Raw genomic sequence first — 57,671 nt, forward strand, 5'->3', positions numbered from 1 at the left:
TGCTCCTCAGTTATTTACGGCCCTAATGCTTCCGGCAAATCAAATATTATCTGCGCTGTAGATCTTTTGAGAAGTATTGTCCTTCGGGGGAATATTCTGGATGACTCGACTGTTAGACTAGCAAATGATTCTTCATCTTTTCTCTCGCTAATTCCAAATTCTTTTGAACCTGTACCTCTTCCAGTTGGTTTAGGGATAACTTTCTTAATCGACTCCCTAAAGGTAGACTACGAGATTCAAATAGATTTAGGCCAATTCTTAGATAAGGCATATAAAAGAAAAGTTATTTTTGAACAATTAAAGCTCAATGAAAAGAAGGTTTTCGAAAGAAAAGAGGACAAAGTTTCTGTATTTAAAACCTCATTGGATAAGCAGGGAGAATCCTCCTCTTCAGAGGACCCAGATCTTATTGGACGTCTTTCGAATAAAGGCCTAAATGAAAAAGAACTATTCTTATCAAATGGATTTAAGAATATTGTGAACCCCTCCCTAGCTCCAAAAATCTTGACATGGTTTAGAGAGAGTCTGAGAGCTCTCTACCACTCCGAGTCTCTCCGCATTGTTGGAGGAGTAGAAAACGAAGCACAGCAAGAAGTCCTAGAACTTCTTACATCAGCGGCCGAGGCAATTGGATCGAAATCGTCCTCTTTTACCTTTGGTCCCGATTCCACCGAAAAGGGACGGCAGATTCTCTACTCGGTTCTCGAAAACTCTAGTGGAACACAGAAAAAGCTGTCTTCAGAGATATATGAATCTTACGGTACCGTGAGATTTATGCACCTCTTTCCTCTTGTGTTCGATGCACTGGTAAATGGAACTGTACTTTTCATAGATGAGTTTGATGCTTCCATACATCCAATTGCCATCATGGATATCATCAATATTTTTCACAATGAGGACATTAATAGACGCGGTGCCCAGTTAATATTCAATACCCATAACCCCATCTTTCTTAGTGCAAACTTATTTCGACGTGACGAAATAAAATTTGTAGACAGAGAAAGTAATACAAGCACTATCTATTCTTTGTCTGATTTTGGCACCTCCGGAGAAGGGGCTGTTCGCCGTTCAGATGATTACATGAAGAATTATTTTGTTGACAGATATGGGGCGATAGCTGAAACCAATTTCAGCGATTTGTTTTTAAAGTTTATGAATAATAAGAATGAAGCCTAATACCGAAAAAAGAAAACAGACAAAGAGATTTAATTTCTCTGTAGAGGGGGAAACAGAGAAATGGTACCTTGAGTGGCTTCGAGACGTAATAAATAAAGAACCCGCAAGAGTATTTAACGTCTCCTTCAACATAAAAGTTGAAAAGAATCCTGTAAAAATGGTTAAATTTTCTAGTCCAATGGTTGGAGAGATTTTTTTCCATTTTTTTGATTTTGAAAGTCAGTACCCGGCCCATGTTAAGCAAAGAAACGAAACGTTCAAGCTGTTAAAAGAGGCTAAGAATAGAAAGAAGATACAGTACGAGGCTGCTTACTCCAACTTTTCTTTTGAGCTATGGATTTTGCTTCATAAAACACAATTAAATCAATCTTTTTCGGATAGAAAGCAGTATCTTCCACTTATTAATAAATATTTTGGGACGGCATTCGCTGATCTCCGAGAATTTAAAATTGAAAAGAATTTCAAATCTGTTCTCAACTCATTAAATTTTTCTGATGTTCAAACGGCAATGAACAATTATGGGAAGATCGTAGAACAGTGCGAACTTAACTTAATAGAGAAAAAAACTTGTGGCTATAGCTTCTACGAAGAAAATCCTTCCAGCTCAGTCGGTGAAACAATCCAAATAATTCTTAAAGCCTGTAAGCTTTCTTCTTAGAAACTCTTTATTTTTTATTTGTCTGGAACAACTCATTTCCTTAGCTTAGGTAAATTTTTCTTAAATCTTCGTTCTCCTTTTGCAACTGAACTTGCTGTTCTCGTTTATATTTAATTCTGATAGTGCCTTTTGAGTTTTTACAGCGAGAAGGCCCTATCAGGTTGGTGCATCGACATTAAGATCTTTAACAGTGATTCCGAGTGGCTCTGTTTTATACAAAGAAATAATAATTTCCAAGGTTTTTATATTGTCTACCTTTTCTTCGATTTCCAAATTGCCAAACTAGATTTCTAGTTTTACTAGGTCTTATAGAAATTGTGATTAGTTGTGTTTAACATCGAGAGAGAAAGAGGGAGGCTAACGCACGTCCGTTTTCCTGCTAGGTACCACATTATGAGAGCCAAGCAGGAAAGAAAAAGTGATTTTTGTGGACCAGTTTTTTTCAACTTTACAAAAACTGTTGAAATGTAAACAGCCCACGCCTTTTAGTAACTTTAATCCTTACCTTTTTAACAAAGCATCACTACCGAGGAGCATATATGGACAAAAAAAATTTAGAGGAGATGATTTCATACAGACGACAGTTTCATCAATTTCCAGAGGAAGGTTGGACCGAGTTTGAAACCACTTACTTCATCGTCAGTAAATTAAAACAGATGGGATACGAAACCATCTTAACGGGAAAACAAATAATCAATCCTCAGACGGTAATGGGAAGAGATGAAACCAAGGTTCGAGAAGCAATTGATAGAGCAGTAAAAGACGGAGTTCCTCTTGATTTCATTGAATCGTGTGACGGATACACAGGTGCCGTTGCGATTTTGGATACAGGACGAGAGGGCCCTACAACTGCATTTAGATTTGATATTGACGGATTACTCGTGATGGAATCCGAAGATCCAAACCATTTGCCGACAAAGTTTGGATTCGCATCCAAACGCCCGGGAAGAATGCACGCATGCGGGCACGACGGGCACGCCGCTCTCGGCTTAGCAGTTGCAAAATGGTTGATTCAGCACAAAGAAGAACTGAAGGGTACATTTAAAATTATTTTCCAACCAGCCGAAGAAGGCGTCCGCGGTGCTGCAGCCATCGTTGGCTCTGGAATCCTCGATGATGTGAACTTTATCGTCGGTTCTCATTGCGGAGGGCTTGCTAAACTAGGGCAAATGGCATTAGTGCACGGAGGCGTTCTAGCAAGTATCAAATACGATATTAGCTTTAAAGGCACACCTTCTCATGCCGGAAGCAACCCGCATCTAGGACACAGCGCTCTTATGGCAGCCTGCGCAACAGCCATGATGCTAGTAGGAATTCCTCGTCACGGAAACGGAGTATCTCGCGTGGCTGTAGGCACCCTTCACGCCGGAGAAGGCAGAAATATCACACCTGTACACGCCAAGATTGAATGCGAGATTCGAGGACAGACCGAGGAAGTTCTCAACTATCTTTCCGAGAATGTTGAAAAAATAGTTAAAGGCAATTCCGTCTCTTATGACGTCGAATCTAAAATCGAACGAGCCGGTTACTCAACCACATTAATAGAATGTCCTGATTTACTTGAAGAGTTAAGAGATGTAGGCGAGCAAATACCGGAAGTAAAGGAAATTATTGATCTTAATGCTCCTGTGGGCGGAGAGGATTTCACCCTTATGATTAAGCGGGTGGTAGAGAGAGGAGGCCAAGGCGCCCTCTTCAGATGGGGCTGCAATCATCGTGGCCATCACAAAGGAGATTTTGATCTTCAAGACACTGAATCGATGCCAATGGGCTTTGAAGTCTTTACCCGTTTTGCTCAAAAGAAGAACGGAATCTAACAATTGCCTAGTTCTCGGCCAGATTATCTAAAAAATCCTGGCCGAAAACTTTAACGAGTCGCTCTTCGCATTTGCATTGAATATCTTTCTGCTGATCCGCATACCATGTTGCGAACTCTCTAAAATATTTCAGCTTCCAATCTTCTCTTCGGCATACAACATAATTAGGTACAGAGGGGCGGTGCCAGCCATCAAGAATAGGCACCAGAGTCCCTGCTTCCAGCTCATCGATGCAACAAAACAGAGGAAGAGAAGGACAAACTCCAAGCCCTTGAAGAGCAGCGGTTTTTGAAAATTCAACATTTGAGCATCGTATCCGATCAGTGACTGTCATAGTCCAAAGACGATCCTTCTTTTTAAATGGATAAGACAGGTGCGAAGAGAAACGATCTATAAAACCGTTGCTAAACACATAATGATTAGTTAGATCTTTAGGATGGTCCAACGGCCCGTTCTCTTTTAGATAATTGGGGGAAGCAACTGGAATAAAAATCATTCTTCCACGGGATAAAAAGACGCAATTAGGCAGATTAATTTCACCGGAGATAGCGATGAGATCTGCTTTTCTATCAAGAAAGTCCTGAATGTCTATGGGAGAAACAAAGTTAAATCTTAGATTGGGATGTTCTCTTTGGTAGTTAAATGCTAGGGCGGCAGCGTACCTTCTATAGCTGTTTCCCTGCATCACTCGGATGATGGCACCATTTTCATTTTGTTTATCGGAAATAAAGGCAGAAATTTTTTTTCTGTGATTTACTATCTCTCGCGCATTGTCATAAATTTCTACCGCATCAACTGTGGGAGCAAACGGCCTTGACCTGCGATCAAATAAACATCTCCCTAATTTTTTCTCTAGAACGGAAATTTTCTTCGAAACGGTCGGTGCGTCGACATTGAGCTCTTGAGCAGTTAACCCGATAGAACCTGTTTTATACAAAGAGACAAAAATCTCCCAGCTTTCTATATCGTCTGCCATTGTCTAAGTTTTCCAAATTGCCAAACTAGATTTCCAATTTTACTAGATGTTATAGAAATTGTTATTAGTTGTGATTAACATTAATTCAGGATCTTGGATAACGGAGATAAAGGATGGCAGATCTAGTCATACGCGGCGGGAAAATTATTGATCCAAAAAATCATTTTTTTGGCATCGCAGATATTTTCATCGAAGACGGAAAAGTTATAGAGATCTCGAACTTTTCCTCGACATCTACAAAGCAAGAATTGAATGCAGAGGGGAAAATAGTTATCCCCGGAATTATTGACATGCATACTCACATGAGGACGTTATTTGGACATCCTCATGCTCAGCGTATGGTTGCGCTCGCCGGCGTGTGTACGGCTTTTGATTTAGCCGGCCCTATCGACAACATTCTTGACAGCATTAAAGAAAGCGGCGCCGGAATAAATATGGCGATATTGGAGGCAGCGAGCTATCCTCAGAGCCTTACTACAGATCGTCCTGAAAAATCTCAAAGAATCGGATTTATCAGACAATGTTTAGAGAAAGGGGCGTTAGGCATAAAGCTTCTGGGCGGCCATTTTCCTATGGATGTGGACATTTCTCAGGCATTTATTGAGGACTGCAGCGAAGAGAGTGCCTGGGTAGCATGGCATGTCGGAAATACTCTTCACGGCTCTAATATTAAAGGACTCAGAGATGCGGTCGATGCTGCCGGCAAACACTTTCTCCATATTGCCCACGTCAACAGTTACTGCAGAGCCCAAATTAGCGACGAAATCTCCGAAGCATTAGAAGCCATTGAGTTGTTAAAAGGAAGTCCTAATCTGTTTTCAGAGTCGTATCTATCAGACTTAAACGGGACGCGGCTTATTATCGAAAACGGCGTCCCTCTGAGCAAAGTAACCATCACGTGTCTGCGAAAAAAAGGATACGAGCCTACTTATGAAGGCATGAAGAAATGCATCCTCGACGGCGAGGTTGGGGTTCTGAAAGATAACGGTATAGTCGGCGAGCTAGTTAGCGGCTCAGAAGGAGTGGAGTATTGGGAGTCCGTGGGGACGAAAGTTGCAGGTTCTTTTTCTGTGAATCCTTCTGCGAGCAGATTCCTTTTGGCTACTGCCAGGAGAAACAACGGAGCTTTTGTCGTTGATTCCTTCTCAACTGACGGAGGCTGTTATCCGCGAAATGTCATTGTGGAAAAAGGTTTGCTCTTGGTTAAGTTTGGAGCCCTCTCTCTGCCTGAGTTCGTTGTTAAATCAAGCCTAAACGCCGCCAATGCTCTTGGATTGCCTAATAAAGGTCATTTGGGCATAGGAGCTGACGCCGACATCACCGTTCTCGATTTAGAAAAAGAAAAAGCCTTTGCCACAGTAACAAACGGAGAAGTGATTATGAAGGACGGCCGTGTTTTCGGGAAAGATACGAGACTTATCTGTGATGAAAGAGGAAAAGATTATCTGAGTAAAAGAAAAATTCCGTTCTCGATTGCGGAGAGACTTTCTCTTCAAAGAATTGAAAATCGTTTTGTCCCATAAAGAAAAAATACTTATAACCCAAGGAGTTTGCTTATGTTTGGAATTATATGTGTCCTTATCGGCGTTATATTGGTCGGATATCTTATTGTCAAAAGATATTATGCGCCGTGGTCTCTGTTTTTAGTCGGTATTATTTTATTGGCCGTGATGGCAACGATTTCTCCCGAACCCTTGCTTCACGGGGCAAAATCAGCAACAAAAAGTGCTTTTTTTGATGTAATCCAATATTTCACAAATCAATCTAAAAGCATCTTGGTTGGGTTAGGTCTCAACATCATGATTATCTCCGGTTTCGCTGATTATTTGGACAAGATCGGAGCTACTCGTTCCATGGTTGAGATAGCTGCGAAGCCCTTAAGCTATGTAAAGTCTCCTTATCTTCTACTGGCGTTAGCCTATGCGTTAGGGCAGTTAATTAACGTATTTATTCCTTCTGCAGTGGGCTTAGGGGTCTTGATGATGCTGATGGTTTATCCGCTTCTCATCTCTGTAGGATGCTCCAATGTGGCAGCTGTAGCTTGCATTATTACAATGTCGGCCCTTGATTTAGGACCCGCTTCAGCTAACTCAATCCTCACAGCAAAACTCGCTTCAATTTCTCCGATGGAGTACTTTGTTGACGGACAAATTCCTGTGGCCATCGTTACGGTTATCGCAGTAGCAGCAACTCACTTCTTTTACCAGAAATTCATGGATAAAAGAGATCTTGCCTCGGGCAAATTAACAACGAAAGACTTTGAATTGCACAGTGAATTTGAAGTCAAGGACGAGCGAAAGTCCGCTCCCAAGATTTACGCACTCTTCCCGGTTCTTCCTATTGTTTTGCTCTTTATTTTCTCCAAGTTTGTGTACAGCGGGTACAGAGTAGAGTTGGCTACTGCCATGATGACATGTACTCTGTTTTCGTTCTTAGTTGATTGCCTTTACACGCGTGATTTCAGAAAATCATGTGAAAACATAAAGTCTTTCTTCTCGGGCATGGGGAGAGTGTTCGCCTCTACCGTATCCTTGATTATCTGCGCTGGCGTCTTTGCTGACGGCCTGAAAGCCACAGGCGGCATTACTACAATTATTAACGCTGCGGCCTCAATGGAAGGGACCGGTGGAATGATTATGCTGCTTGTCATGTGCGGCATTATGATTCTGGCATCCTTTGTTACAGGATCTGGAAATGCGGCATTCTTCGCATTCTCTTCCCTTCTTCCGACAGCCGCCAAATCTGTTGGATGGGATATTCTCGTAATGGCTTGTCCTGTTCAACTGGTTGCCGGCATTGCTCGTTCTATGTCTCCAATTGCCGGCGTTACGATTTCCGTCGCAAAAATTGCGAATGTTTCTCCCTTTGCAGCTGTAGCAAGGACAATTCCTCCAATGATTGTTGGCACGATGGTTTCAATAGCTGCCTCTTTTGTCTTTCTTTAAGATTTAAGATTGAGAACATGGGAGCTGACGGGCAAAAGTCCGGCTCCCATGATTTGATCTTCTTAAAGCTCAGAACGCCTTGCCTGCTGTGAATCCTGGAGAATTTAGAACGGTTCAGGTGCCCATTCAAGGCTAACCGGCTAATGCCTCTACACCTTATTTTGCTATCAATAGGATTGAAGCAACAAGCAAGTTTCTTTTCCGGATTGACTTTCCGGCGGATTGGATTAAAGTTTTTAAATCAAAGGAGCGTTGAAGATGTCAAAGAAAAAAGTTCTTATTCTTGATTGCGGATGCCAAAATTTTGATCAAGGCGGAAAGCTCAATCATTACTACTCTGATTTAGCAATGAAAGAGCTTGAGAAGATGGGCCACGAAGTTCAGATTTCACTCATCGGCGGTTCCTGGGAAATTGCGGCCGAAGTTGAAAAAATTCAATGGGCTGACGTAATAATTGTTCAAACACCTGGCTGGTGGATGAGCACACCGTGGCAATTCAAGAAATATCAGGACGAAGTTTTTGTTCAGCCGGGTATTGTCGGCACAGATGGCCGTCATCATGGCGATCCTTCCGTTGGTTATGGTACTGGCGGCATTCTTACCGATAAGAAGTACATGCTGAGCTCAACATGGAATGCACCAAAAGCTGCCTTTGACAAGAAAGATGATTTCTTCGGAGGAGTTGGGATCGACGGCGTTCTCTTGCCGGTTCATAAAGCGTTCCAATTCTTAGGTCTGAAACCTCTTCCAAGCTTCATGGCTAATGATGTATTGAAGAATCCAACATTGGAGGAAGATACAAAACGCTTTAAGGAGCATTTAAAAAAGGTCTTTGGTTAATGCTTTAAGGCCAATCACCTTTCATAGGAAAAACGCCGTTCTGCTAGTCCTTGCGGCGTTTTTCCTTTTGAGCATGATTGTTTAGAATTTCCAGGACAAATCGAACTTCCCGACCTCTCCTTTCCTGGCCTCTCCAATTTCAGGCATCCAGGCTTTGGTACGCAGTCATAATTCACTACTATCTGAGTCAACTCCAGCAAGACAAAGCTCACTCCTATCTTCGGCGGACTCCCCGCAGATCTCATTGAGCATAAGCTGCGAAGAATTGACTACAATTATTAAATAATTCAATGGAGAAGAAATGGTGATGAGTGAGCTTCCTTTGCCGCTATTTGCGTCAGCAGGTTCGCTGAACACTCAACCTCTTCAAAAAGTTTTTAAAAGAACAACGGCTGCCTACAAATTCCTTTGGTTCTTAGCAATTTTGGATATTGTTAAAGAATCAGATTCCAGCAACCCGGGTAATCTTATATTTTCCACTCAAGACATCTGCGCCAGAATGGTTGCGAAATCTTGGATCCCGACTCAGCGCTTTAAATTGTCTTTCGGATGTTGGGATAGTATGACAAAGGTCATTGAGGCGTTGAAGAATCCCGTGAACGGTTTCCCGTTCAGCATGAAGTATAAGGAACCAGAAGCTTTAAAAGCTCTTGAGACATTCGCCAAAGTTAATCCGAAAAACTTTCAAAAAATTATTTTTAATCCATTGATTCAGGAAGTGTCCTTTCGTTTTTTGAATGCGTGGCGTTCGAAATCTGCAGAAGGTTTGAAAGAATCTATCAGAGGTGCAACTTCCGGCGAGCCTTATTCTTTTCCCAACGGAAATTGGAATTCCATTGAAGTACCAAGCAAATGGGCAGCGTTTTTTCGAGAAAATTATTCGCTCCTGAAAGACTTTACCTATTGGAACTTCGCTGACTTCCTCCAAGCCAGAAATACAGCGGTACCGGCCCTCGTTAAAAAATTTGAACTTCCAGCTTCCAGGTTAAGTCTTGATTCGCAGAGAAAATTTTGGCTTTCTTACCTGAATTCAGAACAAGTTACTACGGACATCTATGGTCACGAGTTCACCGCCGACAGTTTTGCTCTGGATCACTACTTACCGTGGACATTCGTCGTACACAATCAAATCTGGAACTTAACGCCGATGGAGAAAAGTCTCAACTCCTCTAAAAGCGATTTGATTCCTGATGAAGCTTTTGTTGCCCCCTTAGCGCGGCAGCATCAAAGTCTTGTTAAATACCACTACCGCACCGATCCGAACAAATCTAAAGATTTCTTTGAGGAGTATGAAAATTTCTTTGGAATAAGCATTCCGGATTTTGTTTCAGCTTCTGATACATTCGTTATCGACAAATACAAGGAGCATGTCGATCCTTTGGCTAAAACGGCAATAAACATGGGGTTCCAATTATGGCAATAGACGTTAATAATCCATGTCTCTTCTGTAATCTGCCGAAAAATCTTCTGATTCAAGCGGAAAATGATTTGGCATTTGCCGTCTATGACGGCTTTCCGGTAAGTCCGGGACATGTGTTGGTAATACCAAAACGGCATGTGGCTAATTACTTCGATTTAACTTCCGACGAGCTCAAAGCAATCCAAGATCTGCTGGGTATCATGAAAAAAGAAGTTGATGAAAAATTTCATCCGGACGGATACAACGTGGGAGTTAATGTAGGAGAGCCTGCAGGACAGTCGGTTTTTCATGTCCATCTCCATCTGATCCCGAGATACAAAGGAGACGTCACAAATCCTCGCGGCGGCGTTCGAGGCGTTATACCTTCAAAACAAAAGTATTGATGAAACAGAACTTATGCTACCAGCTTAAGTATCGGTGTTTCTCTTCTGTCAACTTCTTTGACAGCTTATCTTTTGTTACTTGGCCTAGGATACAACGCCAGTTCCACAAGATTTTTATCGGGATCTCTGAGGTAAATAGAGGTCATCGTACCTTTCCTACCATGTCTTTCAACAGGAGCGGAAACGACATTCAGACCTCGGGTTCTAAGCTCTTCTTCAATCCTCTGTATCGGCTCATCTGTCGAGATTTCAATGCAAAAATCTCCGGTTCCAGGATCCGCCAAAGCCGCCTTTGGTTCTAATTCTTGTCCTTTGACATGAAGGTTGATTTTGAAAGCGGGCGCAAGAATTTCATATCTTGCACCGTCTTTACGAACTTCAAATCCCAATTTTGAATAGAAATTCACCATCTCGTTGGGCTGAGCCGTTGTAAGAACAAAGTGATCCAAGGATTGCAGAGAAAAAAGCGCTTCCATTTTTTTTACTGATATGAAAAAGGACTGCGGAGAAATCTTTAAAAGAAGATCCTCAAGCAGTCCCGGCTCTTTAAAAGAGAATTATTCCATGGCGGTTGGAGCGTTATCTAAGCCGAATGCATTATTCCATGGCGGTTGGAGCGTTATCTAAGCCGAATGCTTTATGGAGGGCTCTAACGGCAAGTTCCATGTATTTTTCGTCGACAACGATAGATGTACGAATTTCGGAAGTAGAAATCATCTTGATGTTGATATTTTCTTCTGCCAATACTTTGAACATCTTAGCTGCAACACCTGCGTGGCTTCTCATACCGATACCAACGCAAGAAATCTTAGCGATGGAAGCGTCAGTAAGAATGCCGTCTTCTTCAAGGTACGGGCTAACTTCGCTTTCAATAACACGGATAGCTTTATCAAGGTCGTTGCGGTTAACTGTGAAGCTGAAGTCGGTTAAGCCGTTCTTAGCGGCGTTCTGGACGATCATGTCGACTTCGATGTTTGCTTCAGCAACGCTTCCTAAAATCTTATAAGCGATACCGGGGATATCAGGTACGTGCGGGAGTGTGATTTTTGCTTCATCGCGGCTGAATGCGATGCCGGAAACAACAACTTTTTCCATTTTCGGATCTTCCTCAAAAGTGATTAGGGTGCCAGAGTTTGCTTCTTCTTCGACTGGAATATCAGGATCTGTAAGGCTAGAGAGAACTCTAGTCGGAACCTTATATTTACCAGCGAATTCAACGCTTCGAATTTGAAGAACTTTAGAGCCTAAAGAAGCCATTTCGAGAATTTCTTCAAAAGCCACTACATCCATTCTTCTTGCATCACTAACCACACGCGGGTCAGTTGTGTAGATTCCGTCTACATCGGTAAAGATTAAGCATTCGTCAGCTTTCAAAGCAGCTGCGATAGCAACAGCGGAAGTATCGGAGCCGCCGCGGCCTAATGTAGTAATGTTTCCCTCTTCATCGCAGCCTTGGAAACCGGCGACGATAACGGCATTGCCTTCTTCCAGATCAGAAAGAATACGGTGAGCATCGATTTCTTTAATTCTGGCTTTTGTGAAAGCGCTGTCGGTCAAAACTTTAACTTGCGGACCTGTGTAGCTCTTAGCCTTTTTACCAATAGCCTTGAGAGCCATGGAAAGAAGACCGATGGTAACCTGTTCACCGGTAGAGGCCACAACGTCCAGCTCTCTAGGGTCAGGATTTTTTTGAATTTCCTTTGCCAAACCGATCAGGCGGTTAGTTTCTCCACTCATTGCAGAGACAACAACGACAACCTGATGTCCGGCGTTTTGCCATTTAGCGATTCTTCGTGCGACATTCTTGATACGCTCAACGCTGCCCACAGAAGTACCGCCGTATTTTTGAACAATCAATGCCATTTCTTTTGATCTCGATGGGTTAAAAACAAGTCCTTCCAACTTTCGTCAATGTTTAGACTTCAGTAATAATTTATAGGATTTTTTACAGATTATTGCCATTTGCTTGTATTAATTGATGAAGAGCTTATGAATTAACAGGAGCAATCCCAAAAACAGGCAACATAAATCCACCAAGCAGAACAAGATAATCCCCGTCTTCACCCACTTAGAAACAGAAGACGTAATACTTACAACGATGGAAGAGACGGCATAGACAAAATTCCAAAGATAAAAGCCGGCGGCAGCTACTAAGAGAAGAATTCCTGCCCAAAAATCCGAGGGTGTGGCATACCGAACGAGAGCAATAACGGCTACGACAACCATTGCCCAACAAATGCTGCCAAGAATAAGTCTCTTGACGAATACCTTATACAAATAAGATGCAGCGAGTATTGAATTATCTGACATAGTTTTGTTTCTTTAGAATAATTTGATTATTAGCCGGATCTTTGAGCAAAACAGCTCTAACTGCCTCGCCTCCCGGGATAAGAATTTCGATTAATTCGTTATGCAGTCCTTTAGCATGTAACTGACAGCTTAACGCCAAAATATTGTTTTCCGTTGCGATATCGAAGTAAAAAGAGCATGGTTTGGTGTCTTCCAACGGCTGGGGCCCGGGTGTTCTTTGCATAACTCGAAGCCTCATATCGCAGAGATTAATATCTAAGCCGTCTTCGGCAGCTTTGATTTGCGCACCCAGCTTACGGTAAAACATCGCAAAATGATCAATATCATCAACCCAAACAATATTGCCCAGGAACTCTTTAAATTCGAATAAGTCCTGAATAGATTGGGTAAGACGGCTGGCCAGCACCGCTTTAGTTCCCGCAAGAACAATATCGCCCTGCTTTAAGTTAGGGCGTTTTTGGAGATACTCATCATTTAGAACAATCTTGTCTCCGATGACTTTACCCACAGGAATTCTGTAAAGCGGTTTAGACCGCTTATTAACAGGATCCCAAACGTTCTTGTATTCGTAGACGTACCTGCTTGTACGCACCTTCTGAACGACAAAGTTAACTTGCGAGATGTCTTCTTCCACAGCGTTATTCAAAAATATTGTTTAACCGTTACCTAACTACGATGAAATCTTCTGCGACCGAAAAGACAATTGCAGCTAGAAAATTAAGAGCTGAATGCTGATCTTTCCAGTTACAAAACAGAAATCATTATTAACATTTATTCACTATATCACCGTCGAAGCACGGTCAAGAACGACGGCTCATTAAGTCGGGCGTTTAAAAAAAGAAATACGAGCTGAAGACATGAAGTCAACAGATTTCTTACTTTTTCGGAGAAGCTTAAAAATTAATTTGCCGGCCCGATTTGTTATGTACCTCCATCAAACGAGGTTAAGAGATATGTTCCGGCACTTTCATTCCTGTTTTTAGAGTACGGAACACATCGGAGTTATCGTGACCGCATAGGAAATCAAAGGTTTTGAAAAACAATCCCTCCAACTCTTCAACCATAGGTTTAAGCACCGGACGATCGGTTGCGATGAAAAGACGTTTTTTAAGACCCGGATCTTCTATCTTTCGGACAGAAAGAAGAGAAGTATCGTCTCCGAGAAGAATGTTTAACGGCGGAAGAATTGTCCAGCCTAATCCGTTTTCGACTGCTCTTATTACCGACCTTGTATTCTCCAACTCGTAACTGACTGTCGAGTTCAGCCCAATTCTTCTCAGGAAACTTTGGGCTTTCCGTCGATCGGCAGAGTTGGAGCGATAAGAAATGAAAGGCAGTCCAACGCGTCTAAAGGCCCCTCTTTCAAAACTTCTATAGTCATTTCAAAACTTCTCAACTCCTCGCTGAACTTTTTATTGCAAAGTACAAAATAAGACTCTTCCAAAATCAGATGCCGTATTCGGCCAGGACGGTCTGAAATGTCGGGCGCAATTGCGATGTCCAGCAAACCGTTTTCGAAGTCTTCCAGAATTTGAGGTATCAAGCCAGTTTGTACTTCCAACGATTGAAGCTTCGGAATCAAAAACTGCTCTAACTTATCCGAAAAAAATCCGTCAACCACCTCCGATAAACCAATTCTTAGAGACTTCACTTCTCGGTTTTCTTGGAGATTGAGTGAATTCTGCATCAGCCGTGCCTCTTCGACAAAACGACGCGCACAACGAAGAACATCTCTTCCCACTCCCGTTAAGACCAAAGGACGAGAACCTCTTTCAAGCAGAGGCCTTCCTATTTTTTCCTCCAATTTCTCTACGGTCTGAGACACGGCCGACTGCGATACTCCTAATTCTTTGGAGGCTGCAGTAAAACTGCCGCGCTCGGCAACCTTAATGAAGGTCAAAAATGCTGATGGCTGAAGGTCTTGTAAGTTCATATTCCGAGATTCGGTTATGGCATTTGATAAGTAACGCTTTTGGTTCTTGGGATTCCAATCAACAAAGTTTAGATTTTCAAAAAAGCAGATGAGTAAACTTAACTATGGCCTCTTTGATAACAATAATTTTGCCTCAATTTCTATTGATTCTTTTCGGAACAAGTTTGCGGAGGTTCAAACCTTTTTCCGCCTCTTTTTGGTCCGGTTTGGAAGCGCTGGTATTTTACGTCCTCTTTCCTCCGCTTCTCTTCAACTCCGTCTACAAAAGTAAGTTCAACCTCGAGACCTCAGCGTGGTTTCTTTGCGTTGCCGTCTCCTGCATGCTGGGCGCCGTATTACTCTCCTGGTTAGTCAATCAATTCTACAAAGAATCTGCTTGGACGAAATGGTCGGTTTTTCATTGCGGTTTTAGGTTCAACACCTATATAGGATTTGCCATCTGCCAGCCGCTTCTAGGCAATGAAGGTTTTGCTCTCCTTTCTTTGCTTATTGCCATTTGGGTCCCTATAAGCAATACGATCGCCGTTATGACACTTTCTTTTGCAACTAACTCGGAACCAACTTTTAATGTTTTCAATCGGTTAAAGGCCGTTGCCAAAAATCCTCTTATTATTGCCACTGTTACCGGCCTACTTTTTAACCTCTTGAGTATTCCGCTACCTCAAGTCATCTCTATTTTTATCGGTTATTTAAGCAGTGCTGGTCTGGCGTTAGGACTGTTGTGTATCGGGGCAGGATTGACATTTGAAGACGTAAAAAAATATAGGAACCTCATTAGTTGGTGCACCTTTGAGAGATTGGTTTTGGTTCCATGCTTGGCCATTTCTCTTGCCTTCTTCCTATTGCCAAATCCAATTGAAGCTTTCGTGCTGATTCTATTTGCGGCTCTTCCAACTGCTCAGAGCTGCTATGTCATGACTTCAAAAATGAAAGGAAACGGTGCGGCAGTCGCCGATCTTACAAGTTCTCAAACGCTGCTCTCTATGCTGACTTTACCGGTTTGGACCTTACTGATGAAAAACTATTTTTTATCATGAACAAATATGCTGGCAATCATTAATGAATGATTTTAGAAATGGCTTGCGGTCTTAGTTTCATCGATGTCTCTTGCTTTACTTAAAAACATAGTACTTAGAGGCCTAGTTCAAAATCATGCGTCTAAGCAACAGACTGTGCAATTCTTCCTAATTTGGGAAGGGTAATTTCTTCTCAGTACTAATACTGATATACACTTAGCTTGTTAACAAATGGGATTTACCCATAACCTATAAAAGGAGACAACCATGGGATGCAATTGCTGCTGCTCTACAGACAAAGAAAAAGACAAGAAACCTGAAGAAAAACCGGTAGACCCGAAAGTTGAAGAAGCCAAAGAACTTAAAGAAGCAACAGTAGAAGCTGTTGAAGCCGGTACATACGAACAAGAATAATCTCACATAAGATTCATTCCAAAACGCCGCAGGATCCATTTAAGATTTTGCGGCTTTTTCTTTTTGAGCCTGTGTAGATGTCGGGTTTGATTTGAGAAGTGTTTTCATGAAGTCTTTTTTGGTGCTTCAAAAAAGCAGGTGCTTCAAAAAAGCAGAACCAGATCAACGGCCTTCCTTTCTTGGCAGTAAACCTCCAGTGAACGAAGATCTTTTTCGAGTAGAAAGACTGCTCCTCTATCAAAGAGACGTGAGCTATTGACAGCAGGACTTCTGTTTTGTTCGCTGAAAACGAAAAATGCAAACTTTCGGAGCCGGTTCAAATTCACCTGCTATCAAAAAGCATCTAATACTTAAACAATTAATCAAATCTCCCACTAGAATTTTCCACTATCCCAAATACTTGGCATACAAATTGCTTAATCCTCTATAGGAAGCAAACCTGATATTTACCGTTATCAGTCCCACAAGGACACTGCAGGCCAGCTTCTCAATCAAAAATTACTAATACGCACCAAAAAATTATTCAATTTGGTGAATTCTCTGCACCTCTTTAGTGCACCTTGCACCAAATTCGTTCAATCTTAAGGAAAAGAAATGAAAGATCTTCTGATGTTGAAAGGCGCAAAAACCTTGGTCGATGTCGCCACAAAAGTTCAGCCCGGCGAACAGGTTCTGATCGTTACAGACTACGCAAAAACCGATATTGCTAAAGCTGTGGCATCCGTTGCCTGCGACCGAGGCGGCGAAGTCATGGTGATGTCGATGAAGCCTAGAAAACGTGCAGGAGAAGAACCTCCGGCAGCCGTTGCCGCAGCCATGAAAAAAGCCGATGTTGTTATTGTTCCGGTCAGTTACTCCATCACACATACTCATGCCGTTAAAGACGCAGCAGCGGCCGGCGCACGCATTATCGTCATGACCGATTTCACTCCAGAAGTCATGATGCACGGCGGCATTGAGGCGGATTTTGACCAAATTAAACCGACTTGTATTGCTGTTGCAAAAGCCTTGGAAGATGCAAACGAGATCCATGTAACCTCTCCGGGAGGTACGGACCTCACGTTCAAGACCGGAGGAAGACGCGGAAACGCTTTATATTGCGTCGTAGAAAAAGGCCAATTCTCTACTATTCCGACTATTGAAGCCAACACAACGCCTATTGAAGGAACTGCTGAAGGCGTTATCGTTTGCGATGCGTCCATTCCTTATCTTGGCATCGGCTTGGTTGACGAACCGGTAATCTGCAAAGTAGAAAAAGGCTTTATTACCGATATCAAAGGCGGAAGAGCTGCAGAAATTCTTAAAAAGGATCTCGCCAGCCACGGCGATAAAAACAGCTACAACATTGCAGAGCTCGGGATCGGCCTCAATCCCAAATGCAGGATGTGCGGCATCATGCTCGAAGACGAGGGTGTCCTCGGCACCTGCCATGTCGGCATCGGTACCAGCCTGACATTGGGCGGCGTCACAAAAGCACCGTGCCATTACGACCTCATCATGTGGCATCCGACCATTGTGGCGGACGGCAAAGTCATTTTCGACAAAGACAAACCTCTGGTTTAACTAAATCTTCATCCATACCCTAAATCTTCAAGGACTATACAAATGAAACGCAGAACAATTACCGCAAGCCTCTTGGCTGCTTCTCTTCTTTCTTTGACTTGCTTCGGGACAGTTTCCGTGGCTGCGGATGCTTATCCTGCCAAACCAATCTTAACCATCGTGCCGTTTAGTGCCGGCGGCGGAAACGACATCCTTCTGCGCGTCATGGGCAAATATGCTCAGAAGCATCTCGGACAGACTTTGACAATTGACAACAAGCCCGGTGCAGGCGGTCAAATCGGCTGGACATTGCTGGCAAAAGCTAAACCGGACGGATACACCATCGGCGCAGCTTCCCTGCCCTCCATGATCATGATCAAAGAACTGCGCAAGAACGTACCTTTTGCGATGGATGATTTTGATTTTGTTGCAGCAGTGCAAACCGACCCGATTGTTTGGGTCGTTAAGGAGGACAGCCCATTCAAAACAGCCGCAGACGTTGTTAAAGCAGCCAAAACAAAAGTATTAAATGTTGCCGGTGACGGTCCTCAGTCCAATGTTCAGTTACAGCATCTTCTTGCAGAAAAAGACGGCGGATTTAAGACAAACTTTGTGCCGTTTAACGGTTCCGGAAAAGCATTAACTGCCTTAATGGGCGGCAAAGTAGATTTATGTGCTTCTACTCTTTCTGCCGCTGACAAACAGCTTGCCAACGGCTTAAGAATACTGGTCGTATTTTCCGATCAGAAAGTCGGCAATCTTCCGACAGCAGCCGAAGCCTTCGGAAAACCAATTGCCCCGGTTGGAGCCGCTATCCGCGGCATCTGCGCACCTAAAGGATTGCCGGCTGATGCCAAAGCCAAACTTGAAGCCGGCATCAAGAAGATCTGCGAAGACCCGGAATTCTTAGCCGAAGCAAAGAAGATGAAACTGGATATCGGCTTTAAAGGCTCTAAAGAAACACAAGCTATCGTGAACCAAACATCCAAGCTTGTCGCTGAAAACAAAGACTTGTTCTAACCCGGTGTGAGACGAAGTCATGGAAGCAAAAGAAATCAAGAAAGAATGCACTTTAGCGGTTCTGCTTTTAGCAACCGGCGGTTTAGTTCTGTGGCAGGCATACAGCTACGAGCAGGAATCCCGACAATTTCCGGTATTTCTCGGCTGGCTGTTCATGGTCTTCTCCGCGATTAACTTTGTTCGAGTTGTTCCGTTATTCAGCAAGCTTTCTTTGATTTCCGACAAGTTCGAGAAGAAAAGCTTTCTTCCTCTTCTCGTTCTTGCTTTCGTGAGTCTTTACACCTTATCGATTCCTTGGATCGGCTACTATCCGGCCACCTGTCTATTCCTTCTGGTCTTTATGCTGACATTCGGCTACTGGAAGAAAAGCGCAAAACAATACTTGCTGGCAGCAGCCGTTTTCCTGGGCATCGTCTATCTGTTTTTCTCGGTTGTGCTCGGAACTCGTCTTCCGATGGGCGAGCTCTTCGGTCTGTAGGAGGCCGTCATGGATTTCTCTGTCATTGCTTCTTCTTTGGGACAGGCCTTTGAGCCGGGCATGCTGGTCATGGTTCTTGTCGGCACGGTTCTCGGTGTCATTGTCGGGTCTTTGCCGGGCTTAACCAGCACGATGGGAGTTGCGCTCCTAGTTCCGTTTACGTTCGGCATGAATCCTGCCATGGGCTTAGCCTTGTTGGGCGCCATTTATGCCTCATCGAGCTATGCCGGCTCCATCAGCGCCATTTTGCTGAACATTCCCGGAACCCCTTCGAACTGCTGCACGCTGCTTGACGGCTATCCGATGACCAAGAAGGGTCAAGCCTCAAGAGCTATCGCTCTTTCGACTATCGGATCAGCGGTTGGCGGTTTGATTTCCGTCTTTGCTCTTCTTTTTCTTGCTCCTCCTTTAGCCATTCTGGCTTTAGAGTTCGGACCGCAAGAATACTTTGTCATGGCGCTCTTCGGCGTGGCCATTATTGCGACTCTTTCTGAAAAGAATTTAATCAAAGGCGTTATTGCAGGTATTTTCGGTTTACTCCTTTCTATTGTCGGCATGCATCCGATTACCGGAGAAGCTCGATTTACTTTTGATTTACCGGAACTGTTTAACGGGCTGTCTTTGGTGACGGCTCTTATCGGTTTGTATTCTCTTCCGGAAGTCGTCAGCATGCTCAAAGAAAAAGGAGCCGCCGCTTCAAGCGGCAAAGTAGAAGTATCGGGGATATGTTCTTCGATGAAAGAGCTTCTGCACTATAAAATGCTGACTTTCAGAGCCTCTATTATCGGCATCATCATTGGAATTGTTCCGGGTGCAGGTCAATCGATTGCATCGTTTATCGCCTATGACGATGCCAGAAAAAGCTCCAAAAAACCGGAAGAATTCGGGAATGGTTGTCCTGAGGGTGTGATTGCCTCCGAAGTCTCTAATAACGCTGTTGTCGGTGGCTCTTTAGTTCCGGCCTTTACTTTAGGCATTCCCGGCAATGCTGTTTCTGCCGTATTAATCTCGGGTCTGATGATTCATGGAATTCAGCCGGGACCGAGCTTATTTGCAGATAATTCGGAAATCGTCTACAGCTTTATTTTCAGTTTATTCATTGCCAACATTGCCTTCATACCAATCGGCATTTTCTGTGCCAAATACTGCGTGAAGCTGCTTCAAATGCCCAAAGAAATCATGGCCGCTTTGGTCATCGGCTTGTCGGTTATCGGCTCTTATGCCGTCAACGGTTCCATGGTGGAAGTTTGGGTCATGATTGCGTTCGGTGCCTTGGGCAACTTCATGAAGTACTTTAATTTGCCCCGTGAGCCGCTAGTTCTGGGACTTGTTCTCGGCACAATGGCTGAGAGCGAACTGGCAAGAGCTTTGGCTCTTGTTCAAGGCGACGTCTTCAGATTAACAACAGGCATCATGACAAGTCCAATCTGCCTCATCATGATCGGCTTGATTCTGTATTCCGTTATGCATTCTGTGTTGAAAAGAAGAAAGTCTGTTAAAGCTGCCGCAACTAAAGAGACGCTGGCAGAGGCTGTTTAACTAATTGAATCTTTAGTAGAAAGTCTGAATTTCATTTGTACTACGGGAGGAGGCGCTTCCCCGACTTTTGCCTCCTCCTTCTTCTTTACTCAGTGGCGCTCTCAAAAGATAATCCGCACCCATCTTTAGCACTCAAAGTCGGTGAAGCCGACAAGGGCCACTCAATCCCTAATGCTGGGTCATTCCAGAGAATCGTTTTTTCATCCTGCGGATAGTAGTATTCGGTGCATTTGTAGTTAAACAGCGCTTCGTCAGAGCAAACAAGAAATCCGTGCGCTAGCCCGGGCGGAATCCAAAGCTGTTCGAAATTGTCTGCTGAAAGGTAGGTACCAGCCCACTGCCCGAAAGTCGGAGAACCTTTGCGAATATCAACAACTACGTCGAAAATTTTTCCTTTGAGCAGAGTAATCAGTTTGCCTTGCGGATGTTCTTTCTGGAAATGCAAACCTCTTAGTACATTCTTGGAAGAAATAGAAAGATTATCTTGAACAAATTCTGTTAGAACGCCGAATTCTTCGTATCTTTTCTTTTGCCAAGTCTCCAGAAAAAGACCGCGGTTGTCTTTGTAGACTTTTGGAGTCAGCTTCAGTACGCCTTTGATAGGAAATTCTTCAACCCGCATTTATAAGTCCTTTTGTTAGAGAGATTTTGCAGCATCTAAACCTTGATATTGCTGATGAAGCCATTTGCGATATTCTTCATCCATAACCTGTTTTGTCCATTCAGAATTATTGAGATACCACAGAACGGTATTTCTCAAAGCTTCCGAGAAAGAGTGTCTAGGAGTCCAACCAAGTTCCTTTTTTACCTTGGTTGAATCAATGGCATATCTAAAATCATGTCCGGGTCTGTCGGCGACAAACTTTATCTGTCTGCTGTATGAGGTTCCATCGGGCTTTGGCATCACTTCATCGAGAATTTCGCAGAGGGAATGAACGATCTCAAGGTTTGATTTTTCGCATTCACCTCCAATGTTATAAGACTCGCCTATCCTTCCTTTAGATAAGATCAGGTCTAAAGCCTCGCAATGATCTTCAACGTAAATCCAATCCCGAATATTTAAGCCGGTTCCATAAATTGGCAGCGGCTTATTTGAAACAGCATTCAAGACCATTAACGGAATTAGTTTTTCCGGATACTGTCTGGGCCCATAATTATTTGAACAATTCGAAATTAACGTTGGAAGTCCATATGTTTTGAAATAGGACCTCACGAAGAAGTCAGATGAAGCTTTGGAGGCGGAATAAGGGCTATTCGGAGCATAGGGAGAGTTTTCGGTGAAAGGAGCCGAATTTTTATCGAGCGAGCCGTAGACCTCATCGGTAGAAATATGAAGGAATCGAAATTTTTTCTTAGCTTCCCGTTCCAGTTCCTGCCACCAATCTTTTGTAGTTCTAAGAAGCTGTTCCGTTCCCAAGACGTTGGTTCTAACAAAATCTTCGGCACTGTGAATTGAACGATCAACATGGCTTTCCGCTGCAAAGTTCACGATTGCATCCGGACGGAATTCTTTGAGACAACGAGCGACCAACTCTGCGTCTCCAATATCGCCATGAGCAAAAGAAAACTTTGAAGAATGTAGACAGGGTTCTAAATTGACCAGATGACCGGCATAGGTTAGTTTATCCAGAACCAGAACGTTATTTCCTGCTTCGACCTGTTGCACAACAAAGCAAGAGCCGATAAATCCAGCTCCTCCGGTCACTAGTATGTTCCGACTCATTTATTCAACGTTCCTTTCCGCATGCAATGTTTTCCTTGTACGAAAGCATCCGCTGTGCAGACTCTGACTGCTTTCATCCAAACCGTATTTATCCTACAAACCTCCGGTTCAGTCAAATACATAAGAAGAAAAATGCTTTTCCTTTGGTAAATCTTTAAAGAATCATGAATCCTAACAATGACAATGCAAAAACTAACCGCTTAGTCATCTAATTCAGTTCCCACTTACCTCATTGCTTGAGCCTATCGAGGCTCCATAAAACGGGACCTCAAAAAAGAAAAAATTTTCCTAAAGAGTTGAAATGTCGTCTCGCCGTCTGATAGTGCCGTTTGTTTTACGTATTTATCGATAAATTATCACTCTTTATAAATAAATAGGTATAAATATATTCAAAAGGTTATCTCAAAACCTAATAAAAGATCTCTTCAAATACCCTACAGGAAAATAACAGATTTATCGATAAATTCAACCTTTTAAACTTTTCTTATGCCGTTAGTTTTCTTTGAATTGGAAACTTTTTAATTTACTCAGGAGGACTGTTATGTCTAACAAGATGTGGGGTGGAAGATTTTCCGAAGTCCCAGCAAAATTTGTCGAAGAGTTTGGTGCCGTTATTAAAGTTGAAACCAGACTCTGTCCATATGATATCCAAGGAAGCCTTGCTCACGTAACGATGCTTGGCGAAAAAGGCATTATTGCTCAAGAAGATGTTGAGAAAATTAAAGCCGGTCTCCTCCAAGTCGGCCAAGAGATTAAAGAAGGAAAGTTCCAATTCAATGCTGAAGACGAAGATGTTCATATGGCAATTGAAAAGAGACTGACTGAGTTGATTGGTCCAGCCGGAGGAAGGCTTCATACCGGCAGAAGCAGAAACGATCAATGCTGTGTGGACAGCTACCTCTACTTCCGTGATGCTGCAAAAGAATGCCAGAAACTCTTGCTGGAAATTCAGAAAAGCCTTTATGAACAAGCCGAGAAAAATTTCGGAACTATTCAGCCTGGATTTACTCATCTTCAAGTTGCACAACCTGTGTTAACCAGCCATTGGCTGATGGCATATTTTTGGATGTTCAAGCGTGACTTTGACAGACTTCAAAGCTTTTTAGACCGCTTAGTGGAATGTCCTTTAGGCGCAGCCGCTTTGGCCGGAACAGATTTTCCTATCGATCGTTGGTCGACAGCGAAACAATTAGGATTTGAAAAACCCACCGAAAACAGCATCGATACCGTGGCCGACAGAGATTATTGCATTGAATTTGCTTCTATCGCTGCATTGAGTTACATGCATATGTCGCGCCTATGCGAAGAAATTATCATTTTTGCCAGTCAAGAATATAAGTTCATTGAACTTTCTGATGATTTCACAACCGGCTCTTCCATCATGCCACAGAAAAAGAATTGTGACTATGCCGAGCTCATCAAGGGAAGAACCGGCCGTATGTACGGTTATCTCCAAGCAATGCTGACCATGATGAAAGGCATTCCGCTTGCCTATGACAAAGACATGCAGGAAGACAAGTTCTTGTCTTACGAAACCATCGATTTGTGGCAGGACACCATGAAAGTAATGGCTCCGATGATCCGTAAGATGAAGATCAATGCCAAACGCACTTATCAAGCCGCTTCTCATGGATTCTCTACCGCTACGGACATGGCTGATTATTTGGTTAAGAAAGGCATGCCTTTCAGAGATGCTCATCGAGTAGTCGGTCAAACTGTTAGATATTGCGTTGAAAAAGATAAAACTTTCGATGACTTAACATTGGAAGAGTTCCAGCAGCAATCCGATTTGTTTACTGACGATATCTTTAAGGAAATTTCTTTAGAGCATTCCGTCGGCGCCCGCAAATCCTACGGAGGAACTTCGCCGGAAGCTGTCAAAGTCCAGCTCGAACATGCCGAAGAATTCTTGGATAAAGCCCATCAAAAACTCGGATAAACCTCTAAATCATCTAGTGGAAGAACTCTTGTCTTAGTTCTGGTAAAGACCATGAGAAAGCAATTCAACGTACGGAACACAACTTCCAACACCATTGGAGCAGGCATTCTTTTTTCATTGCTAAGTGCAATAACTTACGGCCTTAATCCTGTGTTTGCAAAACTTGGGTATGCTTCTCACCTTCAAGGTATAGAAATACTGCATGGCCGTTTCATCTTTGCAGTTATTGCTCTTGCGTTGATAGGTCCGTTACTTCAGCCAGGGTTCTTCCGCTTCAGCAGATCGTTAGTTAAGAGCTCCCTCTTCATCGGACTAGGCATTCTTCTGCCTCTAAACCTTCTCTATGTTTACGCGCTGAAAGACATTCCAGCCTCCATGATGAGCTTGATAACTTACGTTTATCCGCTGATCATTCTTGGCGTAAACAGCGTGGTTTTTCACAAGCAAATTCAAGCCAGCCAACTGATTTCCATCATCTTTATCCTACTGGCTTGTATTTGTATTTTTTCAGATGCTTTTGAATTGAACATCACGCTGACAGCGTTAGCTTTAGGCTTCCTATCGACAGTGATGTATGCAGTTTACTTGCTGTCTCTTCAGCAGCTGGCAGTCAATGTTTCCGCATATCAAATTACTTTTCTAACTCTTTTATTTGCAACAATCGGTCTTTCCTTCTTCCACAATCCTCTCAACATTTTGGATTTCAACGGAACCCAACTCGCAGTAACCGGAGGATACGGACTCATTTCAACAGTCTTTTCGACCATTTTTGTTTCCAGAGCGGTACAGCTTCTAGGAGCAACTCAGGCCGGAATCTTCTGCTCGTTTGAACCTATTTTCACAATTAGTTTTGCCGCTTTGCTGCTTGGCGAGCAAATACCAACTTTCAGAATCGTTGGAATGATTCTGCTAATCATGGGCATTGTGATCCCGAACAGGAAAGAACTTTTCAACACTTTTAATCTCAAAACCTCTTTATAGGAGAAGCATGATGGACATGATGTTTTGGATGGAACTAGCCGTCGTCATTATCGCCATCTTCATTGGTGCCAAATGGGGCGGAGCCGGTCTGGGTGCAGGCGGCGGCATCGGCCTTGCCGTATTAGTTTTCGTATTCGGAATGAAGCCGGGTGCGCCACCGGTCAGCGTATTGTTAATCATCACTGCCGTCATTACCTGTGCTTCAATTCTGCAAGGTTCCGGTGGTCTGGATTTTCTAGTCAGTATTGCAGAAAAACTTCTGAGGCGAAATCCAAAGAACATTACCTTCATGGGACCGTTGGTATGCTACCTGTTTACTCTTTTCTGCGGAACAGCCTACGTTGCTTTCTCCGTTTACCCGGTCATCGCGGAAGTTGCAATCGGTGCTAGAGTAAGACCGGAGCGGCCATTAACCATGTCAGTCATCGGAGCACAATCCGGCATCACAGGATCTCCGATGTCTGCCGCTACCGGCGCCATGATTGCTCTCTTAGCAGTTAAAGGAGTTACACCGCTTCAAATTTTTGCCGTTTCCATCCCAGCCTGCTTAATCGGAGTATTAATCGGCTGTGCATTCATGTTTAAGAAAGGCAAAGAATTAGCCGATGATCCTGAATTCCAACGCCGAGTAATGAGCGGTGAGTTCCAGGATAAAGAAATCAGCACTGACAGCAAGAGCTTTTCTCCCAACGCAAAACGCGGTGTCGTAGTATTCGCATTGGGCATCTTGGCCGTTGTCTTCTTCGGTTCTTTCCCAAATTTGCTTCCTTCCTGGGAAACCGCAGGTAAAGTGTCCAGACTCTCCATTCCTAACATGGTTCAAATCGTGATGCTCTGCTGTGCAGGTCTCATCATGGTCATTGCTAACGTTGAACCTAAGAAACTGGCTGACGGTTCCGTTTTCAGATCCGGTTTGATCGGTATGGTTGCGGTTTATGGTGTGTCTTGGCTGACAGCGACATTCTTTAATTTCTATAAACCGATGTTTGTCTCCGAGTTCGGGAACATGATTGCCTCTGCGCCTATCCTCTTCGCAGTCGCTCTTTTCATTCTTTCCGGCGTTCTCTTCTCTCAGGGAGCCACGGTAACAGCATTAGTTCCTATGGGTATCGGTCTAGGAATTGCTCCTGCTGATTTGGTCTGGATGTTCCCGGCGGTAAGCGGATACTTTGTCATTCCTGCCGGCGGCGCAATTATCGGCTGCGTAGCCTTTGACAGAACCGGAACCACACAAATCGGCAAATTCGTATTCAACCACAGCTACATGCTTCCAGGCATTGTTACAACTTTAAGTCAGTTGGTGATTGGCTACGTCATCGCTAAATTTGTTTTCTAAGAAAAACGAATTCAGGACCGACGGCATAAAGCGTCGGTCCTTTTTCGTGTTTAGAATACGAACAAGGAGAAAGCGATGCCCTTGACAACTACATCAGAAGAATTCTTAAAAGTCCAGAGTTATCTTTTTCGGAATCATCCTGAACCGGGAGACAAAGTTGCCGGAGAGGATGAACTTATAGAAGCGCTTGGCCTTACGCGTTATAAAACCAGACAAGCACTCGATCTACTGGTTCAAATGGGAGTGCTGGATCGGCAAAAAAAACGAGGAACTTTCTTCAAACGTCAAGCCACACATGACATGACGCAAAATATTCTGGAGCAACTGAAACTCGCAGGATTCGATGAATTGGAGTTCAACGAAGCACGACTTATGATCGAACTTTCGGTAATTCCCTTTGTTATTCAAAGACTCACGCCAGCAATACAAGCACAGATGAGATCTTTAGCCCAGAGTATCAGAACGCATGCTTCAGAACCTACAAAAGCTGACGCCTACCTAATGGAATTTCATCTGTTAATGCTAAGAAGCTGCGGCAACCGTGTCATGGAAGTCTTCGCAGGCGTAGTACGAACCTACTTCCAGTCAACTCAACACTTAATTAGAGATTTGCCCAAAGAGTACTACGAAAAACGGGCTGAACTTTGCGACTCACTGCTAGCAGCCCTTAATAAAAAGAGTGTTGAGGAGTCTCGCAAAATTCTCAAAACTATGATTGAAGGAAAACCTTCCTCTCTTTGAGACCTTCAAGGAAAAAGGCCGGTCCAAAGATGCACTCTGACCTTTAGTTAAATCATTGAATTAATTTTTACGAACTTTATATCAGCTACCGGATCTGATAAGAATATGTAAATGAGCCGCTGGTGACATTTCCATACTCCTTTTGTTCCAGAGTATAAAAATGGTACTCCAAGGAAGCCACCTTTTTACCCAAACATCACCTCTTTTTAGTAAGAGTCAAAGAAACGAGCATTTGCAAGAACTTTTCTAACCTCTCCTTCTTACGTCCCAAAGCATTTCAATGAAACAAACACGACTTCATCTGCAACAAATTCGCAATTAAACATATTAAATATTTATTTTCAACAATAAAAAAAGTAAAATTACTTAATAAATATAAATAATCCTTAGAAAATATATGTTTTGTTAGTGAGTTATCATGATTATCGAGCGCGAATTTGATGTCTCCATAAAAAAGATATCTATTAAAAACTTTAAGAACATCGAAGAAGGAGAACTTTCTCTCAAGACAGGGAATCGACCAGGGGCGGCTGAACTTTTGGGCATCTTCGGACAAAACGGGACAGGAAAGACTGGCGTCATTGAGTCACTAGAAATCTTAAAATCTCTTATGATGTCTCTGAGAATAAAAAGAGATTTTGCTGAAAAAATTTACAAGGATAAAGAAAATGCCGAATTTGTCTTTGAATTAGAACTCCAAAGCAAAGAATCTGGTGACCTTTCATACTCTGTTTTTTATGGGTTCAAGCTCTCGCAAGCTCAGGAGGAAATTTTTACTGAAAAAAATGATATTCAGACTATCTCAGTTCCCAATATCATCGATGAGTATTTAAAAATTCCACGTGCAGGCAAAACTGCTCTGACTATCACAATTTCTCGAGACCCTAATACGTTACTTTCCGCAACACCGAAAAAATATTTCCCTAAACTTCTTAAGAAAACAGAAGGTCCGCAAACTGCTCCTTTAATCATTGAAAGAGAAAAGACTTACGACAAGTCCATGTCATATCTTTTTTCCTCAAAGTTCTTGACTTTTCTTAATGAATTTGAAGAAGAGGATTCGAAACTTGTCTTCCTAATAATCAAAGTTCTTCAAAGCTATGCCATCCAAAATTTATTTGTCGTAACAACAAGAGAATCAGCATTGAACACTCTTGGTCTTCTTCCTGTCCCCTTTAACCTTCACCATAAAAAAGAGTTGAACTATGGGATGTTTTCTTTTGACTTGGGAGAGTATAAGAAAGTCCCCGGAACTGCTTTGCCGATCCTTAGAAAGTTAGTTTCACAACTTAACCTTGTCCTTACTCAGTTAATTCCCGGAATGGAACTCAGGCTAGAAGAAAAAGGAACAGATGTGAACGAAAAAGGAGAAGAAGTCCGTGCTGTCTATCTGAGTTCTTTAAGAGGAGGGAAGAAATTTCCCTTGAAATATGAGTCTGAGGGAATTAGAAAGATTATTTCTATTCTTCAGCTCCTCATCTTAGTCTATAACCGGAAAGGCATAACAGTTGCTATAGATGAGATTGACTCCGGAATCTTTGAGTACCTATTAGGTGAATTATTGTTTTTAATTCAAGATGGTGGAAAGGGGCAGCTAATTTTTACTTGTCACAATCTCAGGCCCTTAGAAATGCTCTCTCATAAGTCTATTGTTTTTTCGTCGACGGATCCTAATCATAGATTTGTGCACTATAACGGGGTTCAGAAAACAAACAATCTCCGAGACCTCTTCTATAGAGAAATTATGGTGGGTCTTCAGGATAAACCACTTTACCAGCGTACTAATAATTCTGATATTTCGGTTGCCCTAAAATTAGCTGGAAGGATTGATTATGAAGACTCGACAACCTAAAAAGAAAATATTATTTGTAATTGTGGAGGGACCTTCAGACGAGAGTGCCTTGTCTGAAGTATTTAAAGAACTTTTCAAAAATTATAATGTTCAATTTATTCAGAAACATGGGGATCTAACCTCAGAATCCTTCTCTAACTCAGGGAACATTCTCAAAAGGGTATGGGATTTCACGGAAAAGTGGATAAAAACTTATCATTTGAAAAAAAAGGATATCTTCGCTGTAGTGTTAGTTACGGATCTTGACGGCTGTTTCGTAGATGAAAAAGTAGTTTTAGAAGATTCCTCTGTCCAGGACGTAGCCTACACAGAACACTCGATCGTATGTCCTGTTCGTGCTTCGATAATCGCAAGAAATCAGAGAAAAAAAGCAAACTTAATAAGATTATTCAAATCTAAATCGATAGGTGGAGTTTGCTTTAGCGTAATCTTTTTTTCAAGAAACCTTGAACACTTTCTGCATGGACGAATAGATAATTGTACCGACTACGAGAAGGAGTCCTTAGCACTGACCTACTATCAAGAATTTCAGAAGGATCCAGAACCGAAACTTCAATACTTTAGAAAGGCGGCAGAACTAATTAATAACTCAGAGAAAGAAGTGAGCGAGTTTTTAGAGGCAGACAACAACTCATTGAAAGCTAATTCAAATTTGTTCATAGAGCAAGAACGGCTATTGGCACTTCTTTTGCCGGCAAAAGAAAAGTAAGTTGACACATTTTCCCCTCGGATTAGACAGAAAATGACCTTCAGAACAGGTTTGACAAAGAAAGGGCTACGCAACAACCTTTGGCTTTGACAAAGTAAAAAACAAATCAGCCCAGGCCATTCGAGACTTCCATCTTCTCTGAATATGGAACGTGAATAATAGCGTCTTATCGACACCTCTAAGCAGATAAGACGAATATGTTAAAAATTGCAAGCTATAAATAACAAGAGGGTTACCCATCTTTCGGGCAACCCTGTGTTTTTGCTTAAAAATTAATTACTTTTGTTTTGCTGCAGAATTTCCTGCAATTCTTCCGAAAGTAAAGATATCAGCGATAGCATTTCCGCCAAGGCGATTGGTTCCGTGGATCCCGCCCGTAATTTCACCGGCAGCATAAAGACCAGGTATTACATTGCCTTGTCTATCAAGCACTCTAGTTTCCGGATCGATTCTCACACCGCCCATAGTATGGTGAACCGCCATACTGGACAATGCTGCCCAATAAGGAGCCTTTTCAATCTTATGCGTCAAATTTCTAGGAGCTTTTCCGAAGTCAGGATCCTTCTGCTTATCCACCATGGCATTGTATTCAGCCACTGTCTTCTTGAGCTGATCTGCAGGAACATCCATCTTCCTAGCCAGTTCATCCAAAGTATCAGCCGTGAAAGCATCGCCGGTCTTAAGACCTTTCATTGCATCATCACGAACAATTTGGTTGTAGCTATTGAATCCGTCATTATCGACAATGGCATAGCCGAATTTTTCCGGAAGATTAAGAATGGCATCACGAAGGACATCTCTGCGGGCATCTTCGGAGACAAATCTCTTACCTCTTTTATCCACGAAAATATAGCGAGCTACGTCAAGATGGAGAGCCTGACGAGAAGTATGTCCCGGAGGGCAGCCAGGGTTGCACTGGATGTAGTCCAAACCAAGGAGGTAGGCTCCCGCCTCGTTAGCGGCCAGCATCACTTCTCCGGTTGAACAGGCACTATTATTAGTTGTAGTCAACGTTAACATGCGTGGATCATGCAATGCACGAAGTTTTGGATTTGCAGCGAACCCGCCGGCTGCCAAAACGATGCCTTTAGTAGCTCTGATGTAGAAAGGTTTACCATTTCTTATTGCAAGAACACCCAGAGCTCTGCCTTCATCAAAGTTTTCACGGATGATCTTTTCTAATTTGGTTCCGGTAAGAATGTCAACGCCAAGGGCCTTGCACTTATCAGAGAGAACACGAATAAAGCCAGTTCCTTTAGGTTCAGTTGCCAAATGTGAGCGCGGCCAAAGTGCTCCATAAACTTGCATCACGTCCGGACGGAATTTGAGTCCCATTCCTTCTAGCCAATGCAATGTTCCAAGTGCATTCGTACAGAGAATTCTGACTAATTCAGGATCCGCCCTTCCATCGCCGCCAGCCAAAGTCTGCTGAATATGTTTTTCAATGCTATCTTCAATGCCTTGTTTCTTCTGGCGTTCCGGGTCAACAGCATTGAAGTAACCGCTGGAAATCATAGTATTACCGCCAACAAAGGCTAATTTTTCTATGACTGTTACTTTGGCCCCGGCTTCAGCAGCTGAAACTGCGGAAGCTAATCCGGCACCACCGGAGCCAACAACCAAAACCTCGGTTGTCAAATCCCACTTTTCAGGCACCAGACCTGTTTTCTTTTCTTGAGCATTTGCACCGGAAACAATCGGAGAAACGGAAAGCACTACACCAGCAGAAAGCAAACCGCGTCTTGAAAGAGTTAACTTACTCATAACATCTCCTTTTTTGAGGTTCAATAAAACGGACTTGTTACAAGAATGATAACTAGAGCGGGTTTTCCTCCATATCAGATGAACATCGGATGGTTATTATCGTGAAGCCATTTCACCGGCAATTTTTCCAAAGACGAAAGCATCGAGCAACCCGTTTCCTCCTACTCTATTAGTGCCATGCACTCCGGTGGTTGCTTCTCCCGCCGCATACAATCCCGGAATCGGATGGTTAGAAACATCTAACACTTGGGCCTGAGGATTGATAACTATTCCTCCCATGGTGTAGTGAACTGCCATCTTGACCCTAGCAGCATAAAAAGGAGGATTCTGAATCTTTTGTACCAACATCCAGCTCTCTCTTCCAAAGGCATCCTTTTTAGTATCAACAGCTTCGTTGTATAGCCGAACTGACTTCAAAAGATTATCAACCGGCACTTTCATTTTTTGAGCTAATTCCTCTAGAGTACTTGCGGAAAAATGCTCACCTTCCCTTTCGCCCAGGATACCTGCCTGTTGAAATAAAGAACTTAAGTTTTGGAAACCCTCTTTATCCACAACGGAAAAAACCACCTTATCGGGTTGACTGAGTACAGCGTCTCTTATGTGATCTCGAGTATCGTCCTCCGCCACGAATCGGTTTCCCTGGTTGTTGACGAGAATATGTCTGGTAACGTCCAAATGAAAACCAGACCGATGTACGTATCCGATGTCGGGACCTAAATTACATTGAATATCCTCAAGTCCGGCTAACTTTGCTCCGGCTTGCTGCGCGATTTTCAGAATTTCTCCCGTAGCACTCGGACTTCCTGTGTATTTCATGCCTGCCAATCTAGGATCTAATGCAGAACACATCTCAAGATTGGCAGTAAAACCTCCGCTTGCAATAATTACGGCCTTCTTTGCAAAGAAGGTCTCTTCTTTTCCTTTATGGAGCGTTTTTACACCTACCACTTTCTCGCCGTCCTTTACTATCTCCGTCACTTGTGCATTGGTAATGATAGGAATGTTTAGTTTCCGGCATTCTTCAGAAAGAGCTGCAACGTATCCTCTTCCGTGAGAAATAGACGGATAATGACTTCTTGGCCAAAGGCCGCCGTAAACCTGAAAAACTCTCTTTTTAAATTTAACGCCTATGCTTTCCAGCCAATCAAGCGTCGGCTTGGCATTCTGAACAAGGGTCTTTAATAGTTCGGGATCTGATTTATTTTGACCCGCTTGTAGAGACTGTTCGTAAAACAGCTCTTCCGAATCCGAAATCCCTTGCTTCTTTTGACGCTCGGGATCAGGGGCATTCAAAATTCCGCTTGAGATTAAAGTATTTCCTCCTATAACGGCCATTTTTTCTAGAACTGCGACTCGGGCTCCTTTCTTTGCCGCAAAAATAGCCGCAGTCAAACCAGCTGCCCCCGAACCAATAACGATGACGTCAAAATCTTCTTCCCGGGGGTTGTGTTGATTTTCGGCCTTGGCAGCAGAGCTAAGCAACGGAAAGGCCATCAGAAGAAGCAACCTCTTAAGGAAATCCTTTCTGGAAAACATCATCGTTGATTTCCTTTTAATTTTCTTAAAAAATCAGCTATCTCAACGGCATTTATCAGGTTTAACTTTCGGCAAGCCGACCCCCTGTGCTGCTGAACTGTTTTTTCAGATATTTGAAGAGCATCCGCAATATTCTTATTCATCATTCCTTTGCCGACAAGTAGCACGACATCTTTTTCTCTTTCTGTTAACGAGTCAAACCTGCGTTTATCGTAGGCCATTTGGTCGTCTCTGAACTTTAAATCCAAGGACAGGCGCAAAGCTCTTTCTATAACGTCAATCAACTCTTTTTCTTCCGGCGACTTTAATAAGAAATCAAATGCTCCTTCTTTCAAGGCATGAACAGCCATCCGAACCTCTCCATGACCGGTAAGAAAAATCACGGGCAATTTATTTTTTTGTTCCTTTAGCTCAGCGAATACCTCCAACCCGTTTTTTTTAGGCATACGTACGTCTAAAACAATGCAGCCTACCTTATCCAAAGTCGGGTACGCCTCCATGAATTCTTCAGGGTCATTCCAAACTTTGGTTTCATATCCCAAAGATTCGCAAAAGAAAGCCAAGGATTGTGAGGTCATCTCATTATCATCGACGATGTATATACATTCTCCCAAGGTCATTCTCCTCTCTCTTTGTTTTCCGAAATTTTAGGAAGCTCCAACTCCATCACGAGGCGATTTTCTTCATCTAGAAAAGCTTTAAGGTTTCCGCCATGGGCTTCCGCTAGTCCTCTGCATATAGACAAGCCCAAACCCAACCCATCTGATTTCGTAGAAATTCCCGGAACAAACATGGACTCTACCAGGCCCTGATTTACTCTAGGGCCGTTATCAGTAAAGCGAATAAAGACATTCCGGCCTGAGGCTGAAACATTGATATTGATTTGAGGCACATCCTGATCCTTACATGCCTCCCAGGCATTTTTTAGCAAGTTATAGAAAACTAAATCCAGTTCCATAGCATCGGCTTCCACCAGGTACTCTTCTTTCCCGGAAAGCACAATTGGAACTTCTTTTCCTTTGATTTGTTGGAATTTTTCTATGGAAGCTTTTAGCAGAGAAAGGATTCCCAGAACCTTGTGTTCACTTTGTCTTTGTTTAGCATAGTTTCTTACTTTGCCAACAATTTTGGCCGCTGTCTCGCTTTGTTCGGTTATTTTAATGAGAGTCTCTCTGAGCACGTCTTCCCTGAGATTCCCTCTTTCCTCCCTGATACGCAAACCGCGGGAAAAGTTTGTAATGGCATTCAGGGGCTGCTGCAGTTCATGAGCAATAAGGCTTGAGAGCTGGGCGGCAATGCCCGCACGTTCCATCGACGAAATTTTTTCTTGCTCCGAATTTACTTTCTGCTGTAACTCATTAGCTTTTTTCATAGAAGCGGTTAATTGGGAAGTTCTTTTTCTCACTAACCAAGAAACATATAAAGTATGGGCAAGCATAAGAAACAGGAAACCCACAAACCCTATAAACCAAGGGAAATACTTTCTCAAAAAATTTTTCCAGTACTCTCGGCCTTTGTTTTGTTCTTCAACATCACTTAGCAGAGTCATGACAACCGAATTATCAGCGGGTTCCGTCCACTCCATTAAGCCCGGAAGCTTGGGAACAGTTTGGAGAGCCGAAGTGACTTGAAGAATTAAGTCTCTTTCTTTTGCGGTTAAAAGCTTAGAAGGCTTTGACGCTGCGAGTACCCATCCGGGATACAGCTCAGTTGAATGTTTGCACTGAAGGTCTTTACTGTCTTTCGGGCTAATAACTTTTAAGGCTCCTTGGGGAATGTTTCCATCTTTCTCCATTCTTTCCAGAAGGCAGGCATCAACTATTCCGACATCGCCTTTCCCGGCAATTATTTGATGAATAACTTTTTCAACCGGTGCGCCAGTGTATTTAACATCATTTGGGCTAAAAGAGGATCCAAACAATCTTTGAAGCTCTTTTAATCCTATGAGAGTGCTTAAAGAGGCTGCTTGGGACATTCCTATTATCGTTTTATCCTTGATGTCCATTAAAGAAGTTATATCAGAACGATCCTTTCGCGTAACAAAAGCCGCCCCGCTTGTATGAGAAGAATCTATAGCAAGAGGATTTTTCATTGCCCCTACGGCCCAGGCTCCATAGTCAATCAAAGACGCAAAAGTAGCAGCATCGGTTATAAAAAAGAAAGCCGGATTATCCTTCCTCGCAATCAACTCCTCTCGGCTCAGATAACTTAATTCAAAATACTCCTGAGAAATTTCATCCCGTAAATGGTCTAAGGTCGTCGCAATCGTCTCGACGATACTTTTATCCTCATCTACTACTTGTGCATCTACTGTAACTGCGTTTGCCGGACAAATAAAAAACGACAAAAGCAAGGAAACAATGAGCTGCTTCCAGTGAGATGTTCCTTTTGGTGCTCTATTTTTGTTTGACATCCCGATAGTATGAGAACGCAAGGTTGGATTAAGGAATTTTGGTTTGAGTATTGAGCTTATTGTAACGATCCTTCACTCGTCAAAAAACAATCAGCTGCTAGGAATCCTTGGTTTTTAAGATGGCATACAAGCAAGGAGATTACATCTCCTCCCGCTTGAAAGAAACGTATAGAAAAAAATTGAGCATCAAAACCCTAATCTCATCCAAAGTTTTTTCATTAGTGAAGAGAGGGGGATTGATCTGTAGAAAGGTTTCTACCAAGGAATAGGAACTCTATTACTTCCTGAAGCCTATTCAGCCATTAGGAAATCAGAATTGGAAAAAGAATTGAAGTCGCTGTGAAATATTGCGATGAACATGGTTAATTTTTCTTTTATAAAAGAAAAATTGGTTAACTTTGGATGAAAATTCTTTTATAGAAGAAATTTCAGAGCTTCTGGGAACTCATTCTCAAAGAGGAAAGCTCCATCTTCTCGAGACGCTCTAGAATTGAGAACCTAATCAATGGAAAAACGAACAAGATTTATTCCAAAACGCTTCAGCGAAATCAAATAACCGCCTGTCTTTTTGATAAAGATTTTCGAGATTAACCAGCAAAATTTTTTAGCGCTTTCCTGTAAAAATTCATTCCAAAAAGTTGGAAAAAATGACAACTTTTTGGAATAGTTTTTATAATTTCATGATTTTAAATATTTTATTTATTCCAAAAAACTGGCAAAAATGCCATTTTTTTGGAATGACGCATTTTCAACTATCTTTCATTTACCGTATAGTAAGGCTAAAGATGAGAGGGGCGATGGTGATGATTATCAAGCGAGACACTTACTTGAACCAATTAATTGCCGGAAAACATAACGGTCTTATCAAAGTTGCCTGAGATGATGGAGTGGTAAGCAGAAGAAGAAAACTCTGATTTCGATCTGTTCAGGTGCGCCCTGATAGCCTCCCAAGATAGTATCTTTGTGTTGCCGGGAAGAAGTATTTTCACTTATTCTTAAGTAATCATTGTTATCTTAGAATTCTTCCCATAAGGAGACTACTATGAAACTTAGAGAAGGCTGGGATTGGTAAAACGATCAGCCGAAGGACGACGACAATAAATGCTTTGCGCTGAATTCACCACTCAATATGGCCCCCTACTTCAAACGGGGGCCATTCTTATCTCGGCCGCTGCCGCCGTTTACTTAATAATCCACAACGGAAAATTGGCGAGAAAACGAGCACTTATCGATCTAATCATTCAACAGAAAAACAATGAAAATCTTGTCAAAGATACCCAGTTGGTTTTCTCTTTGGCTGAGGAGAACGACAATACATTAAGTAAGTTCGCGTGTCTCCAAAAGGATAGCACTGAGTCTTTCGTTCGAAATAGAACCGCAATTTTAAATGTTCTAAATAATTTGGAATTTATTGCGGTTGGAATTAGATTGGGCGCCTTTGATGAAAAAGTATACAAACAGCTTCAGTGCAGCAATCTATTGAAAATATGGAATGCCACTGCTGGCTTTATTCACGAACTAAGACGCGTGAGTGGGCGAAACACCGTTTTTCAGGACATCGAGCACTTGGCTCACAAATGGGAAAAATCTCCGATCAAACAGATTCATTAAGCAAGACACAGATTTTTGGCACTCCTGCCCATCCTACTACCGAGAAGCAAAAAATTACCAAATCTTTTAGTGTCTTGTATTTTTTACTGAGCTTATTCTTCTGCGACTGATATCAGTTTAGAGTTTAGACGCCTAACAGCACACCTAGTCCGAGAACTTCCTAACGAGGCTAAGTCAAGGAAGTTTTTTCTTTGTATTAACAAGCAAAATTCTTAGGTATGTCGTGACGAGCGCCGACCGTCCAAAAAATTGGCACAAATGCTAACTTTTTGAATGGTACATTCAAAAGCAATCTTTTTTTATTCGTAAGCGAATAATATAAGTAAAAGAAATCAATATGGTTACCAAACGAGAAAATCGCACCAATCAATTGATTTCCGAAAAATCTCCCTACCTCTACGGAATTATTCCAATACGGCTATATCTGTTTATGGAACCTCCACTACACTTATAGTCATAGGCTTAACCACAAATCCCTAGACTTAAATCCGTAGACTACAAAAATGCTTCCAGGAGCTTTTCTGAGAAAACTGATGTATTTTGCCGCAACGCTTCTCTGCAGCGCTGTCTTGAGCTGCCCTGAAGCTCACTCATCCGGTTCTGTGGATAAAAAGCACGTCAGAATAGGTGTTGTCCAACTAGAAGATCCTTACTTCTATTTGGATTGCCTGGGTCCAACGATGGAGTATTTGAGGGAAAAATATCCGGAAATTCAATTTTCCACTGAAGAAATTAACCTCAATATTTCATCCGAAGAATTAAACAAAAAGCAATTCGATTTTCTTTTTTCGCCCAGCGGATTCTTTGCAGCTCACATGCTTCCATCAGGCTTAAGACAAATCGTGACTCGAAAACCGGAGCTTTCTCAGAATCCTTCACGTTCCGTCGGATCTCTTTTTGTTACTGCCAAAAACTTTCCCGGAAATGATATCGGTTCTCTCTTGGGAAGAAAAGCGGTTGCCTATGAAAGTTCAGCTTTAGCCGGTTGGCTCAGCGGACTTCATGAGATCACCTCTCATGGCTTTAACAAAGAAAAGTTCTTTTCCGAGATTACTTTTACTAATTACGGCTCTCCGGGACCATTAAGTTATCTGTTAAGCCACAAGGCCGATATCGCTATTATCCCGACCTGCGAATTTGAGCAATTGACAAAGAATCGACGTATCAATCCAGACAACTTCAAGTTAATAGGACTCAAACCAACAGATTTTGCTTGCAAAACCTCTACAGAATTATTTCCAGACGTTGTCTTTTCATCTTTTCCGAAGGCAGACTCAGAGATAGTAAGAGAGCTCACGATCTCGCTTCTAACAATGCCGAAAGAATTAACCAAATCCGATTGGAGCATTGCCAGTGACTTTCTCAGCGTTCAAAAGCTATTCGAAGATTTAAAACTCGGACCTTACACAGACAAAGAAGTCTCGTTGCTGTCCTTGGCTAAACGCTTTCAAAAAGAGCTCTTTCTGGCATTTCTGCTTGTCTGCGGGGTTCTTTTTTCATATTATTCGCGTCAACCAATTGGTGTTCAAACGCACGGAAGAACTTCGCACTGCCATTTCTCAGCGTGATGCCATGTCAGAAATTGCTAAGAAACGGCTGAAAAGATTAACGCAATTAGAGAAAAGAGGCATGGTCTCTCAAATCTCTTCAGTTCTTGCTCATGAACTTAAACAGCCTATTTCTTCAGTTGCCAACTACGCCAAAGGTCTCTCAAAATATCTAAGCAAGACCAACAATTCGGATGAAATTCTTCACGAGGCAGTCAGAGAAATAGACCGAGGTATTAGACGGGCGGGAGATATAGTTGAAAAAGTCAGAAGCTACAGCAAATCCTCAAAAGATCCGCTTTCTGTTATTTCTCTCAAAGATTGCGCCCAAAGAGCGATTGATTCCATCAAGGCTTTTGCACCGAGTCAGCTTCAGATTTTCGCTGATCTAAATTCAAATCCAGAGATCGAAGCTGATCCTTTGGAGATTGAATTACTGATATTCAATCTTCTTAAGAATGCTGCCGAAGCTGTAGAGCCATTAGGCAAGAACGGAAGCATTATTTGCGCCATTGAAGAGTCAGAGACTCAAGCTATCCTTTCGGTTAAGGATAACGGTCCTCGAATCTCCTCCGAGAAATTAGAAAAAATGAAATCTGCTCTCCAAGAATCCGTAAAACCTGACGGACTTGGCCTAGGTCTCAGCATCATCTTGGCCATCGCTGAAAAATATCGAGCCAAAATCGATTTTGAACAGCTTGAACCTCAAGGCCTTCAGATCTCTATAACTTTTCCGGAGCAAAAAAATGAAAACCTATAAAAAGCTCACACCGTTAATCCGTCTTATCGACGATGATGAAATGGTCTTAGGAAGCGAAAGCTTTCTGTTGAGAATGGAGGGCTGGCAAACCGCACAATACCTTTCTGCTGAAGAATTTCTCTCCAAAGATGACTCTGAAAGACCTGGATGCATCATTTTGGATATCCGTATGCCCGGACTCAACGGAATGGAACTTCAGTCATTAATGATGGAAAAAAATATTGATCTGCCGATCATATTCTTAACCGGCCACGGCGATGTTGATATGGCGGTATCCGCCTTAAAGAAAGGAGCAGTAGATTTTTTAGTTAAGCCGGCTAATGACGAAAGACTTCAGGAAGCTGTCAAGAATGCAGTTGAGAAGAATATTCTTTCCCGACAAAAGAATATCGAGCGTGACAATATGTTGGAACTGTATGCACTATTGACCGAACGAGAAAAAGAGATTGCTCCGCTGGTTGCCAACGGCACGGCTAATAAAGTCATTGCCATCGATTTAGAGATTTCTGAGAATTCGGTAAAGAAATACCGCTCTTCCATCTTAGAAAAGCTCCGAGTTCGAACTATTGTTGAGCTCACTGACTTTTTAAGGGAAATCGGAAAGGACTCTGTGAAATGATTAGAAGAAAGTTTCTTTACGCACTAGGGGTTGCCTCGCCTTTCCTCCCCACTCCTTCCTTTGGATCTTTCTTCAGTAGAACGGAAGAAGCAGGCATCGTCATTGTCGGTGCCGGAGGAGCAGGACTTGCAGCGGCTGCCCGTGCCTCCGAACTATACAAAGGGAAAATCATTGTCCTGGAAAAGCAAAGCAAAATCGGTGGCAATACCTTAATTAGCGGCGGCTACCTGGGGGTAGTTGATCCCAAAAGACAGACGCCTCTTCATATTCACGACAGTGAGGAAAAACACTTTCAGGACATCTACATTAAAGGTGACTGCCAAGGTGATCCGGAGCTTATCCGTACTCTAGTTAGAAACGCTCCGAGAATGTTGAAGTGGATCGAGTCACAAGGCGTTCAATTTCAAAATGCCGTCATTGAAATCTATGGTTCTCACTTTCCAAGGTGTCATATTCCAAGCCTTCCAAACGGAATAGGCTACATCAATGTCCTCAGTGAAAAAGCCATGGAACGGGGCGCAGAAATTAGGAAAAATTGTCAACTAACGGCTCTTATCCGCGATAAAACCGGAAGAATATCAGGACTGCAATATATTGATGCGAATAACAAACCTGTAAATCTTCGAATCAAGGATGCGATCATTCTCGCCGGAGGGGGATTCGGCTCCAATCCTGCTCTTGTCGAAAAATACGACCCTCGCCTATCAAACTTGACTCATAACACAGGTCCCGGCTCAACGGGAGAACTTTTATTAGCGGCCGAGGACGTCGGGTGCAAACTCATTCAGATGGAAAACATTCAATGCCTTCCGGGCGTACATCCGACAGGAAAAATCAGAGTTCGATTTCACAATGATGTCTCCCGCTTCATCCTAGTCAACTCCGAAGGAAATCGATTTACTGATGAAGGAGCCAGGCGAGATCTTCTTAAAGAAGCGGTGCTCGCCCAGCCCGGAAAAATGTGTTTTTCCGTCATCGACAACGATGGTTTTGAATCCTACGACCTTCTGATGAGGAGGGATGCCATTCGAGGAATTGAAACAGGAGACGCCTTTAAAGGTGAAACTCTTGACGAGCTGGCTTTAAAAATGGGCGTTCCCGGGAACAATCTAAAAAACGCAGTCAACGCCTACAATAAAACTATTGAAGGCACCGTCAATCATCCGATTATCCAACCGCCTTTCTGGGCCGCTCGAACCTCCATGTCTATTCATTACACCATGGGCGGCCTGAAAATCAATTCGAAGGCTCAATGCCTTGACGCACAAGGGGAGATTATTCCAGGCCTTTATGCGGCAGGAGAATGCACCGGAGGAATTCACGGGAACAATCGCATCGGCGGCAATGGCATTTGTGATGCATTAACTTACGGGATGATCGCAGCAGAATCAGCTGTTAGCACAAACTAATTCAAAAATCAATACCACATGAGGTGTCAACAGAAGAAAAGCTAGTCTGTAGCATTCTCCTTAAGGTATCAAACCTTCCAAGGAGAAAACAAATGTCAAAATTATCCCGCAGAAGTTTTTTAGGAAGCACCGCAGCCGGTCTTCTTACTTCGATTGCTTTGCCCTCTGCAGTTCATGCAGCTGACGCAGCTCCTCAGAAATGGGACCAGACTGCCGACCTTTTGGTTATCGGTGCAGGCGGTGCAGGCTTAGCCACTGCTGTATCCGCATCTCAAAACGGTGTCAAGAACATTCTTATTCTTGAAAAAATGCCGTTCGTAGGAGGCAACACTTCTATTTCCGGCGGCGGTTTTAACTCCGTTGACCCTGTTCGTCAGAAGAAACAGAATATTCAGGACAGCCCAGAACTGCATGCAGAACAAACTTTAGCAGGCGGCGACGGACGTGCAAATCCTGAACTCGTGAAGACCATGACCGCTAACTCTTATGATGCCGTTAAGTGGCTTCAGGACATGGGTATGAAGTTCAAAGATGACGTCTACCAAATTTACGGCGGTCTTTATCCACGCTGCCACGCACCATTCGGTTCTTTAGGCAGCGACTACATCAAAGTTCTCAAACCTCAATGCGACAAAGCAGGCGTTCAGATCCTGACTAACTCTCGTGTTGTCCGCTTATTCCGTGAAAACCAACTGTCCGGCAAAGTAATTGGCGCAGAATATGTTGACAAAGACGGAAACCACAAGACAGTCAAAGCTAACAAGGCTGTTGTCGTTGCCACCGGCGGTTACGGTGCAAATCCTCAGATGCGTGCCAAATATGATCCTCGCATGCTGAATCTCACCACAACTAACCTTCCCTGCTCTACCGGCGATTTGATTCCGTTGATGCAAGATATCGGTGCCGACACCGTTGGTATGGACTTCATCCAGTGTAATCCAGGCTGCCCTCCGGGAAGAAAACAGAGAATCATTCTTCACTTATATGCCAAGAACTTCATTATGGTTGGTCCGGACGGCAAGAGATTTATTCGTGAAGACGAAAGACGCGACAATATTCGTGACGCCGTTCTCGGCCTTCCGAAACAAACCGGCTATGCCATCGTTGACTCCAGAGGCTTCGGCGATTTGAATCCAGGTCATCAAGACATGGCTAAGAAAGGCCTGGAAACGGGCGATGCTTGGACAGCCAATACTATTGAAGAGCTAGCTCAGAAAATGGGCGTTGATCCTAAGGCTCTGAGAGCAACAATTGATGAATTTAATGCCGGTGTCGATGCTCAGAAAGACAAGTTAGGCAAGGCTCCTCGCAACCTGACTAAGATTGAAAAAGCTCCGTTCTGGGCCGGTTATTCAGGTATGAGCGTTCACCATACAATGGGCGGTGTTGTCATTAATCCGCACAGCCAAGTTATTGACAGATACGGCAAACCGATTGACGGCTTATATGCTGTCGGTGAAGTGACCGGCGGTATTCATGGAACTAATCGTCTCGGCGGAAACGCTATCTGCGATATTTTCACATTTGGAAGACTTTGCGGTATTCAAGTATCTAAGCTCTAGTCTTTTAATATAGCTTTGCTCAAGAGGTCCTTCGGGACCTTTTGCTATTTTTGGAATGCTTGGTTAAAGGCTAGAAAATTTTAGGAAAGTGGTCTAAGAAAATAACGCAGCAGAAAGCCTTTTGTTCTGAAAGAACAACTGAAAAGATTTTTCCTAGATATCCACTGTAGAAGACAGTATGGAAACAAAGGTGACTTTTAGGCCTGAGAATTTTTGATAAATCCTTTGTTTGAGAGTTGTCCAATCAATTTTTAATCCAACGCATGGTCCTGTACTGAATGAAGAAATTGTTTACAAAAATAACTTTCATCTGCAGTAAAAAGCTGCCCTTTTGTGTAAGCAGCATGATGCCTCGTGTAGCTTATATGCTACAATTTTATCCATGATGCAAGTTATTAAATCATCTTTGTTTGATTCGTGGTTTAAAAAAATAAAAGACCCTGTAATCCAAGGTCGCATTGTTGACCGCTTAAGCCGAGTGAGCCAAGGCAACTTTGGAGACCATAAGTCTGTCGGTGAAGGTGTTTTTGAGATGCGCCTGAAATTCGGTTCCGGCTACAGAATTTACTATACAGTTCGCAATGAAACAATTGTATTTCTTCTTGCTGGTGGAGATAAATCCAGTCAACGAGAAGACATTAAGAAAGCAAAAGAATTAACAAAGGAATTACCATGACCATTACATTCTCTCCTTTTGATCCTGCTGAATACTTAAAAAGTGACGAAGCAATTCTTGCTTTTCTCTCTGAAGCTTTTTCAAGTCGCGATCCACAGCATATTGCCGATGCAATCGGAATCGCGGCTAAAGCCAAAGGCATGAGCGACATTGCTCGCCAGACCTCTTTAAGTCGAGAAAGCCTGTACCGCTCTTTAAGTGACAAAGGCAATCCCACACTTCAAACAGTTATCGCTGTCCTCAATACTTTAGGAATTGACCTCACGGTCTGCGCTCAGCCGTCTTCTGCCAGCTGAGCGAGATAAGCATCCGTTTTACCGTTTTTGCAGAGTTGAAAAACTTGATCCTTGCAAAAATCACAAGTCGTTCTTCCCCACTTCGCTTTCATAAAGTTGAGTCGTGAACGAAAAGGGTGGTGCTTTAGGCACTTCGAAGCCTCGTTGCTACTGCATCCTCAACATCTAAAATCCTTTCTCGGCCAGAGCATACAGTGGTATATCCCCGCTTCGTCTGCGCAATATTTTCATCGCAGCCCACGTTTCAGCATGCCCAGGCTCTAAGAAACAGCGCTAGCAATTGAGAAACAAAAAACTAGCAGGCAGCAAATTCCTTTAACTATTTTTCCGAAGCTGACTGAAATTTTTCGTTTATATTCCACCCCTTATTAGTCTGTAAGCGGGAAAGCCGCTTCTTCTTCGATCAGACGGATTGTCAAAGCCTGCCTTGACGAGATCGATTCATGCTTCGCTATACACTCGTCGGACAATGAACTGAGTATAGGGCCGAGCGGTACCGGGACTTTATTCGGTACTTACTTCTTCCCCGATAGTAGAAATACACGGATAAAGCTGTTCAGATAACTTAGTTGAGCTGACAGCAGAGAAAACTCACTTAAATTATTGCCGCACAGACGGTTCAAACTAATGCTTCGTGAGAGGCGGAGCCTCTCACCTTCTTTTATGACGAACTCGAATTTTTTAGAACAGCAGAGACAAAACAACCGAAGGACTCAAACCCATCAGTACCACCGGAGAAAGTGGAAAGGATTCTTTCCGCCAAACCAATCCTGTCTTCCGGGTATCCCTAGAGGTAAAGACCGTTGGGAGACTATCATCGAAGAACTTTGCTCCTACTACAACTCTTTTCATGCAGTTAAATCTAAGAATTGTTCCGTCTTAACGAGTAAGAAAAGAAAGTCTTTTTATCGGGAATTCTTTCAGGCGGTTAATGATCAGTTCGGGGCTGATCCGAGGAATCTCAAACCTAAACACATCCACTGGTTTCTTAACGAAAAAATCCAGGCTAGAAAAGAGTCTGAAGAACCTCACGGTTCCATCGTGCGCTACGTTGAGAATGCCGTTTCTATGCTGAAGTTTTTCGAGTTATGGATCGGCAAAAAAGGAATGGTTAGATCTTCCGGAGCTTATTTAACCATGCTTGCTCCGGATGTCGTCAGAGGAAAACCTCCGATGAGCCGAAATACCGTTATGAGTTCGGAGCAAATTTTTGATGTCTTGAAAAGAGCCTTTGCTCGTGATTTACTCTTTGGCATTCAACTTTTGGCGATGGCCGCTTTTGGATTACGAGATAAGGAAGTTTGCGGACTTGATCCCCACCATTGCATTCATCTTAAGCAATACCTTCATCGAGATCTTGACGCACTTGGGAAAGTGGAAATAAAAGCGAAGTCCGGTTCTAAGGGAGGACGACCTAGAACTATTCTGCTTCATGAAGAAACACAAGTTATGTGTGCGCAGATTATTCAGCAGTTTGCTTCCATCAATGGACTTCGGACTCTAAAGTCCAATGAAGATAATCTAGAAACAGCAACCAGAAAGCCTATTGCCAATGCAAGAAGCTGCGGCATCTGCAATGCGGACTTTAACGGCTCTGTGTACAGTTTCCGGCATTCTTTTGCTCAAACTTTTCTTCGGGCCGTTGCTGAAGCAGACATCAGCTTCAAAAAACTGTCGGCTGAAGAAATGCACGAAAGCGTTTCTTTAGCATTAGGCCACTACAGAAAAGACGTCACCGGCGTCTATGCCGGAGGATTTGAACCTGTGGGAAAAGAAGCCGCACAAGGACTCGTCAAAAGACTGGCGCATCCACTGGCAACATTGAGCTCAGCCCCTACTCTTTTGCTTTGTTGGCTGAGGGAGTATTTTCAGATTGATTCCAAAGGGGCGGTATTCATGCTGATTTGGTTTTTGAATAAAGACGGCCAAATTCACAATCCTGCTCTATTAGGATTTCTCAACTATTACGAAATTCAAAAGAAAGCGACGCCGTCATCGGATTATCTGATTGAAAGATGCATAAAAGCTTTTGGACTTAGTCCTGACCTTTACCGAGACATACTGGTTAAGTACGAGGGCTGCCTCAAAGAAGAATTCATTGAGAAGCAACTTCTCACGGCGTACATCACTAAGCTTTTCTATAAACATTTTTCTTTAAAACAGAAAATTGACGGTGGAAGCTATAACGCTTCGTCTAAATAAAAATGAGATTTCACCCCCTTCTCTTTATGAAGATTTTCAGCCAATTGGCATGGGATAAAAAAGCGGTGTCATTGTAGGGCGGTGTTTTTCTTGTCGACCCAACATTGATATCGCCTAGCAAAACGTGAACAAGTCGTTAAAATATTAAGAAAACTTCTCGATCTGAAAGTTCATAATTAGCCTCAATAACAAAAGACCATGTTTCTTAAGAAAACCACCAAAGACTTGGACGAATCTTGTCTAATAGCAAAAGCGGACCTAGTAATTCAATCCCCTACGATAAAGGACTCCGACTGCTTATTTGTGAAAGTTCTTGCCGCGGCCATAAGAGAAAATAGTCTAACGACCCACAACGTTCTTAGTCACCTAGAAGAGGTGCTCAAAATCGATTCTCTTTTTGAGGATAAAAAGCTCCCTGAGCAGCAGATATGCACTCTTTTCTTCAAAGCCAGCGAGGACGAAAAAAATAGGTTCAGTGAAAAAGAGTTCGAAGAATCTTTGGAGCCATTAAGTAGAGAGGCCAAAAAGCTTTATGGAGAAATCCTGCAGGATCTATTGCCGCTTAAAGCAGATTGGATTCAAGAAACCATTGAAAAGAGCGAAACGTCCTTTCTGGAAAGCGTCGAAAATTCTTTCTCCGACTTATGCTCTTTACCCATAAAGTACTTCTCCTCACTTTTTTCTAAAGACGCGGACCAGTCTGCCATTGAACCTTTGGTGAAGCAGGAATGCCAAAAGATCGAGTCACTCAAACAAATAGCCATACAGCAGAAAAAGTCTGCTGAATACCTAGATTCCTGCAATGCTGCAGTCAAACTTGTACGTGAGCTTCAAACTCTGAAGATCTGCTCATTGTTAACTACCAAATCAGAACGAAGGGTAAAACCGATCTTCCGCCCATTAGATGAAGGATTAACTCAAGCCATTGAGCGCTTTAAGTCAGAGAACTTCCTGGCATTAGCCGCAAAGTGCGAAGACATAATCGTGTTGCTTGCAGAAAAGGAATTTACGGTTGTCATCGTCGGGGAATCTAAACGCGGGAAAAGCTCTCTATTTAATGCCTTAATCGGTGAAAAACTTGCTGCGATCCAAGAAGTTGTTCCTGAGACAGCAGTGCCAATGACGATTGGTTGGGGGAACTCCTTTAAAGCGAAGGTGTCATTTCTTTCAGAGGCTGAATATAATTTAGCCCAAGCGGCAGTAGAAGCCACTGGCGCGAACTTACAACCTTGGAAAAAACAAGCGCCTCTTACTTTAAAAAATCCTAAAGAGTTGCACAAATACACCTCTCTTAGCTCGCCGGAGAGCGCCTTTGTAAAAGAAGTCAGAATCAGCTTCCCGTCAGCCTTTTTAAAAACCGGCATTAAGCTCATCGATACCCCTGCACTGAATTCTAAAAACTCGTTTCGAAACTTCCAGTCTTATGAAAAATGTCTTGAAGGAGATTGCCTTTTGCTGTGCGTAAGTGCGTTACATCCCGAGTCGGCTTCTGAAGCCTATTTAATGGAACGACTCGCAAAAGCCGGAAGAGGAACCTCAGTTGCCTGTGTGGTGAGCTCTCCAGATCTGCTTTCGAGCCGGGATGGAGTAATCAAATCTGTGGAATTGGCCGGAGAACTTCTTGCCAAGGCAAAAGAGCTCGGAATGAATAGAATCTTTCTGGATTGCGTTAACCTCAAAAACTGTGTTTCCGGAGATCTAGGGCAAAGCTTATTTTCCTCAGATTTGAAGAAACTATCGCAACTTTCTGATGCGCTTATCTCCTCCCATAAAGCCGCGCTTGAAAACTCTCAAGAGGAGCAACAACAACTATTGAAGAAAGTGATTTTGGCACTAGAAGAAGTAAAAGAGCTTTGGGAAGTGCAGAAAAAGCAGGAAGAGATGCTTTTGCCCTCCTCTTTTGAAATCGAGTTTCTTGGCAAGAGAACGCAAGCTCTACGAAATGCATTCAACGCAACAGCCGAACAAATCGTCACCATATCTAAAAATGTTGTAGAGGACATTAATACCCTCAAAACGCAACTAACTGTTCTTGTTGACGACTGGCAGACAATTTCTATAGGGCAAGCTTCGCAAGCTGCTAAGGAGTATGCCAACATCTTAGATGATGAAGAACTGTTCTCTCCGGAGTCGTGGATCCAATTTGACCAGGTTATCTTTCCGAAGATAGTCTCTGACAGTATTAATCAGCTAAATCAGAACAGCCAACATATTCTTCTAGGCTACGAAAAGAAGGTGCAAACATTCACGGATGGCTCGCTTGCGACGATGAAGTCATTGCAAAACGTGGTGCAATCTGCCTACGGCAATATTTTAGGAGTTTCGGATCGGGAGCTTGCTTGCAAAAAGCTGTTGACCAAAGCCAATACCCTATTAGAAAACAGCGCAGTTCTGGGATTTCAAACCTTTCTTGGTACCGACAACAAAAAGGAAAGAATCATAGCTGTCGGAACTACTATTTTTAAATCGGCAAGTGTGCTTTTACCAATCATTGCTGTTTCCGGAGCGGCCCTATTTGCGTTGCATAAACTTGGGAACAAAGAACGGTGCAAAAAAAATCTACTTGAGAAAAAACAGGATCTGATTGAAGAGTGGGCCGGAACACAAAAAGGTCAGCTTTCCGAGCTCTTATGCTCTCAGTTAGATCAGATAACGGATTCTTACAAGAGTGCCATTAAAGAGAACCTAATCCCGCCGCTTCGCAGCCTCGCAGAAGAAATAAACATGCTCGAATCCTATGAGAAACTTTGTCGAAAACTCAGAGATGAGAAACTCCAAGAGCTTGAAAGTACGTCTACGCAGATTAGAGAACTGATTAAAAGAGCCCAGGCTCTCTAGCAGACCCCGGGTTAGCAGCCGCGTAGAAGATGGGCTGAAAAAGTTTTTACTTAAAGGCTAAGAGGTCTGCGAGAATTTTATAAATATTGCAAAAAGGACAACTATGCCGGATTTTTTAATTAACTTGATTAAAAATAAACCTCACGAAAATCTTACGCCTACTGAAAACTTCCTGACGGAAGTTTTGACTTACGCGCTAAACAACAGAAGAAAGTGTCGGGGCTGTCTTTATGCTGATTTGGTTCTTGGCTAAAGATGGCCAAATTCACAATCCTGCTCCATTGGGATTCCTCAACTATTACGAAATTCAAAAGAAAGCGAGGCCATAATCGGATTATCTGATTGAAAGATGCATAAAAGCTTTTGGACTGAGTTTCGACCTTTACCGAGGCAGACTGGTTAAGCATGAAGGCTGCCTCAAAGAAGAATTCATTGAGAAGGAATTTCTGACGCCGTATGTAACAAAGCTTTTCTATAAGCTTTTTCCAATAGAACAGAAAACGGATAACGACATTTGTAACGCCCTGGCTAAGCAGTAAAAGGTTTGCACCCCTGATAAAGCACTTTATCTAGTTGGTGCTCAAAAAATTCATAAATACACTTAGGAAAACTTTTATGAGTTCGTGCAATATTTCTGATAAATTGGTCAACTCTTATTCGATAATTAACCTCCCGGGTTTTAAATACGATGCCTTGGATGATTTAAAGGTCTAAAAGAAACAAAGGAAAGATCTTTGCATTTATTTTTTATTTCTTCCAAAGCCTCCTCATCGACTCCCTACGCGTAAGACACTCCAATCGAGGAAATAGCATATGAGCCAAGACCAACAAACAGAAAGAAATGAAAATGGTGTGAGTCTTTACGACCTATCCCAACGATTTCTGAATGATTTGGAATTTTTTAAACCGTACTTCAACGGGGAAGAGCCAAACTCGGTAAGACTTACTGACTACCAGCGCGGTTACTGCTGGAATGAAGTCACCGCTAACAGTTTCATTACGGGATTTCTGAGCAGCAAAGACTCACTTGAGTCGCAAATTGGCACTCTTGTCTTACTTATAGAGAAAAATAGTCAAAAAATCGAAATAGTAGACGGTCAACAAAGGCTCCTCTCTCTACTGATCGCTCTCGAGGTGTTCGGTCAAAAACCTGAAAAAAATAGCTTTCTAGGACTGTTAAAGCAGAGGCTGAAAGAGGCCGACCTTCCCTCACTGATTCAGATTCATAAGAATTATCTTTTTTTGAAATCTTCTCCAGAAATTTCAAAAGAAAGTGCCTCTGTTTTTACACCAGACAAGATAAAGGTGTCTTTTTTTGTTTTCGATGACAAAAAGAGAGCTCTTGAATACTACAAACGAAGTAATGCCCTTGGCGTCAAACTTTCCCCCGGACAGTTGCTTAAGGCACTTCACTATTCGGATGTACTCAATGAATCAAACAACTACTGGAAGAATCTCGGCCACCCTAAACCGTCGTATGATCTTCGATACGCAATTGAAGCCTGGAGATTAAACTATTTAAGAAAAAGTACTTCCTTTGAGGATTACCGAGAAAGTCCGATAGATCCTGAAGGACAAAAATTAAGAAAAGAATTATCCTCGCAGACTGTTTCAGGAGATTCAGAATCCCCTGGGGCATTTGTGCACCCTCCTAAGTATGAAAAAAGGAAGTTACGAAAATATACAGTAGAAAACTTTATTGCAAATTCCAATTGGGACGATGCGTTTTACGGCTTCGAGGGTTTTTTCAATACATTCCAACAAGTAATTTTTGGGGGACGCAACCGGCACAATAGTGAATTAGCAGTCCCTGTTTTTGACGAATTTTGGCAGAACATTCCCCTTGGTCTGCAGCGCCTTCAGAATTCAGAAGCCGATTTGTTTGAGGACCTCTCTTGTAATCGGTCAAAAGAAGAGGCGTTAAAAGGAAAAGATCTTTTAAGATCCGTTTTTGCCATTCGCCCCGGATGCAGCTTTTTTCAAACAGCCAAGGATCTTCTGAAATATCACCAAGATTTTATTAACTTTTTTAACAAGTCTTTCCAAGACCTTGAAAAAGACTCTGAAAAAGTCCATGAGCTACCTAAGGACTGGATAGGTCTGACCTTCGAGGCAATCCTGGAGTTCAAAACCGACTACTTAACAAGCAGAAAGCTTAGATGGCCCACAGAAAAAAACAATGGCTCTTTTTGCTACATTTTAATTAACTCAGGGATGTTGCTATGCATTTTATGTATAGCCCTCCTATTCGAATTGCGTTTCGCAATTGGCGCCTCTAAGAATGACGTTCAAACCCTTAAGAAGAACGTCCAAACCCTCGAGAATGACGTCCAAACCCTTAAGAATAACGTCCAACCCCTTAAGAATAACGTCCAAACCCTCAAGAAGAACGTCCAAACCCTCAAGAAGAACGTCCAAACCCTCGAGAATAACGTCCAAACCCTCGAGAATAACGTCCAAACCCTCGAGAATGACGTCCAAACCCTCGAGAAGCAAGCCAAGTACAAAAGTCTACTCCATGAAATTCTTTGGAGCAGTTTGCATGGAGATCTTCACCGATGGGATAAGGTCGTGCCTAATTCCGGAGTCTATGAGGCTGGACCAATAATTGTCCTTTCTCCAACGTTCTCCATTGCGGTTAAAAGATTGTCTGCGGCTGTGATCACAAATAATGGTTCCCTTAAGAGCTTTATTAAAGAAATTAGAACAAAAGCAGATCCGGAAAAAGGCCCCCTCAAAACCTTGAAAACTTTATGGTAGAAACTTATGGATAATAAGAACACTAATAGCTCAAGTATTCAAACTTTCCTTTTCAAGAACTTAGAAGAATTTGTTGGTGAAGTAAACAAAAGGGCTTCTTGCAAAGCGGATGAGTTGGCTACCTCGAAATGTACAGAAGTAGAACTTCAAATCCCACTTTTTCAGAGAGATCTTTCTTGGGATCAAAGTCTCATAAGCGAATTTAAAGCCTCTTATGAAGATCAGGAGACATTCTTAGGGACTATTGTCTTGCTTGAGTCTCCTCAACTCCAAGAATCATCATGCAAGAAGAAATTTATTGTTATTGACGGACAACAGCGCCTTTCTGCCTTGTTTACCTCAGATTTCAATGACCCAGCCCTTCAGAAAGGTATAAAAATATCCATTGATGGGCTTAAAACTGAATATGTTTCTTATTCAAGAGAGTTCTTTGCATGGAAAGATGGAGAGACAGAAGTCCAAGAGGTTTCTTTTCTTTCCCTCGGGATAAAAAATGCAAAATTCAACTGGGTGGTTTATTCCTCTGACTATTCCAATGCGGAGCAAATCTTCGAAAAAATAAATGTTGACAGCAAAGAGCTTTCGACTTTTGATACTTTCAAGGCATATTGCATAAGAAACGGAATCATCCCCACTGAAGGTACCTTTTGGAAAAATCTTAAAAACTCTGTTGCATTGCAATTGATTGGAGACAATACAGGTTTCTCTAAAGAAAAGGATAAATATGAAAAAGACCCGGAAGGCTGGCTTTTTTCCACAGGCCCCGGTTTTGAATTCGATGAGGAAGATTTTGAGTGGAGGCTCCGCCAACTTCTAGCAATCGCTTGCTTCGCAGCGAATCCTCAGGAAAAAAAGTACTATTTAGCTGAAAAACGAGATTGCAAATCCAATGATGCATTAAAGGAAAAGTGGAAAGAATCCGCGACAAATCAGAAGAACTTAAAAAATATTTTCGACAAATTTGAGAAGATACAAAATGGGGTCAAAGAAAAAGACCTCCTCATTCGGCGTCCGAATATAGAATTAGCAGACACTCACGCAAGAAATCCCTTATTATTCGATTTCCAAGTTTATTCAATGGCATATGACTATTGGATTAGTTCCAATAATTGTGCTTATCTCTTCAAGAACTTTGTCGAACACTCGGACTCGGGAGAAACCAATGAGGTCGAAATATGTAAAAAGACCTTAGAGGACCTCTATGCAGAAGACTTCTTACAAAACGCAACAGGTTCTTTGGGAGAATTGAAAAAAGTTCTGCGCCCATTAACAGGGTTAGTAGAAATAAAAAAACTGAAGCTTGCCAAGCGCCCTTCACGTAGAGAGCTATGGATATCTGACTGGTTGCTTCTCTATTGCCTGACGCAACACAACGAAATACACGGAGCCTTTTTAAACGCCTGGAATAAAGCAAACGACATCATCAACATATTTGAGGATCAAAAATCTGACGGAAACAAGATTTTCGAAGAACTCCGAAGCATCTATGGTCAGGACGGCTCATTAAAAGGAGGAATTCCCTCTTACTGTGATCAAGTCGAACATTGGGTAGCGCAAGAAAATCACCAAAATGCAAACCCTCAATTTTTAAACTGGTTCGGAAACTTGTGCTTGATTCCCGGCTCCGATAACGCTTCACTCAGTAATCAACCGATTGACGGCAAAACAAACTATATTGAAAAATACTGTCGGGATCTTTCTCGCTATTATCTTCCGAAATTGGTTTTCACCTCCCTTGTCACAAAACAACGTAAACCAGGTACCTCCGTGGATGATTTGATTATCTTCTTGACAATATTTTGGGCCCACTTCCTCACCGACGATGAATTCGCACTATGCGAAAAAGCAAAAAAAATTTAATATCGTCCGAAGGCGAAGTCGTTTCCATTAAATTTTTCAGAAGGAACGGTTCTGGCGCCAACGCAATCCTTCTAGAATGTGTTTGACGCCGAACCATGGATGAATGGTGAATCCATCAAAGTTGACCTTCTTGGTTTTGCTCTTCTTGTAGGATCGCATTAAAAGAGGGTTTTGCCTGTAACACAGGCAGACTATGCGGACTATTTACGCACTTGGGAGCAAATCCCACCTCGGCATCTTGATGGCTATGTCGCGGATAAATTCACGCTTCGCCAGCTTGTCCAGCCAGTCTTGGGGAATGTCTTTCAATCCATAATGCAATCCGGCCATCGCACCGGTAACAGCACCGGTGGTGTCGGTGTCATCTCCCAAGTTCACCGCTTTCAGCACAGCCTCGCCATAATTGCGGGTTATCAAAAATGACCATAATGCCGCTTCCAGTGTGTCCACCACATAGCCGGTGCTTTTGATTTCACTTTCCTTCAATGTGGAGACATCTCCATTCAGAATACGTTCAAATTTGGCAAGCGCGGATTTATCAAGAAATTTTTTGTAATACACGAAATTTTCCCTCAATTCTGTGTATGCCACTTTCTTGCTTCTGCCAAAAGACAAAAGGCGCAAAAATTCAATATAAATAAAACATGCAGTAATGGAAATTGGATGGGCATGGGTAACAGACGACACATTTTTTGTAATCTCATACCGCTCTTGCGGTTTTTTGCCAAACATATAAAACACAAGAGGCGCAATGCGCATCAGGCTGCCGTTTCCATTGTCGCGCTCATCTTTTCCGCCAGCTTTTGTTGGCTCAATGCCTTTTTTTAGCCTGATTATTGCCCAGTTTGTGGCATTGCCAATGTCAAACGCCTTTCCATGCGGGGTAAATTCGCCTTTATCTCGCCATTCGACAAATGACCTTGCAAGGTCTTTCCAAAAAATGCCTTCCGTTCCAAGGTTATCAGCAAGTATCAAAGCAAGCGATGTGTCGTCAGACCATGTTCCGGCTGGCTGGTTATGCGTTCCGTATCCCAACATCCCTTTCACTTGGAAAGAGCCACGTTCTTTGAATTCAACTGGAACGCCAAGGGCATCCCCAACCGCCAGCCCCAGCAATAGAGCCTGTGGCTTGTCATCGACAGCCTCATAATATTCGCATGGCGCACCGTCCCAATAAACATCATTTGGCTTACGGTCTGGCTGTTTATATACTTCACAAGTATCCGTATCTGCTCTGTCTAATAAAATGTTTTGGGAAATTGTTGCCCTAAATATACATGTATTGCATGCCAGTGGGTTAGGATGGCGTCCTGTCCATACCTCCTTTTCCCATCTTGGTCTTGGCTGTCCCATATTTACTCCTTAATTTGCTCCACAACTTCCATATCAATAAAAATTCCTTTTGAACTTTTTTCAACTTTGGCAATCCGAAATTTTGTACCTCGTTGAATTATTGTTTCCAACTCATGCCCAAAAGTGGCTTGGCTCCTTTCTCCGTCCCAATCTTTACCCGCGCCTTTGCCATGTTCGGCATAAAGCATTTTTGTGCCCTTTGGGCAGTAAATATTAAATTAAAACTTTCTCAACTTTCTGCCCTATAGCAATCTATTGGCCGTTTGAAGCTTTCTCAATGTCAATTCCCTGGCGATTTTCTTTTTTAGGCCTGCCTACTCCTCTCTTAGGGGCAAGCAAATCGATTATGATATTTTTCATATACCAAACGGCAAAGTCAGGGAGGCGCCCCCGAGAACCCTTGGCGGGTTTAGAATTTTCCTTATCGACTTCTTTGGGCATTTGTTATTAAAGAGGGATATCGAAAATGAACTTGTGGATTTGGATGGCCACATTAGCTGTGGGCGTAGGGGTCGTTCTGGCAATGACCGCTGTAACTATCTACTTCGTTCACAAAAAATAGTTAAGAGTTAATTTTTTAATCAAGCTCGCATCTGTGTTTTTTCTCAGTTGAGCCTGTAAAACATTCTCCTGAAAGATTGTCTCTATGAAGATATACATCTGAGGGAATCGTCTCAGTAGGCTAGACCACATCTCATCACCGGCATCGTCGGCTTCAGCTTTGTAATTAATTATCCAGTCCTATTCCAAGTCCTGTACATAAACACCAAGGTCTTCAAATAGCCTTCGGCATTTTCAGCTGTAAGAAAGAATCTAAAGTGCAGCCCAACTACATCTAGAACCAAAGTACTAGAACCAAGATTCAATTTTCAGAAAAGTCTCGGAAATCTATACTGTCTTTGTCCTTTAAGGAGAAACTGATGAAAAAACTTACAATCATTGCCTCAGCGGTTTTGTTGTCTCTTGGAATAACTTCTTCTGCCATTGCTAAAGACGGTACTTATGTAGCGAGCGAAGTTGGCCGTAATGGCTCAATCAAAGTCCAGGTCGTTATTAAAGACAGCAAAATTGCTTCAGTTAAAGTTTTAGATTGGTCGGAAACTCATCCGGTAGCTGATCAAACCAAGACAGAATTAATCCCGGAAATTGTTAAGTACCAGACTACCAACGTGAATAATATTTCCGGTGCAACATTATCTAGCTTTGCGATCAAAGGCGCAGTAAACAAATGCCTGAAAGAAGCCGGCTTAGACGTGAAGAACTTCAGCAAAGCAGCTCCAAAACCTGCAATGCACAACGAAACCATTACTGAGAATGTAGATGTAGTTATTGTTGGCGGCGGCGGTGCCGGCCTCTCTGCTGCAGTAACTGCCGGTAAAGCCGGTAAGAAAGTGGTTCTTGTTGAGAAAAACGGCTTCGTCGGCGGAAATACCTCTGTTTCCGGCGGCTGTTTCAATGTAGCAAATGTCCATCAAGAAAATATCAAAATGACTGAAGGACAGAAGAAGATCGTCGAAGGAATTCTTGCCGAAAAGGTCTTGAATCCTCTTCACGAAGAGCTTCTCAACAAGGTTAAGAAACAATGGGAAGAATATAATGCCTCCGGCTCCGACAAATTATTCGACTCCCCGGAACTGCACGCATTGCAAACCTGGAAATCAGGTGATAAAAAGGCCAATTTAGAGCTTGTGTACACGTTGACCCAAAATGTTCGTCCAATGATGGAAGAGCTTGCATCCATGGGTGTCAACTGGAACGGTAAAGCTAACCAATTTGTCGGAGCTCTTTGGCCTCGCACCCAACGTGCTACTAACTTCAAGTCCGGTGTCGGTTACGTTGATACTTTCTTAGAGTACATCAAGGCTAAGAAGCTTCCTGTACAAATTATTACCGCAACTGCAGCTAACGACCTAATCATCAAAGACGGTAGAGTTGCCGGCGTGCTCGCTAAAAATAAGAACGGTACACGCTATGTACTGAACGCAAAAGACGGTGTCCTTTTGGCTACCGGCGGGTTCAGTGCTAACGTTAAGATGCGCAACGAATACGACGAGTTATGGAATAAGAAACTTGGTCCATCTACTCCGTCCACCAACCTTCCTTCTGCAACAGGCGACGGTATTACATTGGCTAAGAAGGCCGGTGCAGGATTGACTCAAATGGGATGGATCCAGTTGTTCCCGGCAGGCGATCCAACTACAGGTGCAACCAGTTTCAAACTCGGCGAAAACTCATGCATTTACGTCAATAAAGACGGTAAGCGCTACGTAAATGAATCGGAACGCCGCGATGTCTTAGCAAAAGCCAACCTCGCTCAGCCCGGCGGTGTTTTCTATGTCATTTCTTCTGCTAAGCGCGCACTTGTCGACAAGGACGGAAGAAATGCCTACGGAGTTAAAGTTGAAGATATTTTGAATTCCGGAAAATCTTTCAAGGCAGATACTCTTGAAGAATTGGCGAAGAAAGCCGGAATTAATGGTAAGAACTTGGTTGCCACAGTCAAGAAGTGGAATGAATTCTGTGAAAAAGGCACCGGTGACGAAATGGGACGTCCAACCTGCATGGATGACCACCGCTTGAATGAAGGCGGCCCGTACTATGCCACACTGATGACTCCTTCCGTTCACCATACTATGGGCGGCGTTAAGATTAACACCAAAGCTCAAGTTTTAAATGACGCAGGCAATGTCATCCCGGGTCTCTACGCAGCCGGT

General features: G+C 42.8%; 48 protein-coding genes (1 of these 48 running past the window's edge). 33 read left to right on the forward strand and 15 right to left on the reverse strand.

The window, feature by feature from the left end; all coding sequences use genetic code 11:
- The first annotated feature begins 12 nt into the window (after window positions 1-12).
- The 3 genes from RDK53_RS06595 to RDK53_RS06605 all read left to right on the forward strand — a co-directional run bounded on the left by RDK53_RS06595 (window position 13) and on the right by RDK53_RS06605 (window position 3,651).
- Window positions 13-1,176 carry an ATP-binding protein gene (locus tag RDK53_RS06595; protein WP_308513880.1) on the forward strand — a complete coding sequence of 388 codons (1,164 nt, stop codon included), beginning with the start codon at window positions 13-15 and terminating at the stop codon, window positions 1,174-1,176.
- Entirely contained in the window at window positions 1,166-1,834 is a 669-nt protein-coding gene (locus RDK53_RS06600) for an RloB family protein (protein WP_308513836.1), read from the forward strand. The genes RDK53_RS06595 and RDK53_RS06600 overlap by 11 nt, the downstream gene beginning before the upstream one ends.
- Window positions 1,835-2,373: 539 nt before the next feature.
- A complete protein-coding gene (locus RDK53_RS06605; protein ID WP_308513837.1) occupies window positions 2,374-3,651 on the forward strand; it encodes an amidohydrolase in 1,278 nt (425 codons plus the stop codon).
- 7 nt (window positions 3,652-3,658) lie between these two features.
- On the opposite strand, the gene RDK53_RS06610 is transcribed toward RDK53_RS06605, so the two are convergent.
- The gene (locus RDK53_RS06610) at window positions 3,659-4,627 is read right to left on the reverse strand and encodes a LysR family transcriptional regulator (protein ID WP_308513838.1); all 969 of its coding nucleotides are present in this window, start codon (window positions 4,625-4,627) and stop codon (window positions 3,659-3,661) included.
- A gap of 113 nt (window positions 4,628-4,740) precedes the next feature.
- On the opposite strand from RDK53_RS06610, the gene RDK53_RS06615 reads away from it, so the two are divergent.
- The 5 genes from RDK53_RS06615 to RDK53_RS06635 all read left to right on the forward strand — a co-directional run bounded on the left by RDK53_RS06615 (window position 4,741) and on the right by RDK53_RS06635 (window position 10,215).
- Entirely contained in the window at window positions 4,741-6,150 is a 1,410-nt protein-coding gene (locus RDK53_RS06615; RefSeq protein WP_308513839.1) for an amidohydrolase family protein, read from the forward strand.
- Between the two features lie 33 nt (window positions 6,151-6,183).
- Complete coding sequence (dcuC, locus tag RDK53_RS06620; protein WP_308513840.1) at window positions 6,184-7,572, forward strand: C4-dicarboxylate transporter DcuC; 1,389 nt, start codon at window positions 6,184-6,186, stop codon at window positions 7,570-7,572.
- 258 nt (window positions 7,573-7,830) lie between these two features.
- Entirely contained in the window at window positions 7,831-8,412 is a 582-nt protein-coding gene (locus RDK53_RS06625) for an NAD(P)H-dependent oxidoreductase (protein WP_308513841.1), read from the forward strand.
- Between the two features lie 307 nt (window positions 8,413-8,719).
- Window positions 8,720-9,835 (forward strand): HNH endonuclease domain-containing protein, encoded by a 1,116-nt coding sequence (locus RDK53_RS06630; RefSeq protein WP_308513842.1) that lies wholly within the window; start codon window positions 8,720-8,722, stop codon window positions 9,833-9,835.
- Window positions 9,826-10,215 (forward strand): HIT family protein, encoded by a 390-nt coding sequence (locus RDK53_RS06635; protein ID WP_308513843.1) that lies wholly within the window; start codon window positions 9,826-9,828, stop codon window positions 10,213-10,215. The genes RDK53_RS06630 and RDK53_RS06635 overlap by 10 nt, the downstream gene beginning before the upstream one ends.
- Window positions 10,216-10,280: 65 nt before the next feature.
- Here RDK53_RS06635 and RDK53_RS06640 read toward each other — a convergent pair whose 3' ends face one another.
- From RDK53_RS06640 to RDK53_RS06665, 6 genes are all read right to left on the reverse strand, one after another.
- Complete coding sequence (locus tag RDK53_RS06640; protein ID WP_308513844.1) at window positions 10,281-10,691, reverse strand: VOC family protein; 411 nt, start codon at window positions 10,689-10,691, stop codon at window positions 10,281-10,283.
- Between the two features lie 121 nt (window positions 10,692-10,812).
- The gene (locus tag RDK53_RS06645) at window positions 10,813-12,078 is read right to left on the reverse strand and encodes an aspartate kinase (RefSeq protein ID WP_308513845.1); all 1,266 of its coding nucleotides are present in this window, start codon (window positions 12,076-12,078) and stop codon (window positions 10,813-10,815) included.
- Between the two features lie 108 nt (window positions 12,079-12,186).
- Window positions 12,187-12,525: a hypothetical protein gene (locus RDK53_RS06650; protein ID WP_308513846.1), complete on the reverse strand. Its 339-nt coding sequence runs from the start codon at window positions 12,523-12,525 to the stop codon at window positions 12,187-12,189.
- Window positions 12,515-13,159 carry a hypothetical protein gene (locus tag RDK53_RS06655; RefSeq protein WP_308513847.1) on the reverse strand — a complete coding sequence of 215 codons (645 nt, stop codon included), beginning with the start codon at window positions 13,157-13,159 and terminating at the stop codon, window positions 12,515-12,517. The genes RDK53_RS06650 and RDK53_RS06655 overlap by 11 nt, the downstream gene beginning before the upstream one ends.
- A 310-nt stretch (window positions 13,160-13,469) precedes the next feature.
- Window positions 13,470-13,862, reverse strand: a complete 393-nt coding sequence (locus tag RDK53_RS06660; RefSeq protein ID WP_308513881.1) for a LysR substrate-binding domain-containing protein — start codon at window positions 13,860-13,862, stop codon at window positions 13,470-13,472.
- On the reverse strand, window positions 13,802-14,458 hold the full coding sequence (locus RDK53_RS06665) for a LysR family transcriptional regulator (RefSeq protein WP_308513848.1): 657 nt from the start codon (window positions 14,456-14,458) through the stop codon (window positions 13,802-13,804). Before RDK53_RS06665 ends, RDK53_RS06660 begins: the two co-directional genes overlap by 61 nt.
- Before the next feature lie 104 nt (window positions 14,459-14,562).
- Between RDK53_RS06665 and RDK53_RS06670 the strand changes: the two genes are divergently transcribed.
- From RDK53_RS06670 to RDK53_RS06695, 6 genes are all read left to right on the forward strand, one after another.
- Window positions 14,563-15,495, forward strand: coding sequence for an AEC family transporter (locus RDK53_RS06670; RefSeq protein WP_374041574.1), 933 nt, complete (start codon window positions 14,563-14,565; stop codon window positions 15,493-15,495).
- Between the two features lie 246 nt (window positions 15,496-15,741).
- Window positions 15,742-15,888: a hypothetical protein gene (locus tag RDK53_RS06675; protein ID WP_157108093.1), complete on the forward strand. Its 147-nt coding sequence runs from the start codon at window positions 15,742-15,744 to the stop codon at window positions 15,886-15,888.
- Window positions 15,889-16,482: 594 nt separating this feature from the next.
- Window positions 16,483-17,451 carry an aminopeptidase gene (locus RDK53_RS06680; RefSeq protein WP_308513850.1) on the forward strand — a complete coding sequence of 323 codons (969 nt, stop codon included), beginning with the start codon at window positions 16,483-16,485 and terminating at the stop codon, window positions 17,449-17,451.
- Window positions 17,452-17,493: 42 nt separating this feature from the next.
- Window positions 17,494-18,450 (forward strand): tripartite tricarboxylate transporter substrate binding protein, encoded by a 957-nt coding sequence (locus tag RDK53_RS06685; RefSeq protein WP_308513851.1) that lies wholly within the window; start codon window positions 17,494-17,496, stop codon window positions 18,448-18,450.
- 19 nt (window positions 18,451-18,469) lie between these two features.
- Window positions 18,470-18,928, forward strand: a complete 459-nt coding sequence (locus RDK53_RS06690) for a tripartite tricarboxylate transporter TctB family protein (RefSeq protein ID WP_308513852.1) — start codon at window positions 18,470-18,472, stop codon at window positions 18,926-18,928.
- Between the two features lie 9 nt (window positions 18,929-18,937).
- Window positions 18,938-20,467 (forward strand): tripartite tricarboxylate transporter permease, encoded by a 1,530-nt coding sequence (locus tag RDK53_RS06695; protein ID WP_308513853.1) that lies wholly within the window; start codon window positions 18,938-18,940, stop codon window positions 20,465-20,467.
- A gap of 85 nt (window positions 20,468-20,552) precedes the next feature.
- Here RDK53_RS06695 and rfbC read toward each other — a convergent pair whose 3' ends face one another.
- Together rfbC and rfbB are read right to left on the reverse strand one after the other, a co-directional pair.
- Window positions 20,553-21,089, reverse strand: a complete 537-nt coding sequence (rfbC, locus tag RDK53_RS06700; RefSeq protein ID WP_308513854.1) for a dTDP-4-dehydrorhamnose 3,5-epimerase — start codon at window positions 21,087-21,089, stop codon at window positions 20,553-20,555.
- 15 nt (window positions 21,090-21,104) lie between these two features.
- Complete coding sequence (gene rfbB / locus RDK53_RS06705; protein ID WP_308513855.1) at window positions 21,105-22,190, reverse strand: dTDP-glucose 4,6-dehydratase; 1,086 nt, start codon at window positions 22,188-22,190, stop codon at window positions 21,105-21,107.
- A gap of 541 nt (window positions 22,191-22,731) precedes the next feature.
- Here rfbB and argH point away from each other — a divergent pair.
- The 6 genes from argH to RDK53_RS06735 all read left to right on the forward strand — a co-directional run bounded on the left by argH (window position 22,732) and on the right by RDK53_RS06735 (window position 29,748).
- Window positions 22,732-24,129 carry an argininosuccinate lyase gene (argH, locus tag RDK53_RS06710; protein ID WP_308513856.1) on the forward strand — a complete coding sequence of 466 codons (1,398 nt, stop codon included), beginning with the start codon at window positions 22,732-22,734 and terminating at the stop codon, window positions 24,127-24,129.
- A 51-nt stretch (window positions 24,130-24,180) separates the two neighbouring features.
- Window positions 24,181-25,110 carry a DMT family transporter gene (locus tag RDK53_RS06715; protein ID WP_308513857.1) on the forward strand — a complete coding sequence of 310 codons (930 nt, stop codon included), beginning with the start codon at window positions 24,181-24,183 and terminating at the stop codon, window positions 25,108-25,110.
- A 7-nt stretch (window positions 25,111-25,117) separates the two neighbouring features.
- The gene (locus RDK53_RS06720) at window positions 25,118-26,446 is read left to right on the forward strand and encodes an anaerobic C4-dicarboxylate transporter family protein (protein ID WP_236578456.1); all 1,329 of its coding nucleotides are present in this window, start codon (window positions 25,118-25,120) and stop codon (window positions 26,444-26,446) included.
- 81 nt (window positions 26,447-26,527) lie between these two features.
- Window positions 26,528-27,187, forward strand: a complete 660-nt coding sequence (locus RDK53_RS06725; RefSeq protein WP_308513858.1) for an FCD domain-containing protein — start codon at window positions 26,528-26,530, stop codon at window positions 27,185-27,187.
- A 418-nt stretch (window positions 27,188-27,605) separates the two neighbouring features.
- Complete coding sequence (locus RDK53_RS06730; protein ID WP_308513859.1) at window positions 27,606-29,039, forward strand: AAA family ATPase; 1,434 nt, start codon at window positions 27,606-27,608, stop codon at window positions 29,037-29,039.
- Window positions 29,020-29,748, forward strand: a complete 729-nt coding sequence (locus RDK53_RS06735; protein ID WP_308513860.1) for a hypothetical protein — start codon at window positions 29,020-29,022, stop codon at window positions 29,746-29,748. The genes RDK53_RS06730 and RDK53_RS06735 overlap by 20 nt, the downstream gene beginning before the upstream one ends.
- Before the next feature lie 276 nt (window positions 29,749-30,024).
- On the opposite strand, the gene RDK53_RS06740 is transcribed toward RDK53_RS06735, so the two are convergent.
- From RDK53_RS06740 to RDK53_RS06755, 4 genes are all read right to left on the reverse strand, one after another.
- Window positions 30,025-31,512 carry a flavocytochrome c gene (locus RDK53_RS06740; RefSeq protein WP_308513861.1) on the reverse strand — a complete coding sequence of 496 codons (1,488 nt, stop codon included), beginning with the start codon at window positions 31,510-31,512 and terminating at the stop codon, window positions 30,025-30,027.
- A gap of 96 nt (window positions 31,513-31,608) precedes the next feature.
- Window positions 31,609-33,054 carry a flavocytochrome c gene (locus RDK53_RS06745; protein ID WP_308513862.1) on the reverse strand — a complete coding sequence of 482 codons (1,446 nt, stop codon included), beginning with the start codon at window positions 33,052-33,054 and terminating at the stop codon, window positions 31,609-31,611.
- Entirely contained in the window at window positions 33,051-33,665 is a 615-nt protein-coding gene (locus RDK53_RS06750) for a response regulator transcription factor (RefSeq protein WP_374041575.1), read from the reverse strand. The genes RDK53_RS06745 and RDK53_RS06750 overlap by 4 nt, the downstream gene beginning before the upstream one ends.
- A 2-nt stretch (window positions 33,666-33,667) precedes the next feature.
- Entirely contained in the window at window positions 33,668-35,464 is a 1,797-nt protein-coding gene (locus tag RDK53_RS06755) for an ATP-binding protein (RefSeq protein WP_308513864.1), read from the reverse strand.
- A gap of 1,101 nt (window positions 35,465-36,565) precedes the next feature.
- On the opposite strand from RDK53_RS06755, the gene RDK53_RS06760 reads away from it, so the two are divergent.
- From RDK53_RS06760 to RDK53_RS06815, 12 genes are all read left to right on the forward strand, one after another.
- Complete coding sequence (locus RDK53_RS06760; protein ID WP_308513865.1) at window positions 36,566-37,075, forward strand: DUF4760 domain-containing protein; 510 nt, start codon at window positions 36,566-36,568, stop codon at window positions 37,073-37,075.
- A 503-nt stretch (window positions 37,076-37,578) separates the two neighbouring features.
- Window positions 37,579-38,643 carry a PhnD/SsuA/transferrin family substrate-binding protein gene (locus tag RDK53_RS06765; RefSeq protein WP_308513866.1) on the forward strand — a complete coding sequence of 355 codons (1,065 nt, stop codon included), beginning with the start codon at window positions 37,579-37,581 and terminating at the stop codon, window positions 38,641-38,643.
- Window positions 38,644-38,647: 4 nt separating this feature from the next.
- Window positions 38,648-39,382, forward strand: a complete 735-nt coding sequence (locus tag RDK53_RS06770; RefSeq protein ID WP_308513867.1) for a HAMP domain-containing sensor histidine kinase — start codon at window positions 38,648-38,650, stop codon at window positions 39,380-39,382.
- A complete protein-coding gene (locus RDK53_RS06775; protein WP_308513868.1) occupies window positions 39,369-40,001 on the forward strand; it encodes a response regulator in 633 nt (210 codons plus the stop codon). The genes RDK53_RS06770 and RDK53_RS06775 overlap by 14 nt, the downstream gene beginning before the upstream one ends.
- On the forward strand, window positions 39,998-41,410 hold the full coding sequence (locus RDK53_RS06780) for a flavocytochrome c (RefSeq protein ID WP_308513869.1): 1,413 nt from the start codon (window positions 39,998-40,000) through the stop codon (window positions 41,408-41,410). The genes RDK53_RS06775 and RDK53_RS06780 overlap by 4 nt, the downstream gene beginning before the upstream one ends.
- A 92-nt stretch (window positions 41,411-41,502) precedes the next feature.
- Window positions 41,503-42,972 carry a flavocytochrome c gene (locus RDK53_RS06785; RefSeq protein ID WP_290374555.1) on the forward strand — a complete coding sequence of 490 codons (1,470 nt, stop codon included), beginning with the start codon at window positions 41,503-41,505 and terminating at the stop codon, window positions 42,970-42,972.
- Between the two features lie 382 nt (window positions 42,973-43,354).
- Complete coding sequence (locus RDK53_RS06790) at window positions 43,355-43,648, forward strand: type II toxin-antitoxin system RelE/ParE family toxin (RefSeq protein WP_308513870.1); 294 nt, start codon at window positions 43,355-43,357, stop codon at window positions 43,646-43,648.
- Window positions 43,645-43,944 carry an addiction module antidote protein gene (locus RDK53_RS06795; protein WP_308513871.1) on the forward strand — a complete coding sequence of 100 codons (300 nt, stop codon included), beginning with the start codon at window positions 43,645-43,647 and terminating at the stop codon, window positions 43,942-43,944. The genes RDK53_RS06790 and RDK53_RS06795 overlap by 4 nt, the downstream gene beginning before the upstream one ends.
- A 663-nt stretch (window positions 43,945-44,607) precedes the next feature.
- On the forward strand, window positions 44,608-46,146 hold the full coding sequence (locus tag RDK53_RS06800; protein WP_308513872.1) for an integrase domain-containing protein: 1,539 nt from the start codon (window positions 44,608-44,610) through the stop codon (window positions 46,144-46,146).
- 198 nt (window positions 46,147-46,344) lie between these two features.
- Complete coding sequence (locus tag RDK53_RS06805) at window positions 46,345-48,984, forward strand: dynamin family protein (RefSeq protein ID WP_308513873.1); 2,640 nt, start codon at window positions 46,345-46,347, stop codon at window positions 48,982-48,984.
- A gap of 813 nt (window positions 48,985-49,797) precedes the next feature.
- On the forward strand, window positions 49,798-51,744 hold the full coding sequence (locus RDK53_RS06810) for a DUF2730 family protein (RefSeq protein ID WP_308513874.1): 1,947 nt from the start codon (window positions 49,798-49,800) through the stop codon (window positions 51,742-51,744).
- 6 nt (window positions 51,745-51,750) lie between these two features.
- Complete coding sequence (locus tag RDK53_RS06815) at window positions 51,751-53,604, forward strand: DUF262 domain-containing protein (protein WP_308513875.1); 1,854 nt, start codon at window positions 51,751-51,753, stop codon at window positions 53,602-53,604.
- 204 nt (window positions 53,605-53,808) lie between these two features.
- Here the strand turns inward: RDK53_RS06815 and RDK53_RS06820 are convergent, their stop codons facing one another.
- Both RDK53_RS06820 and RDK53_RS06825 read right to left on the reverse strand, forming a co-directional pair.
- The gene (locus RDK53_RS06820; RefSeq protein WP_308513876.1) at window positions 53,809-54,957 is read right to left on the reverse strand and encodes an ADP-ribosylglycohydrolase family protein; all 1,149 of its coding nucleotides are present in this window, start codon (window positions 54,955-54,957) and stop codon (window positions 53,809-53,811) included.
- Between the two features lie 2 nt (window positions 54,958-54,959).
- Window positions 54,960-55,145, reverse strand: coding sequence for a hypothetical protein (locus RDK53_RS06825; protein WP_308513877.1), 186 nt, complete (start codon window positions 55,143-55,145; stop codon window positions 54,960-54,962).
- 732 nt (window positions 55,146-55,877) lie between these two features.
- On the opposite strand from RDK53_RS06825, the gene RDK53_RS06830 reads away from it, so the two are divergent.
- On the forward strand, window positions 55,878-57,671 hold the 5' portion of the coding sequence (locus RDK53_RS06830) for a flavocytochrome c (RefSeq protein WP_308513878.1). Its footprint extends 105 nt past the window's final position; 1,794 of the gene's 1,899 nt are visible here — the first part of the coding sequence; its start codon is at window positions 55,878-55,880; its stop codon lies beyond the right edge, outside the window.

Source organism: uncultured Turicimonas sp. (genome assembly GCF_902477955.1).
Lineage (GTDB): Bacteria > Pseudomonadota > Gammaproteobacteria > Burkholderiales > Burkholderiaceae_F > Turicimonas.

Excerpts from the sequence above, each read along its gene's own strand:
- RDK53_RS06650 (WP_308513846.1), bottom strand. The coding sequence starts at position 12,525 with ATGTCAGATAATTCAATACTCGCTGCATCTTATTTGTATAAGGTATTC.
- RDK53_RS06640 (WP_308513844.1), bottom strand. The coding sequence starts at position 10,691 with ATGGAAGCGCTTTTTTCTCTGCAATCCTTGGATCACTTTGTTCTTACA.
- RDK53_RS06755 (WP_308513864.1), bottom strand. The coding sequence starts at position 35,464 with ATGTCAAACAAAAATAGAGCACCAAAAGGAACATCTCACTGGAAGCAG.
- RDK53_RS06790 (WP_308513870.1), top strand. The coding sequence starts at position 43,355 with ATGATGCAAGTTATTAAATCATCTTTGTTTGATTCGTGGTTTAAAAAA.
- RDK53_RS06730 (WP_308513859.1), top strand. The coding sequence starts at position 27,606 with ATGATTATCGAGCGCGAATTTGATGTCTCCATAAAAAAGATATCTATT.
- RDK53_RS06670 (WP_374041574.1), top strand. The coding sequence starts at position 14,563 with ATGGCCTCTTTGATAACAATAATTTTGCCTCAATTTCTATTGATTCTT.
- rfbB (WP_308513855.1), bottom strand. The coding sequence starts at position 22,190 with ATGAGTCGGAACATACTAGTGACCGGAGGAGCTGGATTTATCGGCTCT.
- RDK53_RS06695 (WP_308513853.1), top strand. The coding sequence starts at position 18,938 with ATGGATTTCTCTGTCATTGCTTCTTCTTTGGGACAGGCCTTTGAGCCG.
- RDK53_RS06665 (WP_308513848.1), bottom strand. The coding sequence starts at position 14,458 with ATGAACTTACAAGACCTTCAGCCATCAGCATTTTTGACCTTCATTAAG.
- RDK53_RS06675 (WP_157108093.1), top strand. The coding sequence starts at position 15,742 with ATGGGATGCAATTGCTGCTGCTCTACAGACAAAGAAAAAGACAAGAAA.
- RDK53_RS06735 (WP_308513860.1), top strand. The coding sequence starts at position 29,020 with ATGAAGACTCGACAACCTAAAAAGAAAATATTATTTGTAATTGTGGAG.
- RDK53_RS06745 (WP_308513862.1), bottom strand. The coding sequence starts at position 33,054 with ATGATGTTTTCCAGAAAGGATTTCCTTAAGAGGTTGCTTCTTCTGATG.
- RDK53_RS06625 (WP_308513841.1), top strand. The coding sequence starts at position 7,831 with ATGTCAAAGAAAAAAGTTCTTATTCTTGATTGCGGATGCCAAAATTTT.
- RDK53_RS06720 (WP_236578456.1), top strand. The coding sequence starts at position 25,118 with ATGATGGACATGATGTTTTGGATGGAACTAGCCGTCGTCATTATCGCC.
- RDK53_RS06760 (WP_308513865.1), top strand. The coding sequence starts at position 36,566 with ATGCTTTGCGCTGAATTCACCACTCAATATGGCCCCCTACTTCAAACG.
- RDK53_RS06780 (WP_308513869.1), top strand. The coding sequence starts at position 39,998 with ATGATTAGAAGAAAGTTTCTTTACGCACTAGGGGTTGCCTCGCCTTTC.
- RDK53_RS06800 (WP_308513872.1), top strand. The coding sequence starts at position 44,608 with ATGACGAACTCGAATTTTTTAGAACAGCAGAGACAAAACAACCGAAGG.
- RDK53_RS06605 (WP_308513837.1), top strand. The coding sequence starts at position 2,374 with ATGGACAAAAAAAATTTAGAGGAGATGATTTCATACAGACGACAGTTT.
- RDK53_RS06635 (WP_308513843.1), top strand. The coding sequence starts at position 9,826 with ATGGCAATAGACGTTAATAATCCATGTCTCTTCTGTAATCTGCCGAAA.
- RDK53_RS06740 (WP_308513861.1), bottom strand. The coding sequence starts at position 31,512 with ATGAGTAAGTTAACTCTTTCAAGACGCGGTTTGCTTTCTGCTGGTGTA.
- rfbC (WP_308513854.1), bottom strand. The coding sequence starts at position 21,089 with ATGCGGGTTGAAGAATTTCCTATCAAAGGCGTACTGAAGCTGACTCCA.
- RDK53_RS06810 (WP_308513874.1), top strand. The coding sequence starts at position 49,798 with ATGAGCCAAGACCAACAAACAGAAAGAAATGAAAATGGTGTGAGTCTT.
- RDK53_RS06645 (WP_308513845.1), bottom strand. The coding sequence starts at position 12,078 with ATGGCATTGATTGTTCAAAAATACGGCGGTACTTCTGTGGGCAGCGTT.
- RDK53_RS06680 (WP_308513850.1), top strand. The coding sequence starts at position 16,483 with ATGAAAGATCTTCTGATGTTGAAAGGCGCAAAAACCTTGGTCGATGTC.
- RDK53_RS06795 (WP_308513871.1), top strand. The coding sequence starts at position 43,645 with ATGACCATTACATTCTCTCCTTTTGATCCTGCTGAATACTTAAAAAGT.
- argH (WP_308513856.1), top strand. The coding sequence starts at position 22,732 with ATGTCTAACAAGATGTGGGGTGGAAGATTTTCCGAAGTCCCAGCAAAA.
- dcuC (WP_308513840.1), top strand. The coding sequence starts at position 6,184 with ATGTTTGGAATTATATGTGTCCTTATCGGCGTTATATTGGTCGGATAT.
- RDK53_RS06775 (WP_308513868.1), top strand. The coding sequence starts at position 39,369 with ATGAAAACCTATAAAAAGCTCACACCGTTAATCCGTCTTATCGACGAT.
- RDK53_RS06610 (WP_308513838.1), bottom strand. The coding sequence starts at position 4,627 with ATGGCAGACGATATAGAAAGCTGGGAGATTTTTGTCTCTTTGTATAAA.
- RDK53_RS06630 (WP_308513842.1), top strand. The coding sequence starts at position 8,720 with ATGAGTGAGCTTCCTTTGCCGCTATTTGCGTCAGCAGGTTCGCTGAAC.
- RDK53_RS06815 (WP_308513875.1), top strand. The coding sequence starts at position 51,751 with ATGGATAATAAGAACACTAATAGCTCAAGTATTCAAACTTTCCTTTTC.
- RDK53_RS06690 (WP_308513852.1), top strand. The coding sequence starts at position 18,470 with ATGGAAGCAAAAGAAATCAAGAAAGAATGCACTTTAGCGGTTCTGCTT.
- RDK53_RS06600 (WP_308513836.1), top strand. The coding sequence starts at position 1,166 with ATGAAGCCTAATACCGAAAAAAGAAAACAGACAAAGAGATTTAATTTC.
- RDK53_RS06770 (WP_308513867.1), top strand. The coding sequence starts at position 38,648 with ATGTCAGAAATTGCTAAGAAACGGCTGAAAAGATTAACGCAATTAGAG.
- RDK53_RS06785 (WP_290374555.1), top strand. The coding sequence starts at position 41,503 with ATGTCAAAATTATCCCGCAGAAGTTTTTTAGGAAGCACCGCAGCCGGT.
- RDK53_RS06715 (WP_308513857.1), top strand. The coding sequence starts at position 24,181 with ATGAGAAAGCAATTCAACGTACGGAACACAACTTCCAACACCATTGGA.
- RDK53_RS06825 (WP_308513877.1), bottom strand. The coding sequence starts at position 55,145 with ATGCTTTATGCCGAACATGGCAAAGGCGCGGGTAAAGATTGGGACGGA.
- RDK53_RS06765 (WP_308513866.1), top strand. The coding sequence starts at position 37,579 with ATGCTTCCAGGAGCTTTTCTGAGAAAACTGATGTATTTTGCCGCAACG.
- RDK53_RS06805 (WP_308513873.1), top strand. The coding sequence starts at position 46,345 with ATGTTTCTTAAGAAAACCACCAAAGACTTGGACGAATCTTGTCTAATA.
- RDK53_RS06820 (WP_308513876.1), bottom strand. The coding sequence starts at position 54,957 with ATGGGACAGCCAAGACCAAGATGGGAAAAGGAGGTATGGACAGGACGC.
- RDK53_RS06685 (WP_308513851.1), top strand. The coding sequence starts at position 17,494 with ATGAAACGCAGAACAATTACCGCAAGCCTCTTGGCTGCTTCTCTTCTT.
- RDK53_RS06615 (WP_308513839.1), top strand. The coding sequence starts at position 4,741 with ATGGCAGATCTAGTCATACGCGGCGGGAAAATTATTGATCCAAAAAAT.